This is a genomic window from Streptomyces sp. NPDC046805 (assembly GCF_040645355.1).
GTDB lineage: Bacteria > Actinomycetota > Actinomycetes > Streptomycetales > Streptomycetaceae > Streptomyces.
Genome location: NZ_JBEYYC010000032.1, coordinates 54,228 through 100,020, shown reverse-complemented (window position 1 = coordinate 100,020; position 45,793 = coordinate 54,228). Strand labels below are relative to the sequence as shown.

The following is a 45,793-nucleotide window of genomic DNA, read 5'->3' as shown; positions in this document are numbered from 1 at the left end:
GACCAGCCGCAGCACCATCTCGTCCCCCGGGCTCAGGCATTTGAGCCGGTCACGGACCGCGACACCGGCGGGGCCGGGCACCACGAACGGCGCCGCCAACTCCCGCAGCCCGCCCACCCCGATCGCCCTCCCGGGCGAAGAAACCCACCACCACACCCAACGACCACCACCCGAAAACGTCACCCATTCGACAGACAAACTCCCGTTCCCCACCGCGCGAGATGCACACCCCGGCCCGTGCACTCGCTCATGCACACCAGAACACCCTTGTGTGCCGTCACGCATCAACAGCTCACAACCCCCTGCCGTGACGGGCCGCGGCCGGGGGCTCGGCGCGTCCCGCGCACCCCGTACAAAAATCGGGCGCGCCGACGGCCGCCCAACTAACCTGCGTCCCGTGATCCTTGAGCCCCTCGCCCCCGGCCGGGACATCCCCGCCCCCCTCCTCACCGAACTCACCGCCCTCTACGCCTCCCACCGCGAGTTCCACGCCCTCGGCGGCGACTTCCCGGACCCGGACGACGTGCGGCCGGATCAGGTGGCGGTGGCGTTGGCCGACGAGCTTGCGCAGCCGGGCGCGGAGGTGCTGCTGGCGCGCAGTGCGGGGCAACTGGTCGGAGTGGTCGTCACCCTCGCGCGGCATCCCGATCCGGCCGATCCGGATCCGTGGATCGGGTTGCTGATGGTGGACGCGGCCGTGCAGCGGCAGGGGTACGGGCGGCGGATCGCCGAGGCGGTCGAGGAGCGGCTGCGCGCCGCGGGCCGGACCGCCGTACGCCTCGCCGTCCTCGAGGACAACAGCAAGGGCCTCGCCTTCTGGACCGCCCTCGGCTACGCGGTCGTCGACCACCGCAGGGACCGCCGACACGGCCGCCCCTGCGCCGTGTTGCGCAAGGTACTGCGCTAGCCGCCGCGGACGGCCCGGGTCGCCGTGCTCGATCCCGATTCGGGCGCCCAGGACGCGTGACCTGGATTTCAACATGCCCGGTTTCGGCGGCTGTTGACGCTGCCGGGGCGTCCGGATTGCGGATCCTCAGCCACGGCTTCCGGATACGAACACGTAAATTCTTGAAGGTGGTCTGTCAAACAGACCGGTTCGGATGGCACTCTCTTCTGGCCCGCCGCAACTCTGTGCACCCCCTTGGCCCGATCTGTGCCTCAGCCATGAGGACAGTCCGAAGGAGATCGAGTGAGACAGCAGGCCCGCAAGACCGCCGTACGTGCCGCAGCTCTCGTCGGATCGGCGGCGATGGTCGTCCTGGCGCTCCAGAACGGTCCCGCCACCGCCGCCCCCGAGCACACACCCGGCGCCATGGCCGCCCCGCTCAGCGCGTCCGCCCGTACCGCCGCCATCAAGTCGGCCCAGAGCTCGGCCGGTTCGACCGCCGAGAAGCTCGGGCTCGGCGCGCAGGAGAAGCTGGTCGCCCGGGACGTCGTGAAGGACGCGGACGGCACCGTGCACACCCGCTACGAGCGGACGTACGCCGGACTGCCCGTCCTCGGCGGCGACCTGGTCACGCACGTGGCGAAGAGCGGCGCGCTCAAGGGCGTGACCAAGGCGACCAAGGCCCGGATATCCGTGGCGTCCACCGACGCCGCCGTCTCCGCTGCCTCCGCCCGAAAGACCGCCCTCGCCTCCGCCGACTCCGCGAAGGCCGGCGTCTCCGCCGCCCGCAAGGTCGTCTGGGCCGCCGGCGCCAAGCCCGTCCTCGCCTACGAGTCCGTCGTCAAGGGCGTGCAGAAGGACGGCACCCCGAGCGAGCTGCACGTCATCACCGACGCCACCACCGGCAAGAAGCTCTACTCCTACGAGGCCATCGACACCGGCACGGGCACCAGCGAGTACAGCGGCACCGTCACCCTCGGGACGACGCCGTCCGGCACCGGCGGCTTCGACCTGATCGACGGCGGCCGGGGCGGCCACAAGACGTACGACCTGAACGGCGGCACCACCGGCACCGGCACCCTCTTCCACGACGCCGACGACGCCTGGGGCGACGGCACCCCGGCCAACCGCCAGACCGCCGCGGTCGACGCCGCCTACGGCGCGGCCGTCACCTGGGACTTCTACAAGTCCGCGTTCAACCGCAACGGCATCGCGGGCGACGGCAAGGCCGCCTACTCCCGCGTCCACTACGGCAACGCGTACGTCAACGCCTTCTGGAACGACAGCTGCTTCTGCATGACGTACGGCGACGGCGACGGCAACGTGAAGCCGCTGACCGCCCTCGACGTGGCCGGCCACGAGATGAGCCACGGTCTGACCGCGGCCACGGCCGGGCTGAAGTACAGCCGCGAGTCCGGCGGCCTGAACGAGGCCACCTCCGACATCTTCGGCACGTCGGTGGAGTTCTTCGCGAACAACGCCTCGGATCCCGGTGACTACCTCATCGGCGAGAAGATCGACATCTTCGGCACCGGCAAGCCGCTGCGCTACATGGACCAGCCGAGCAAGGACGGCAACTCCGCCGACTCCTGGTCGCGCAACGTCGGCCGTCTCGACGTGCACTACTCGTCGGGCGTCGCCAACCACTTCTTCTACCTGCTGTCCGAGGGCAGCGGTGCGAAGACGATCAACGGGGTCTCCTACAACTCCCCGACGTCCAACGGCTCCACGGTCACCGGCATCGGCCGGACCGCGGCCTACCAGATCTGGTACAAGGCCCTGAGCACGTACTTCACCTCGTCCACCGACTACGCGAGCGCGCGCACCGGGACCCTGCAGGCGGCGAGCGACCTGTACGGCGCGGGCAGCCCGCAGTACAACGCGGTGGCGGCGGCCTGGGCGGCCGTCAACGTCAACTGACCGGGCAGCACCCCGAGTTCACGACCGCGCAGGCCGGATCGCCCGTCAGGGGCGGTCCGGCCTGCCCTCGCCGTAGAGCCACTCGGACCAGATGGCGTCGAAGTTCTTGTCCGGGGCCTTCTTCTCCACGTACGCCGTGAAGTCGGCCGTGTCCGCGACGCCGTGGCGGTGGTCCGCGGCCCAGCCGCGGACGATGGCGCGGAAGGTGTCCTCGCCGACCTTCTGGCGGATCTTGTGCAGGACCATGGCGCCGCGCTGGTAGACGGGGTCCTCGAAGAGGTGCGCCGCGTCGCTCGGCTCGGCGGGCGGGAAGGACCACAGGTCCGCGTAGGTCCGCTCGCCGTGGTCGTAGAGCGCGTCGAACGTCGCCTGCGCGGTGCGGCCGCCGTGGTCCTCCTGCCACAGCCATTCCGCGTACGTCGCGAAGCCCTCGCTGAGCCACACGTCTTGCCAGCTCTTCGGGGTGACGGAGTCGCCGTACCACTCGTGGGCGAGCTCGTGCACGAGGGTCCCGGTGTCGGGGGCGCCGGGGAAGACGGGGCGGTTCTGGGTCTCGAGGGCGGCGTAGCCCAGGTCGTCGGCGCGGTCGACGACGGCGCCGGTGGAGGAGAAGGGGTAGGGACCGAAGGTGCGCTCCCCCCACCGCGTGATCTCGGGGATCTTCGCCAGGACCTGCTCGCTCGCCCTGCGCCGCGCCGGGTCGACGGCCGTGTACTCGGGCAGGTGGCCGGCGATCGTCGTGCGGGTGATGTCGTAGCGGCCGATGGCGACCGTGGCGACAAAGCTCGCCATCGGTTCGGCCGTGCGCCAGCGGAAGGTCGTCCGACCGCGCGCGGTGCTCTCGCTCCTCAACTCCCCGTTGGACACGACCTGGAGGCCCCTCGGCACGGTCACGGCGATGTCGTACGACGCCTTGTCCGCGGGTTGGTGATCACCCGGGAACCAGGCCATCGAGCCGACGGGCTGACCGAGGGCCAGCGCGCCGTCCGCCGTGCGCAGCCAGCCCTCCTTGGAGCCGTCGGGGTCGGTGATCGTCTCCGGGCTGCCCGCGTAGCGCACCTCGGTGCGGAACGTCTTGCCCCGGTGCAGGTCGTCGCGCGGGCGGACGGTCAGCTCCTGGCCGGTGCGGTTGAAGCGGGCGCGCTTGCCGGCGACGGTGACCTCGTCGACGTGCAGGCCCTTGAGGTCGAGGTCGAAGGCGGACAGGTCCTGGGTGGCGCGGGCGGTGATCACCGCGTTGCCGGTGAGGTGGTGGCTGCCGGGGTCGTAGGACAGCGTGAGGGCGTAGTGGGTGACGTCGTAGCCGCCGTTGCCGGCCTTGGGGAAGTACGGGTCGTGCACGCCCTCGGCGCCGCCCGGGGTGCCGTGGACGCCCGAGACGCACGCCGTGAGAGCCAGCGCGCAGAGGGCGGCGGCCGGGACACGGCGCACGGGTCTGGACATGTCGGCCATGCTAGGGCGCGCGAGTGCGCCGGCACCGGCTCGCTCAGGGGCGTGACACCATCTCGTACGTGCTCGACATCGGCTATGCCCTCTCCAACCGCTTCCCGGACCCCCCGCAGACCGACTACCGGCGTGCGGACGTCCGCACCCTGCGCCACGACCTGTTCTGCGGGGACGTCTACCTCGCGGACACCAAGACCGACCGGGAACTGTCCACAGCCTGGGGATGGGTGCCGGTGCTCGACTTCGCGTGGGCGCTGTGCGACATCGTGGAGCAGCTGGACCAGGACCCGGCCGGCTCGCGTGCCTCCCGTCCGCAGCGGGCGGAGCTGGACTTCACCGAGTCGACCGACCGCATGCTCTTCGAGCGCCGCTTCGGCTGGGTGGACGTCGAGGCCGACTGGATGCCGGCCGAGGAGGCCCCGCTCAGCTTCTCTCACGCCGAGCTGCGCCGCGAGGCACGGGACTTCCTGCACGACGTGATCGCCGACCTGACCGACATGCACGAGGGCCTGGCGGAGAACCCGGCGATCTGGGCGCTGCAGGCCCGCTTTCCGCGGCTGCCGTAGACCGGGGCGCTCGGCCCCGGCCCGTCACGCCTCCACCCGGATCCCGAGCTGCGCCGCCAGCACCGGTGCGAGATCGACGAGTTGCCCCGAGCTGATCACCGAGCCCGCCAGCCGCTCCACGCCCCGCGCGATCTCGAGCGGCGCCGCACCTCGCAGGTCCACGTCCGTGAGCGTCGCCGCGCCGAAGTCCGCCCCCTTCAGCGCGCAGTCCACGAACTCGACCCGCTCCAGGCGGGCGCCCGCGAAGTCCGGCTCGACGAGGACGCAGCCTTCGAAGACGACGTCCTTGAGCTTCGCCTTGCGGAGGTTGAGGTAGTCGATCTTGCCGCCCCGGACCAGCACCCGCTCCAGCACGGCACTGGGCAGCTGCGTGCCGCCCAGGCGGGCGTCGGTCAGCTCGACGTCGCGCAGGGTGGAATCGGCGAGGTCGGTGCCGACGCCCCGTACGCCGGTGAGGACCGTGTCGAGGACGCGCGCGTGACGCAGGCGCGTGGTGTCCAGGGCGCAGTCCGTCAGCGCGCAGTCCATGAAGCGGGCGCCCGCACCGTCCTGGCCGGTGAGGTCCGTCCCGCGGAACTCCAGCCCGTCGTAGTCACCGTCCGGCTCCACCTCCGCACCGCCGTACGGCTCCAGATGGGGCAACCGCACCGCGGGACGCCGCGCACCTCGCGGCCCCCTGCCTCTCGTCGCTTTCGTCGCCATCCCCCCATGCTGGACCCCGCCACTGACAATCCCGGGACGGCGTGATCAGGAGCGGCACCGTCCGGGATGCGACGCCTCCCGAATCATGGTGTTCTGACCGGATGAGCGTCACCCGGAAAGGTGAATCCTCCGGCCGAAGCGACCGAAGCGACCGAAGCAGCCGCACCGGCCCGGCCGAGCGAGGTGAGCGAGCCGCACCGGTCGACCCCCACCGCTGGTGGGGCCTCGTGGTCATCGCTCTCGCACAGCTGATGGTGGTCCTGGACGCGACGATCGTGAACATCGCGCTCCCCTCCGCCCAGCGCGACCTCGGCATGTCCGACGGCAACCGGCAGTGGGTGATCACCGCCTACACGCTCGCCTTCGGCGGGCTGCTCCTGCTCGGTGGCCGCGTCGCCGACCTGGTGGGCCGAAAACGCACCTTCGTCATCGGGCTCGCGGGCTTCGCGGCCGCCTCCGCGATCGGCGGCGGCGCCACCACCCCGGCCATGCTCTTCGGCGCCCGCGCGCTGCAGGGCGCCTTCGCCGCCGTGCTCGCGCCCTCCGCGCTCAGCCTGGTCACCACGACGTTCACCGATCCGAAGGAGCGTGGGAAGGCCTTCGGCGTCTACGGTGCCCTCGCGGCCAGCGGGTCGGCGATCGGGCTCATCGTCGGCGGTCTGCTCACCGAGTACCTGAGCTGGCGCTGGTGCCTGTACGTCAACGTCCCCATCGCGGCCGTCGCGGTGTTCGGCGCGTTCACCCTGCTCCGCGACCGGCCCGGACGCCCCGGCGCGCGTCTCGACGTACCCGGGGTGCTGCTGGGCTGCGGCGGGCTGGTCGGGATCGTCTACGGCTTCAGCGAGGCGCAGCCGCGCGGCTGGACCGACCCGTTGGTGATCGGCCTGCTCGCGGGGGGCGTGCTGCTGCTCGCCGCGTTCGCGCGGTGGCAGGCCAGGGCCCCGTTGCCCCTGCTGCCGCTGCGCATCGTCAGGGACCGCAACCGCGCCGGCTGCTTCCTGACCATGGTCTTCGGCGTCATCGGCATCTTCGGGCTGTTCCTGTTCATGACCTACTACTTCCAGGTCGTGCTCGGCTACTCGCCGGTGCGGACGGGGCTCGCCTTCCTTCCCCTCACCGCGGCGATCGTCACCGGCTCGACCCAGATATCGGCCCGGCTGCTCCGACGCGTCCCCCCGCGCCTGCTCATGGCCCCGGGCATGCTCAGCGCGGCGACCGGCATGGTGATCCTGACCCACCTGACGGTGGACTCGTCGTACGCCACCGCCATCCTGCCCGCCCTGATCCTGGTGGGCCTCGGCATGGGACTGACCTTCATGCCGATCTTCGCCACGGCCACCGCGGGCGTCGCCCCGCAGGACTCCGGCGTCACCTCGGCGACCGTCAACACCTCGCAGCAGGTGGGCGGCTCGATCGGTACGGCGCTGCTCAACACGATCGCGACCAGCAGCGGCACCGCGTACATCGCCGCCCACCTCCACAGCCCCGCCCAGAAGGCGACCGTGGTCCCGGAAGGCATCGTCCACGGCTACACGGTGGCCATCTGGTGGGCGGCCGGCTCCATGGTCCTGGCGTCCCTGTCGGCGGCCCTCATGGTCACGCAGAAGCCCCCGAAGCACGGCGCACCGGCCCAGGAGGCGGCGCCGGTGCCGGCGGGCGGAGGAGGTCTCGGGCCGCCGACGGCCTGAGACCTCCTCCGCGGAGCGGGACCGGGGAGGGGCCGCGCGGACCGCGGGCCCCTCCCCTCGGCCGCGTCAGCCCAGCCGTCGTGCGTCGATCGCCCAGATGCCCCGGCCGTGGGTGGCCGCGTACAGCCGCCCGTCAGGACCGGTCCGGAGCTGCAGGACGGCCGTGGTCGGCAGGTTGTCCCCGGCGACCTGCCAGCCGGCCGACTTCGGGGTGCGGATCAGCACACCGAGGTCGGTGCCCAGGGCGACGGTGCCGTTCTTCAGCAGGGCGACCGAGTTCGCCGGTACGTCGGGCAGGTTCCCGGAGACGTCCTTCCAGGTCGCGCCGCCGTCCCTCGTCTCGAACAGGTGGCCGACGCCCGCGCCCGGGCCCTCCGTCCACTTCCGGGAGAAGCCGTTGACGGCGAGCAGGACGTGGTCGGAGTCGGCCGGGTCGACGGCGAAGCCGGACAGGTAGCGGTTGGGGACCGTGCCGTCGGCCGGCAGGTTCAGCTGGTGCCAGCCGGTGCCGTCGGCGTTGCCGACCGCGATGCCGCGCGCGAAGCCCTGGTTGTTGCAGGGGCCGCACCAGGCGGCGTACACCCGGCCGCCGGAGGAGACGACCGCCGTCGCCGTACGTCCCGCGCCCAGGTCGTACGCCTCGGACCACTCCTTGCCGCTGCGGATCGCCCAGCCCTTGGTGTTGATCCACACGTGCCGGCCGCCCGCGACCCAGGTGTTCTTGTCCTTGACGTCGGAGTTCAGCGGGGCGATGAAGCGGGCCTCGGCGGTCGCGTTGTCGGGCGGCGCGACGGAGAACGACGTCGCCTTCGACGGGTCGGTCATCCAGCTTCCGTCGTTCACGGCGCAGTTCTGCGTGACCGACACCGCGAGGTACACGTACTCCTGCGCGGTGTTGCAGCCGTTGTCCGGGTCGGTGATCGTGTCGCCGCCGTCGCCGCCGAAGTCGGAGCCCATCACGCGGTCGCCGGGGCGCAGCACGGACTGGCCGTTGTCCTGGAGTCCGCCGGTGACGGCGAGTCCGCGGCCGTCGGTGCCGACGCCGACCGAGTAGTACTGCAGGGCGTCCATCGTGCCGTCGTTCAGGGACGTCCAGTCGGTGGCGTGACCGTCCGCGTTCGCGTTGCCGTCGAGCGGGCGCCGGAAGACACCGCCGTCGTCGCCGACGAGCACGTACGGCGCACCGCCGTCACTGCCGACGGCGACCGTGTGCTGGTCGGCGTGGACGGTGCCGGGGCAGGCGCCGGACTGCCTGCTCGGGTCGATCGACCAGCACGGGAAGCCGAAGTTCCAGTACGGGCCGGGCACGGACCAGTTCTTGCCGCCGTCCTTGGTCTCGAAGACCTCCTCCAGACCGGCGTACACGTGGTCGGGGTTCTTCGGGTCGACGGTGAGGAACTGGTCGTACCAGGACTGGATGCCCGGCTGGTAGCCGTCGCCGGTGAGCGCCGAACCCGAGTCCCGCAGCTGCGTGTAGTCGGCGATCTTCGTCCACGGACCGGTCGGTGAGCCGGACTTGGAGACGAAGATGCCCTCGAGGCCGCTGTCCGGGTTCTCCGCGGTCTGCTCCGGCGACTGGTCGATCGCGTAGTAGCGGGACCCGTCGGCGCTGTGCGCGAAGGTGACGTTGCCGACGTCCTCGCTGTTGCTCGGCAGGTCGCCGAGGCCGGTCAGCCGCTCCCAGCCGTGACTGCCCTTGGCGTAGAAGCCGTTGTAGGTGTCGCCGCCGCGCCAGCCGACCGCCAGGACGACCTTGCCCGGGTCCTTCGGGTCGACGGCGATGTCGCTGGTGATGTTCTTGTACGGGGCCGACGGGTCGCCCGCCTTCGAACCGCCCGGCAGATAGTCGGGGTTGGGCGCGAACTCCAGCTTCCAGGCGCCCTTCAGGGTCTTCGTCGAGTGGCTCCACACGCCCTCGGTGGTCGCCGCCCACACCTTGTCGCCGGCGAAGCGCAGCGCGTTGATCGAGGTCGACTCCAGCTCGTCGCCGCCGACCCGGTCCCGCCGGCCGAAGCTGCCGTGGCGCGGGTCGGCCAGGACGTACACGCCGGTACCGAGGAAGGAGGTCGCGCTGGTGTTGGCCTCGCCCGTGGCGTACCAGAGCCTGCCGTGCCCGTCGAGCTGGAGGTCGCCGGTGGACAGGGCGGGCAGCCCGTCGGAGATGTTCGCCCAGTGGCCGCCGCCGGTGCGCGAGCGGAAGACACCGCCGTTGGCCGAACCGGCGTACACATAGCCGTGCCGGTCGGCGGCGAGTCCGGTCACCCGGCCGGTGACCCGGCCCGCGCCGCCGCTGGAGTTGGAGTTGACGTCCCGGTAGCGGGGGTCGTCGGAGTCGTAGGGGAGCCGGGTCAGATCGCGCCAGCTGCCCTTGCTGTGCGGCAAGTCGGCCAGTTGGTCGTACGCGGCCCCGTAGGCGCCGGGCGCCACGATCCCCGGCGAGGTCCGCGCCTCGGCGTACTGGTCGGCCTGCTCGGCTATCTCCTCGCCCTCGTTGTCGCCCTCGTCGCCGTCCGTCTCCGCGAAAGACGACAGGCCCTTCTGCTGCTGATGCAGAAGGGCCTGGTGCCGGAGTGTGCGTACCCCGAAGGGGTCCTTGCCACCGGACGACGCCGCCTGGGCCTGGGTGACCGTCAGTCCCAGCGCGGCGGTGGTGGCGAGAACCGCCCATGTCCGTATGCGTCTTCTGTGCCAGCCGTTGGCTGCCATCAAGTGCCCTCCCCTAAGAGCCGAGGCGTTCATGACACACGCTGGCACCCAGCCTTGAGGGAGAAGGCCGTGACAGGAGAGACGTAAGACGGCAATAAGCGTGTAAAAACACGCCAGTTGACGTCAGTGACGGCCCGCCACCCGGTCGGCGAACCGGGCCAGTCGCGACGACTCGGCGCTCGGCCGGAGCCGTTCCCGCCGGTCCGCGCCGCGGTAGGTGGCGTACAGGCCGTGGACGCCGAACCAACGCAGCGGCTCCGGCTCCCACTTGCGTACCTTGTGCCCCACCCACGGCAGGTTCGTCAGGTCGGTGGGCCCACCCTGGCCGGAGTCGATCTGGACCAGGTCGCGCAGGGTGCGGGCGGCGAGGTTGGCGGTGGCGACGCCCGAGCCGACGTAGCCGCCCGCCCAGCCGAGGCCCGTCGAGCGGTCGAGCGTGACGGTCGCGCACCAGTCGCGCGGCACCCCGAGCACCCCGGACCAGGCGTGGGCGACGCGCACGGCGGCCAGGGCCGGGAAGAAGCGGACGAGGATCTCGCGCAGGGCCTCGACGGTCGCCTCCTGGGTGCGGCCGTCGTTGTCCGTCCGCGAGCCGAAGCGGTACGGGACGCCGCGCCCGCCGAGCGCGATCCGGCCGTCGGCGGTGCGCTGGGCGTACATGTAGGCGTGCGCCATGTCGCCCAGGGCCTCCCGGCCGTCCCAGCCGATCGCCGCCCACTGCTCGTCGGTGAGCGGCTCGGTGGCGATCATCGAGGAGTTCATGGGCAGCCAGGTCCGTCTCTGGCCCTTGAGCGACGCCGTGAAGCCCTCGGTGCAGCGCAGGACATAGGGGGCGCGGACGGTGCCGTAGGGCGTGACGGCGTGCTTGGGGCGTATCTCCGTCACCGGTGTCGATTCGTGGACGGTGACGCCGAGCGCCTCCACGGCCGCGGCGAGGCCCTTCACCAGCTTCACCGGGTGCAGCCGCGCCCCGTGCGGGGTCCAGGACGAGCCGACCGCGCCGGCGACGCGAATGCGCTCGGCGGTCTCGCGGGCGCCGTACAGCTCGCGGTCCTTCTCGCCGTACGTCAGCTCGTGCGCGTGGAAGGCCCTCAGCCGGGCGAGTTGGGCGGGCGTGGTGGCGACTTCCAGGACGCCGCCCCGGTGGACGTCGGCGTCGATGCCCGCCGCCTCGGCGGCCGCGACGACCTCGTCGACGGTGTCGTTCATGGCCTGTTGCAGGCGTACGGCGGCGTCGTGGCCGTGCAGCGCGGCGTACCGGTCGCGGCCCGCGATGCCGTTGTACAGCCAGCCGCCGTTGCGCCCGGAGGCGCCGTAGCCGCAGAACTTCTGCTCCAGGACGGTGATCCGGAGGAAGGGGGCGGCCTTCTTCAGGTAGTACGCGGTCCACAGTCCCGTGAATCCGCCGCCGACGATCACGACGTCGGCCGAGGCGTCACCGGTGAGGGGCTCTCGCACCGCCGGAAGGCCGTCGTCCGCGTACCAGAAGGAGATGCCGCCGTTGACGGCCGTGCTCACCGAGCTGCTCATGCGCGGACGTTAGCCCCTGAGCGCGGCCAGTGTCTCCTTCGGATTCCATGCTTTTCCACGGCCCGTGACGAGCGGACGGCAGGCGAGTCCGATCCATACGGAGACGAAGTGCCCGAAGTCGGTGAACGTGGGTCCGGTGGTGAGCGGCACCCCGAACAGCACGAGCACCACGAACAGATACACGTACCGCCAGGGTGCCGCGATCCGGTAGGTGAGCACCCCGATGACACCCGCCAGCGCGTAACTCACGCCGATGTCGAGGGTGTTGACCGCCGAGTACGGAGCCACCCCGTCCCGGATCGCCATCAGCAGCATGAGCTCGCTGAGCAGCGTGGCCAGCACATGCGCGGCCGCACACACCGTGAGCCAGCGCAGGGTGCCGAGCCAGCGTTCGGCCTGGGCGTGGAAGGCGGTGTACAGGCCGGCGTACGGCAGCCAGCGCCCGCTGTCGATCCACATCGCGCTGGTGATCAGCACCCGCACGGGGTTCTTCGACAGCTCGCGGATATTGGTCGACCGCTGCCGCAGGAACTCCTTCTCGAACCCAGGCGACATGCGGTGCAGGGCGACGGTGGTGACGAACAGGATCAGCAGCCAGACGTACGTCCCCGGCGCGCTGCGGACGTACTCCGCCGCCGCCCTGAGCCCACGCCGCTCTCCGATGACCCGGTTCACACCGGTCAGTATGGTCGGGAACGCGATCGAGGTGCCTGCCGAGCCGGCCGCTTCACAGGAACGCGGCAACGGGGCGGCGGGACACGCCGCCGAACGGCCCATCCGCGCGGTCCGGGACCCTTCGGGTCATAGCGTTCAGATATGAAGAAATGCCATATCGCGTACCTCGCGTGCACCGCGGCGGTCCTCGGAGCGGGACTCGGGGCCGCTCCGCCGGTCGCCGCCCACTCGACCCACCTGGTCCGGCCCGGGGAGTCGATCCAGAAGGCGGTGAACGCCGCCCGGCCCGGAGACACCGTCCTCGTGGCCCCCGGCATCTACTACGGGAGCGTCAAGGTGACCACGCGCGGGCTGACCCTGCGCGGCTCCGGCCCGTACACCGTCATCAAGCCGGGCCCCAAGAAGGCCGGCGACAGCTGTTCCGAGGGCGGCTACGGCATCTGTGTCATCGGGAAGAAGACCCGCGACATCACGGGCGTCACCGTCACCGACATGACCGTGACCGGCTTCGCCCGGGCCGGTGTGTTCGGCATGGGCACCGACGGGATGACCGTGCGGCACGTGAACGCCGTCGACAACAAGGTGTGGGGCATCGCCCAGGAGCGCTCCGTGCGCGGCGTGTTCCGCAACAACTACGCCCACGGCAACGGCGACGCGGGCCTGTTCCTCGCCAACACCGTCAAGGAAGAGGCCGGCGCCCAGGACACCAAGGGCACGCTGATCGCGGGCAACCGGCTCGAGGGCAACCGGATCGGTGTGACCGTCCGGCGCCTGCGCAACCTCACCGTGCGCGACAACTACCTCGCCCGCAACTGCGCGGGCGTGTTCGTCGTGGGCGACGAGAACAAGCCGAAGGCCGGCGCCCTCACCGTGCGCGACAACCGCCTCGACCGGAACAACAAGTACTGCCCGAAGACCGACCGGCTGCCCGCCATCCAGGGCTCCGGCATCGTCCTGACCGGCACCGAGGACACCTTGGTCACCCGCAACCTCGTCACCAACAACGCGGGCAAGTCACCGATGTCGGGCGGCATCGTGCTGTTCAAGAGCATGGTCCACACCACCAGCGAGCGGAACCGGATCAGCGGCAACGTCCTGCAGAGCAACGGCCCGGCGGACCTCGTCAACACCGAGACCGCCAAGAGCCGCAACACGTTCACGCGCAACACCTGCCGGACCTCCCGGCCCGCGGGGATGTGCTGACAACCAAGGAAGGAAGGCGGCACATGACTACCGCACCCTCTCCCAAGCTCTCGGCTCCGCTCGAGCAGGGGGGACCCCCATCCCCACCGCCGTCCATGCGGCTGCGCGAGCTTGTGTTCGGCGCGGCATGTGCCGCCGCAGTCCGAGCATCCGCCCGGCTGGGAGTCGCCGACGCCCTCGGCGACGGGCCCATGGCCGTGGAGGACCTCGCGGCCGCGGTGAAGACCGAGCCCAAGCCGCTGCGCCGGCTGCTGCGGGCCCTGTCCTGCTACGGCGTGTTCGCCGAGCGGCCCGACGGGGCGTTCACACACACCGACATGTCCCGGCTGCTGCGCAAGGACGACCCCCACAGCCTGCGCGACATCTCGATGTGGTGCACCGAGCCGTGGACCTGGGACGCCTGGCCCCGGCTGGACGAGGCCGTGCGCACCGGCCGCAACGTCGTACAGGACCTGTACGGCAAGGAGTTCTTCCAGTACCTCAACGAGGACGCCCCCGAGTCGGCCGACGTCTTCAACCGCGCGATGACCACCTCCAGCGAGCAGTCGGCGCGGGACGTGGCCAAGCTGCTGGACCTGTCCGGCAGCAAGTCGGTCGCCGACATCGGCGGCGGCCAGGGGCACGTGGTGGCCTGCCTGCTCGACAAGTACCCGGCGATGCGGGGCAGTCTGCTCGACCTGCCGCGCGTGGTCGAGAACGCCGTGCCGCGGCTGCGCGAGGGCGGCGACCTCGCCGACCGCACCCGCATCGTGCCCGGCGACGTCCGCGCCTCGGTCCCGATCGAGGCGGACGTCTACGTCATCAAGAACATCCTCGAGTGGGACGACGAGTCCACCGCGAGGCTGCTGCACAACGTCATCGACGCGGGCGGTCCGGGCGCCCGGATCGTGGTCATCGAGAACCTCGTCGACGACACGCCCTCGATGCGGTTCAGCACCGCCATGGACCTGCTGCTGCTGCTCAACGTGGGCGGCGCGAAGCACACCACCGACAGCATGGTGAGCCGGCTGACCGGCGCGGGCCTGGTCGTCGACGACATCAGCCCGGTCAACCCCTATCTGCACGCGTTCGACTGCCACGTCCCCGGGTGACACCGGCTCACCCGCCGCATGCCACCGGTCGCCGGGCCCGCAGTGCGGGATCGGCGACCGGTGGCATGTGCGGTGAGCGGACGGTTCAGTCGCGCTCCCAGAGGTAGAAGCGCCGCGCCATGGCGTCCTTCGGGGAACGCCAGGTCTCCGGGTCGTACGCGCTGACGTACGCCGACAGCCGTTCGCTGATGCCCCGGAACTCCGGGTGGTCGGTGACCTTGGCGATCGCGGGGCCGGGCTCGCGCTCGGACTCGACGAGGTGCATGTACACATCGCCGAACTGGAAGAGGCTGCGCCGGACGACCCCGACGAGGTGCGGCAGCTCTCCGCGGTCCGACTCCTCGAAGATCCTGGCGATGTCCGGGGCCGAGCCGGGGGCCATACGGGCGACGATCAGGGCCTGGTGCATCGGATGAACTCCTCCGTCCCGCTCAGTCGGCCAGCGCGGCCGCGGGCCGGTGACCGGCGGCGGCAGCCTTCTCGATCTTGTCCCGGATCAGGGCCATCTGGACCTTGGAGTTCCGGTTGATGTTGTCGGTCATCCACGCGTCGTCGACCGGCGCGTCCGGCTTCATCGCGAAGTCCTGCGTCCACACCATGCGGGTGCCGGCCGGGACCTCCTCGTACCGCCAGTGGATGTCCATGTGGTCGAACGGCCCCGTCTCGACGCGGCGCGCCTTGACGGTGAGCTTCTCGCGGTCCGGCTCGCGCTCCGAGACCCAGCTCCACACGGTGCCGTTCTCGTCCGGGAACATCGTCAGCCGGAACTTCGTCTTCTTGCCCTCCCGCGAGATGACCTCGCAGGAGGCGTACTCGGAGAACAGCTCCGGCCACTTCTCCAGGTCGTTGGTCATCTCCCAGACCAGGTCCAGGGGAGCGGCGATGGTGATCTCGTTCTGGGTGTGTCCTGCCATGATCAGGCTCCTGCCATGAGGGTGCTGTTGACGAGGTCGAGGAACTGCCGGGGCGTCTTGCAGCGCTCCGCGTCGGGGGGCATCGGCGTGCTGTGCCGGTTCTCCAGCTCGCCCACGATGCCGAGCAGGCCGAGCGAGTCGATGCCGAGGGCCTCGAAGCCGACCTCGGCCTGCTGCTCCAGCTCCGCGGGGGCGACGGTGACCCCGGCGGCCTTCTTCATGAGCCCGGCCAGCTCTTCCACGCTGATCTGTTCACTCATGCGCTTGCTCTCCTTTGCTCCGGTTCCGGTGCTCGGTTCCGGCTCGTTCGCTACGCCGCGCCGCGCCGCAGCACGAGCGCCGAGTTCGACCCCATGAGTCCCCGGCTGAGGACCAGCGCGGTACGCGCCTCGGCGGCGCGGGCGCGACCGGTCACGAGGTCGAGGTCGTGGCAGATGTCGAACACGTTGGGGGTGGGTGGGATCAGGCCGTGCTCCATCGCGAGCACCGCCGCCGCGGTGTCCAGCACGGGCGCCGCGCAGTAGCCCCGGCCGATACCGGTCTTCGGCGCCGTGACCGGCACCCGCCGGGCGTGCGCGCCCAGGGCGTCGGCGATCGCCAGCGCCTCGGCCCGGTCCGCCTCCGGCACACCGAGGGCGTCGGCGAAGACGACGTCGACCTCCTCCGGTGCGCAGCCGGCCTCCGCCAGCGCGCCCTGGATCGCCCGCGCGAGCCCCGTCCGGGACGCCTCCCAGCGGGAGGCACCGGTGAACGTCGCCGCGTGCCCCGCGACGAGCGCCCGCACCTGCGCACCGCGCTCACGGGCCGCCGCCTGCGCCTCCACGACGAGCATGGCGCCGCCCTCGGCCGGCACGAAACCGCAGGCCGACTCCGTGAACGGGCGGTAGGCGCGGGCCGGGTCCGTCTCGCGGCTCAGCTCCTCGTAGCCGAGCTGACAGACCATCGAGTACGGCGCCAGCGGTGCCTCCGTCGAACCGGCCACGATCACATCGGTGCCGCGGTGCACCGCCCGCGCCGCATGCGCGAGGGCGTCCAGCCCGCCCGCCTCGTCGGCCGCGACGACCGAGCAGGGGCCCTTCAGGCCACGGCGGATGGAGATCTGTCCGGTGGAGGCGGCGTAGAACCAGGCGATGGACTGGTACGGGCCGACGAACCGGCTTCCCTTGCCCCACAGTCGCTGCAGCTCCCGCTGGCCGAACTCGCCTCCGCCGGAACCGGCCGCAGTGACCACACCGATGGAGAACGGCGCAGCCTCGGCGTCGGCCTGCCCGAGACCGGCGTCGTCCAGCGCGAGGTCGGCCGCGGTCATCGCGTAGTGCGTGAACCGGTCGGTCTGCACGAGGTAGCGCTCCTCGACCGCCGCCGCCGGGTCGAAGGCCCGGACCTCTCCGGCCACCTTGAGCGGCAGGTGCTCACAGCCCTCACGGGTGATCCGGTCGAGGACGCTGAGCCCCTCCTGAGTGGCCTTCCAGAAGGTGTCGATGCTGGTTCCGTTGGGTGCGACCACACCGATACCGGTGACGGCCGCGCGCCGTTCGTGGGGTGCTGCGCTCATCGTGCCTCTCCCTATTCCCTGGGACGGGTCAGGATCACTGCGGACTGGAAGCCGCCGAACCCGCTGCCCACCGAGAGCACGCTGTTCAGCTTGCGCTCACGGGCCACACGCGGGACGTAGTCCAGATCGCACTCGGGGTCGGGGGTCTCGTAGTTCGCGGTCGGCGGCACCACCTGATGGGCCAGAGCCAGCACGCAGGCCACCACCTCGATGGCCCCGATCGCCCCGAGGGAGTGCCCCACCATCGACTTGATGGAGCTCATGGGCGTCTCGTACGCGTGCTGCCCCAGGGCCCGCTTCACTGCGGCCGTCTCATGGCGGTCGTTCTGCCGGGTGCCCGAGCCGTGCGCGTTGACGTAGTCGATGGCCGAACCGTCGAGCCGGGCGTGGTCGAGGGCGTACTCGATCGCCCGCGCCATCTCCAGGCCCTCACTGGTCAGACCGGTCATGTGGTAGGCGTTGCCATACGTCGCATAGCCGCTGAGCTCGCAGTACACGTGGGCGCCGCGGGCCCGCGCGTGCTCCAGCTCCTCCAGGACGAGCACCGCGCCGCCCTCGCCCATGACGAACCCGTCACGGTTGTTGTCGAAGGGCCGGGAGGCGTGCGCCGGATCGTCGTTGTTCGGGGACGTCGCCTTGATCGCGTCGAAACAGGCCATGGTGATCGGGGAGATCGGCGAGTCCGACGCGCCGGCTATGCAGACGTCGGCCCGGCCCTCCTCGACGGTGTGGAAGGCGTACCCGACCGCGTCGAGCCCGGAGGTGCAGCCCGTGGAGACGGTCTGCACCGGCCCGCACGCCCCGAACCGCTCCGCCACCGCCGAGGCGAGCGTGCTCGGCGAGAACGCCCGGTGCAGCTGCGGCTCCGCCTCCCGGTGGTCCACGTCCCAGCGCTGCCCGCGGTGGCTGACCAGTACGTAGTCGTGCTCCAGGCGGGTGGTGCCGCCGACCGCGGTGCCCAGGGACACCCCGACCCGCCAGGGATCCTCCCGGGCGAGGTCGAGGCCGGAGTCCCGGACCGCCTCGTCCCCGGCGACCAGGGCGAACTGTATGTATCGGTCCGCCCGTTCGACCTGCTCCGCGTCCAGCCCGTACGCCGCCGGATCGAAGTCGCACTCGGCGGCTATCCGCGACCGCAGGCCCGACGGGTCGAAGAAGGTGATGCCGCGCGTCGCCGTACGACCGCCCGCCAGCAGATCCCAGAACGCCGGCGCCCCGATGCCGCCCGGGGCCACGATGCCTATGCCGGTGACCGCCACCCGCCGGGTCACGACGGAACCTCGTCCCGGTCCGCCGCCTCGGTGGCGACGGCCGCGGCACCGATGACGTCCGTCTCCTCCGTGTCGACGTGGCCCAGCTGCGGACGCGGCGCGAGCGGACCCAGGTGGAAGACGATCCGCGCCTCGGTGTCACCGACGTTGCGGAAACGGTGGCGGACATAGGCGGGGATCATCAGCCCCTGCTCGGGCCGCAGCGGCTGCGGCTCACCGTCCAGGTCCACCACCAGCTCGCCGCAGACGACGTACACGAACTCCTCGGAGTACGGGTGGTAGTGCTCACCGATGCGGTCACCGGGCTGCACCAGGGCCACGCCCATGAAACCGCTGGTGGAACCCACCGTGGCCGGGGTGAGCATGGCGCGCAGATCGCCGCCGCGCCTGACGTTGGGCTCGACCTCGCTGAGGTCAACGATTCTGGGACGGGGTTTGATCACGACGTTCCTCCTGGTGGCTTGCGTCGGCGTGGGGTCGTGGCCGCCGGCTCAGGCGTCCGGCGAGCGGCGGTCGGTGATGAGGGCCATACGGACGGCCTCGGCGTCCAGGAGGGGCTTCAGCTCGTCCGCCGGCCCGGAGTACGGCACACCGGGATCGGCACCGAGGCCGGCGCGCACATCGACCAGCCGCACCACGACGTCGTCGCGCTGGAAGATCGTGCTGCGCAGGACCGGGCACTTCGGGTCCTCCGCGGCCGCCTCGTCGTGCTGGGCCAGCAGCTCGGCCAGCCGCATCCCCTGACCGGCCCTGGCCGGGTAGTACAACGCGAGCCGCTCGCCCTCGGGCAGCTCGTCCGCCGTCACGTGGTGCACCGCGGGCAGCGCCGCCCGCGTGAAGAACACCCGCGCCGACTCCTGGTCGTTGAGGTCCCGCTCCTGCTCCAGGTAGGGGTTGATGGCCTCCTCGACCGCGCGCACCTCCGGCTGCCGGGCCACGTGCCGCAGCGCCGTCAGCAGGTCGCCGCGCACCTCGATGGCCCGCACGACCCGGTTGCCGTGCATGAACAGCGACGTACGGCACAGCCGCGTCGTGTCGTCCACGCGCGCCTCGGGCGAGGCGTAGTCCGCGAGGATCTTCGCGACCTGCGGCTCGCTGCCCGGCTTGACCGTGAACGTCAGCGCGTGCCGCAGCACGCCGTCCCCGATCCGCGGCGAGGCCTGGAGCCTCCGCCGGCCGCCCTTGGCACCGGCCGCCGCCTCGCCGCCCGTCTCGCGCACGATGTGGAACCGCAGCGACCTGGTGTCCCGCACGCAGCTGTGCAGCGGCTCCACCATCCGCACATGCTCCTCGCTGTTCACCCAGGCCAGGAACGGCGGGGCGCTCTCCCACTCGCTCGTGATGAGCCACTGGGACGGATTCTCGATCGACTGGCACAGCTGATCGCTGACATGTCCGGGAACCGACGCCACCTGGTTGCACAGTTGCTCGTACGCCTCCAGGAACTGCTGCTGGGCACCGTCGTAGACATCGACCAGCAGCACGACCCGAAGCCGGGACCCGTCGAACACGGACTGCGAGACCCGCTTCGACACCTGTTGCGTCAGCGCTTCTGAAACACGTTCAGACGTAGTGGTCATCCTGCGTACATCTCCTTCATGGGACAAAGGCGGACGCCGGCCGCGGATGACGCGACGTCAGCGTTCCTTGATCCTGTGCCGCTCCCCAGGAGTGCGCGACTCGTATGAACCACGCGGGTGATTGGGCCCCCGCGAGGGTGATTGGGCGCGCCGAGCCGGTCCCGGCAGACGCCGCCGGGCATGGAAACTCACAGGCGCCCCACGCGCTCACCCCCGCCTCTGGAGGCTTCGATGCATCAAAAAGCCGACCACCGGATCCCCGTCCTCATCGTGGGCGGCTCGCTGGTGGGCCTGTCCATGTCTCTCTTCCTGGGCCGACTCGGTGTGCGCCACATGCTCGTCGAGCGGCACTCCGGAACCTCGATCCACCCACGCGGACGCGGCAACAACGTCCGCACGATGGAACTCTTCCGGGTGGCCGGCATCGAGCCGGACATCAAGGCGGCCGCCGAGCTCCTCGCCGACAACCACGGCATCCTGCAGACCCCGACCCTGGTCGGGGACGCCGGGGAGTGGCTGTTCAAGAACATCGACCCCGGCGGGGGCCTCGCCAGATTCAGCCCCACCGCCTGGTGCCTGTGCAGCCAGAACGACCTCGAACCCGTCCTGCTCGAAGGCGCCCGCCGGCTCGGCGGCGACCTGCGCTACTCCCATGAGATGGAGACCTTCGAGCAGGACCCCGAAGGAGTGACAGCGGTCGTACGCGACCGGGCCACGGAGGAGCGCTACACCGTCCGCGCCGACTACCTCGTCGCCGCCGACGGCCCCCGCAGTCCCGTGCGGAGCCGCCTCGGCATCGGCCAGACCGGCCCCGGCGACCTCTTCGCCAACGTCAGCGCCACCTTCCGCTCCAAGCTCCTCGCCGAGACCGTCGGCGACCGGCGCTTCATCTGCTGCTACCTCACCGACCCCGAGGCCGACGGCGCACTGCTGCCCGTCGACAACGAGGAACGCTGGGTCTTCCACGCCCCCTGGCACCCGGAGAACGGCGAGACGCTGGAGGAGTTCACCGAGGAACGCCTCGCCCGCCACATCCGCCGCGCCGTCGGCGTCCCCGACCTCGACGTCGAGGTCACCGGCAAGGCGTCCTGGCGCGCCGCCGAACGCGTCGCCGACCGCTACGCCGCCGGCCGCGTCTTCCTCGCCGGGGACTCCGCCCACGAGATGTCCCCCACCGGCGCCTTCGGCTCCAACACCGGTATCCAGGACGCCCACAACCTCGCCTGGAAACTCGCCGCCGTCCTCGACGGCTGGGCCGCCCCCGACCTGCTCGAGACCTACGACACCGAACGCCGCCCGGTGGCCGTCGCCACCAGCGCCCGCGCCTCGGCCCGCTCGGTCGAACACAGCCACCCCGGCTTCGCCCCCGCCCCCGGCGTCGGCGGCGCCAAGCGCGGCGGCATCCTCAACGTCGTCCTCGGCTACCGCTACCTCCAGGGCGCCGTCGTCGGCGCCGACCCGGAGCAGCCGGTGGTACCGGACGGCCTGGGCCTGAACGGACAGCCCGGCAGCCGCGCCCCCCACCTGTGGCTGCGCCGCTCCGGCACCCGCCTCTCCACCCTCGACCTGTACGAGCGCTCCCTGGTCCTGCTCACCGACGCCCCGGACGACGCCGGCTGGTACTCCGCCGCCCGCGCCATCGCCGCCCGCGCCATCGCCGAGCGCGACGGCGTACGCCTCGACGCGTACCGCATCGGCCCGAGCGCCGACGCGGACCTGACGTACGACACCCGGGGCACGGACTGGGCCGAGCTGCACGGCACGACGGCCGACGGCGCGGTGCTGGTACGGCCGGACGGCTTCGTGGCCTGGCGGTCGACGGGCGCGGTACCGGACCCGGAGGCGACGCTGCGGAAGGTGCTGGCGACGGTGCTGCGGACGGGCTGAGCCCCGGCACGTACGACGAAGGCCACCCGCACCGGGGAGGTGCGGGTGGCCTTCGCCGTATGGACCGCCTACTCAAGCGGCGCCGTTAGAGGGGACTGCCGTCAAGACCTGCCGTCAACGCCCCCGTGATCCGTGATCGCGGGGGCGTTGTCCCAGGTAGGGAAGGAGCCCCCTGTCGGATTCGAACCGACGACCTTCGCTTTACAAGAGCGGTGCTCTGACCAGCTGAGCTAAGGAGGCGTGCGCTGGCGCGCCCGTGCAGTGTACCCAGGTCCCGGGTGCCCCCGGTCGGATATTTCCCCGAAGTTCATGGTCCCCCAGGTGCTGACAGACCCGGACCTGCCGGGTACCGTCCTGACCCAGTCCACCCACGTGGACTACACCACCACCTTCCTACAACGGATCGTCCGGCACGTTCCTGCCGGTAGAAGGGGGCCCATTCACCATGGCCACTGTCACGTTCGACAAGGCGACCCGGGTCTACCCGGGTTCCACGAAGCCCGCCGTCGACGGTCTCGACATCGAGATCGAGGACGGCGAGTTCCTCGTCCTGGTCGGCCCGTCGGGCTGCGGGAAGTCCACCTCGCTCCGGATGCTCGCGGGGCTCGAGGACGTCAACGCCGGCACCATCCGCATCGGTGACCGCGACGTCACCCACCTGCCGCCCAAGGACCGGGACATCGCCATGGTGTTCCAGAACTACGCGCTCTACCCGCACATGACGGTCGCCGACAACATGGGCTTCGCGCTCAAGATCGCCGGCGTCAACAAGGCGGAGATCCGGCAGAAGGTCGAGGAGGCCGCCAAGATCCTCGACCTGACCGAGTACCTGGACCGCAAGCCCAAGGCGCTGTCCGGCGGTCAGCGTCAGCGCGTCGCCATGGGGCGCGCCATCGTGCGTGAGCCGCAGGTGTTCCTCATGGACGAGCCGCTGTCCAACCTGGACGCCAAGCTGCGTGTGTCCACCCGTACGCAGATCGCCTCGCTCCAGCGCCGCCTCGGCATCACCACCGTCTACGTCACCCACGACCAGGTCGAGGCCATGACGATGGGCGACCGTGTGGCCGTGCTCAAGGACGGTCTGCTCCAGCAGATCGACACCCCGCGCAACATGTACGACCGCCCGGCCAACCTCTTCGTCGCGGGCTTCATCGGCTCGCCGGCGATGAACCTGGTCGAGGTCCCGATCACCGACGGCGGCGTGAAGTTCGGCAACAGTGTCGTCCCGGTCAACCGCGACGCCCTGAAGGCCGCGTCCGACAAGGGGGATCGCACCGTCACGGTCGGCGTGCGGCCCGAGCACTTCGACGTGGTCGAGCTCGACGGCGGTGCCGCGTCCTCCCTGTCCAAGGACTCCGAGGACGCCCCGGCCGGTCTCGCCGTCTCCGTCAACGTGGTGGAGGAGCTCGGCGCCGACGGATACGTGTACGGCAGCGCCGAGGTCGGCGGCGAGACCAAGGACCTGGTCGTCCGCGTCAACGGGCGTCAGGTGCCGGAGAAGGGCACTCAGCTGCACGTCGTGCCGCGTGCGGGCGAGACCCATGTGTTCTCGACCTCCACGGGCGAGCGACTCTCCGACTGAGCCGCCTGAGCGGAACAACTCCCGGTGATTCACCCGGGGTGACGGAACGGGCCCCGCGGACTGCCGCGGGGCCCGTTCCGCTGTCGGCAGACATCCCGGCAAACGCGCGCATTTCGAGTGGTGTGCGTCAACGCCTTACCCAGGAAAGGGCACTTCCTCATCCCCCGAACCGGTGACTAAATGTCGCCAAATCATCACCGGGCGCTACCCTCACACGCGTGAAGCACTCCACCACCCAACAGACGCGAGGCGGCCGCCGGGGCCCTGCCCGCCGCATCGGCCGCACCCTCGCCTTCGTCCTGCCCGTCGTCCTGGTGCTCTCCGGGACCCTCGCGGTCACCCGAGTCAACTGGTCGGGGACCCCCTCGAGCTCGGTGCTCACCGCCTCGGACGTCACCTCGGCGGGCGTCTCCTCCAGGACGGTCTCGCACGCCCCCCAGGAAGTCCTGCGCGACCGGCTGCTGACCGAACTGCAGGAGCAGAACCCGGGCGTGGCCCTCACCCACCTCCAGCAGGCCGTCAACGGCCACCCGTCGCTGGCGAAGCACTGCGTCTCGATCGCCCGGACCCTCGGCCGCGCCGCGGTCCGCATGTACGGCGCCTCGCGCGCGCAGTCGTACGCCCGCCCCGTCTGCGACACCTCCTTCGCGTCGGGCGTCCTGACGGCGCACAGCTGACCGCAGACAGCCGAGCCGCCGGACCGCCAGGACCATCGACCCGCCCCGGCCGGCCGCTGCGCCGATGACGGCCGGCCGAGGAGCGGTTTCGGCCGAAAGCCGCGAGCGGGGCGCCACGTACAGTTCGGTCATGACCGATCCGAATGCCGCGTCGCGCCCCACTCAAGCCGTCATCCTGGCCGGCGGCCAGGGCTCCCGGCTGCGCCCGTACACCGACGACCGGCCCAAGCCGATGGTCGAGATCCCCGGCACGGGCACCCCGATCATCGGCCACCAGCTGTCCTGGCTCGCCGAGGAGGGCGTGACGGACGTGGTGGTGTCCTGCGGCCACCTCGCCGAGGTCCTGCGGAAGTGGCTGGACACGGCCGATCTGCCCGTCCGTGTCACCACGGTCGTGGAGACGGAGCCCCTCGGCCGCGGCGGCGGCCTGAAGTACGCGGCCGCCCGTCTCCCCCACCCGGACCGGTCCTGGTACGCCACCAACGGCGACATCTGGACCCGCTTCTCGCTGCGCGACATGGCGGACTTCCACACCGAGCGCGACGCGGTCGCGACCCTCGCGCTGGCGCGTCCGCGCATTCCGTGGGGGGCCGTGCGCACGGACGGCTTCGGTCACATCACGGACTTCATCGAGGCCCCGCAGTCGACCGTCGAGATCAACGCGGGTGTGTACGTCTTCTCGCCCGAGTTCGCCGGGCTGCTCCCGGAGCGGGGCGACCACGAGCGGACGACGTTCCCGCATCTGGCCCGTGAGCGGAAGCTGGCGGGCTTCCCGATTCCGCAGGGCTCGTACTGGCGGGCCATCGACACGGCGAAGGACCTGACGGAGGCGGCCAAGGAGCTGGCGGCGCTGGGGCGTTGAGGCCCCGGTCAGGTCTGTCCACCACTGCGGAAACACTTCATGGGGTCCCGCACCTCCCGGGAGGTGCGGGACCCCATGTGTGTCGCGCCGGGTCGGCCGGTGCGGGGCGGCGCCAGGACGCCGCCCATCTGCTCGGCTAGCCCAACAGGCCGCCCACCAGGCCCGGTTCGCCGGAGGACGACGAGGACGAGCCGCCGCCCGGGTTGCCGGACGAGCCGCCTCCGCCGGTCGTGGTACCGCCGGAGGTCGAGCCGGCGCTGGTGCTCGGAGCCTGGCCGGCCGGGGCCGAGTGCCGCGTCGGGGCCCGGCCCACGGCGCCCTGGGTCTCGCTGGGCGTGCTGCCGGTGGCGGCGCTGGACGAGCGGGCCGCGCCCGGCGTCGTCGCGGCGCCGGACGGTCCGGCCCCGGCCGTGGCGCCCCCGCTGGGCGCGCTGGAGGCGGACGGGCTGCCGCTCGGCTGGTCCGGGAGCGGCGTGCCGGGCAGGTTGTTGCGCGGGGCCTCGCCGGGTCCGGGGACGACCACCCGGCTCGAGTCGCGTACGGCACCGCCGAGCAGCGAGCCGACGAGCAGTGTGAGACCGACGGTGACGGCCGTGACGAGGGCGCCGCGGCGCAGCACGTACTGGCGCAGCTCCCAGATGTCCGACCGGGGTCCGAGCCTGCGCCAGGCGCTGCCCGCGAGGCGGCCGTCGATGGAGTAGACGGGGGCACCGGCGATGACCAGCGGCGACCAGGCGGCGAGGTAGATGATGTCGGGGGCGTCGTAGGCGGGGACGGTCTTCCAGCTGACGGTGACGATGAGGGCGGCGGAGAGGAGCGCGCCGACCGCCGCGGCCACCCGCTGCCAGCAGCCCAGGATCGTGAGGACGCCGACGACGACCTGGAGGAAGGCGATGACGAGCCCGGAGCCGACGGGGTGGTGGAGGGCGAACTGCCGCAGCGGTTCGGCGACTTCCCAGGGGTGGAGGGTGTTGAGCCACTTCACCATGGAGCCGCGCTTGCCGCCGTCGAAGTAGACGGGGTCGCAGAGCTTGCCCATGCCGGCGTAGCTGGAGATGAAGCCGAGGAAGATCCGCAGGGGGAGCAGGACGACGCCGAGGTTCATCCGGCGGCCGGGGTAGTAGGCGTGCCGGGACGGGTCTTCGTCGCGGCGCCTGCCCCGGGACGCGACGGCGTACTCGTCGGCCTCCTCGAAGTCCTCGAAGTCCTCCGGGTCGTCGCCGTATGCGAGGTCCCCGGTGCCCTCCGCCCCGGCGCCGTACGCGAACTGCTCGCCGGTGTAGGCGGGTTCGTCGTATGCGCTGCCGACGGTGCGCATGGGCGGCAGGATCGGCGGGGCGGTGGAGCCGGCGGTGCGCTGGGTGCCGAGGACGGGGGTCTCGACGGTCTGGTCCAGGCCGCCGTAGCCGTCGTAGCCGCCGTAACTCCGGTCGCGGTGGACGCCGTAGTCGCCGTAGCCGTCGCCGACGCGCGGCATGACCCGGGTGGCTCCGGCGGCGGCGGTCGGGTCGTCGGGGTGGCGGACGCTGCCGCCCCGCACGGCCTGGAGGAGCCGGTGGGCGCCGGTGTCGTCCGGGGCGGACCGGCCACTCCAGACGACCGGCCGGCGCCGCGCCCCGACCTCGGACGCCCCGCCCGCCCGGCCTGCGACCGGGATGCGGGCGGTGTCCGCGGCGGCGCCCAAGTGCCGTGCGACCCGCGGGGATTGGGTACGCCCTGCCGAGGCGCCCAACTGCACGCGGAAGCTCGCGTGCGTGACGATGACCTGCGCCGGATCGCTCGGCACCTTCACCATGCTCAGCGCGGGAACGTCGTCGAATCCAGACGTGCGTTCCCCCGTGGGTGTGCGGGGTGTTCTGGTGTCCACACTCATCTAACCGAGTGACGTGGAGTTAGGACACTGCCTGAAGCGGCCGGATCTGTCCGGACCGCGTCAAGGATGCCCCGGACGCCGGAATGACCCCGTACGGGGGAACTTACGGACGCGTGTTCACGCGCGTCGGCGAGCCGCCTCGTACAGTACGATGCCCGCCGCCACACCGGCGTTGAGCGATTCGGCGCCGCCCGGCATCGGGATGCGCACCCGGAAGTCGCAGGTCTCCCCGACCAGTCGGGACAGCCCCTTGCCCTCGCTGCCGACGACGATGACGACCGGCCCCTCCAGCGCCCGAAGCTCCTGGACCTCGGCCTCTCCGTCGGCGGCGAGACCGACGACCGTGATCCCGGCCTTCTTGTACGACTCCAGGGCGCGCGTCAGGTTGGTGGCGCGGGCGACGGGCGTACGGGCGGCCGTACCGGCGGAGGTCTTCCAGGCGCCCGCGGTCATGCCGGCCGCGCGCCGCTCGGGCACGACGACGCCGTGGCCGCCGAAGGCGGAGACGGAACGGACGACGGCGCCGAGGTTGCGCGGGTCGGTGACGCCGTCGAGCGCGACGATCAGCGGGTCCTCGCCCTGGTCGTAGGCGGCACCGGCGAGGTCCTCGGGGTGGGCGTACTCGTACGGCGGGACCTGCAGGACGAGGCCCTGGTGGTTCAGGCCGTTCGTCATGCGATCCAGCTCGGGACGCGGGGCCTCCATGAGGTTGATGCCACCGCGCTCGGCGACGAGCTGGAGGGCCTCGCGGACGCGCTCGTCGTTGTCGATGAACTGCTGGACGTACAGCGTGGTGGCCGGAACGCCCTCGCGGAGCGCCTCGACCACGGGGTTACGGCCGACGACCAGCTCGGAGGTCGACCTGCCGCCGCCCTTGCGCTGCGGGGGGCGGCCCTGGGCACGGCGGACCTTGGCGGCGGCGGCGCGCTGCTTGGCGTGACCCTTGCGCATCTCGGCGGGCGGGGTGGGGCCCTTGCCCTCCAGGCCCCGGCGCCGCTGGCCGCCGCTACCGACCTGCGCACCCTTCTTGCCGGACATGCGGCGGTTGCTTGCGGCCATGAGTTACCTGCCCCTGTGAGCTGTCGTACGTATGTATGCAGTGTGCCGCCCGGAGAGCCGGGCGGCACAGTCGATCTTGGCGTCGGTCAGCGCCGGCCCAGGCTCCAGCGCGGACCCTGAGGGCTGTCCTCGATGGTCAGGCCGGACTGACCGAGCTGGTCGCGGATGGCGTCCGCGGTGGCCCAGTCCTTGCGGGCGCGGGCGGACTCGCGCTGGTCGAGGACGAGGCGTACGAGGCTGTCGACCACGCCGTGCAGGTCCTCGCCCCGCTCGCCGCCCTCGCCGGCCCACTGCGGGTCCAGCGGGTCCAGACCGAGGACGCCGAGCATGGCCCGCACCTCGGCGAGCCGCGCCACGGCGGCCTCCTTGTCGTCGGCGGCCAGCGCGGAGTTGCCCTGCCGGACGGTGGTGTGCACGACGGCGAGCGCCTGCGGGACGCCCAGATCGTCGTCCATCGCCTCGGCGAAGGCGGGCGGGACCTCGGCCGCGGGCTCGACGACGTGCCCGGCCAGCTCCACGACCCGCTGGACGAAGCCCTCGATGCGCGCGAAGCCCGACTCGGCCTCGCGCAGAGCCTCTTCGCTGTACTCGATCATCGAGCGGTAGTGCGGGGTGCCGAGGTAGTAGCGCAGCACGATCGGGCGCCACTGCTTGACCATCTCGGAGACCAGGACGCTGTTGCCCAGCGACTTGGACATCTTGTCGCCCGCCATGGTCACCCAGGCGTTGTGCACCCAGTACCGGGCGAACTCGTCGCCGAAGGCCTTGGCCTGGGCGATCTCGTTCTCGTGGTGCGGGAAGATCAGGTCGAGCCCGCCGCCGTGGATGTCGAACGCCGAGCCCAGGTACTTGTGGGCCATCGCCGAGCACTCCAGGTGCCAGCCCGGACGCCCGCGGCCCCACGGCGTCGGCCAGGTCGGCTCGCCCGGCTTGGCGGCCTTCCACATGGCGAAGTCGCGCGGGTCCCGCTTGCCGGTCTCGCCCTCGCCGGCGGGCTGGAGCAGGTTGTCCAGCTCCTGCCGGGACAGCTGGAGGTAGTCGGGGAAGGAGCGCACGTCGAAGTAGACGTTGCCGTCCGCCGCGTAGGCGTGGCCGCGCTCGATGAGGCCCTGCATCATCTCGACCATCTCGGTCACATGACCGGTGGCACGCGGCTCGTACGTCGGCGGCAGGCAGCCCAGCGCCGTGTAGGCGTCGTCGAACGCCCGCTCGTTGTCGTACCCGATCGACCACCACGGCCGGTGCTGCTCGGCGGCCTTGGCGATGATCTTGTCGTCGATGTCGGTCACGTTGCGGATGAACGTGACGTCATAGCCGCGGTACTCGAACCACCGGCGCATGATGTCGAAGTTGAGGCCCGACCGGATGTGCCCGATGTGCGGGGCCGCCTGCACGGTGGCGCCACACAGGTAGATCGAGACGCAACCCGGCTTGATCGGGGTGAAGTCACGAATCTGCCGGGCGCTGGTGTCGTACAGGCGAATAGTCACCTGTCCAGGGTAGTGGGCGCCGGGCAGTGCCTCGCCACCTCCGGGCGAAGGGCCACACATTCGTGACGTCGCCACCGATTGCGGCTGATACGCACGAGCCCCCTGAGGCGCGACCTCAGGCGATCCCCATCCCGACGACCTTCCGGGGCGTGACGCGGACGACCACCCGTTCGGCGTCGTCGACGGCCGCGGGGTTGAAGTCGGCGTACTTCTTGCCCGTGTACTTGTGGGACAGCTCGTCGATGAGGGCGTCCGCGCCCTGGGAGGTCAGCTCCGCGGTGCCGCGGATCTCCGCGTACTCGTAGGGCATGTCGGGGTTCTGGACCACGACGCTCACCCGGGGGTCGCGGTCGAGGTTCTTCTTCTTGCGGCGGTCGACGGTGGTCGAGACGAGGAGGTCGTCGCCGTCCCGCTTCACCCACACCGGAGACAGCTGGGGACTGCCGTCGGGCTGGGAGGTGCCGATCACGACGAAGACGGGCTTGTCGAGCAGGGACTTGAGCCGGTCGGGCAGGGCGGCGGACATGGGGGTACCTCCGGGACCTCGGTCAAGGGCCAGCGGTCACCGATCGCTCGTCGCTCGTCACCGACCGCTGGTCGCTCGTCACTGATCGCTCTGCCGGTACCCTCGCACGCCCTCAGCTCACCCGCACCACGAGCGCCGTGGCGATCGCCATCAGCCCCTCGTCCCGGCCCGGGAAGCCGAGCCCGTCCGTCGTGGCGCCGGAGACGGAGACCGGGGCTCCGGCCGCCTCCGAGAGGATCTTCTGGGCCTCGTCGCGGCGCTTGCCGATCTTGGGGCGGGGGCCGACGACCTGGACCGCGACATTGCCGATGCGAAAGCCCGCCTCGCGGACGATGCGGGCCGCCTCCGTCAGCAGCGTGACGCCGGAGGCGCCGGACCACTCGGGGCGCCCGGTGCCGAAGTGCTGCCCCAGGTCGCCGAGGCCGGCCGCGGAGAACAGCGCGTTGCACGCGGCGTGCGCGACGACGTCGGCGTCGGAGTGACCGGCGAGCCCCGGCCCCTCCCCCTCCCACTTCAGACCGGCGCACCACAGCTCCCGGCCCTCCTCGAAGGCGTGGATGTCGGTGCCGATGCCGACCTGCGGGAGCACGAGGCCCTCGAAAGCGTCAGAAGCCATCGGTCAGCCTCCTGCGGTTCAGGACCGCCTCCGCGAGAACCATGTCCAGCGGCCGCGTGACCTTGAAGGCCTCCTCGTGGCCGGGGACGACCACGACCGGCAGCCCGAGCTGCTCGATCATGCTCGCGTCGTCGGTGACGTCGTCGGTGACGGTCTCGTGCGCCCGCACGAGGGTCGCGCGGTCGAAGCCCTGGGGCGTCTGGACGGCCCGCAGCCGGGACCGCACGGGCGTGGCCACCACCGGCTCCGGCGCACCGGGCGTCGCCGCGGGCTCGACCTCCTTGACGGTGTCGGCGAGGGGCAGCGCGGGCACGACGGCCGGGGCCCCGTCCCGTACGGCCTCGATCACGGCGTCCACGGTGTCCACCGGCACCAGCGGGCGCGCCGCGTCGTGCACGAGGACGACGTCGTACGCGGGCGGTACGGCGTCGAGTCCCAGCCTGACCGAGTCCTGGCGCTCGCCCCCGCCGGGGACGACCAGGAAGTCGGTCCGCTCGGGCAGCGCGTGCGCGTCGAGCAGCGACTTGACCTCGGCGACGCCGTCGGGCGGGGCCACGACCACCACCAGGGAGACCGCGCGGGAGGCGGCGAGGGCGCGGGCCGCATGGACGAGAAGGGGCGTGCCGTTCAGGGCGCGGAGCGCCTTGGGGGCGCCCGGACCGAGGCGTACGCCTCGGCCGGCGGCCGGGATCACGGCCGCGACCGGGGACGGCGCGGGCGAAGGACGCGAATCGTCAGACATCGGTTCCTGTCAGGTTTGTGTGCTCGGCCTACGTGGGTATGGCCTGGAGGAGTGCCGGGCGCGACGCCTTGACCGGACCCTTCCGTGACGCCGGTCGAGCCGACTGCCCGGGCCCGGCACGCCAAGTATCGGGGTTTTCCCCGTGGCGTACGGCATCCCGGCACACACGTTCATGGTCGCGAACCGGGGAGAAACGGGGACGAACATGCCGCAGCGCCCGGCGACATGAATTGTCATCGGGCACCGCGGCATTTCAGTGTTCCAAGCCGAGCGGGCGCTGCCTGCTGCGTGTCAGGACGCGAGTACCTCGTCGAGCAGGGCCTCGGCCTTGTCCTCGTTCGTGTTCTCCGCGAGGGCGAGCTCGCTCACCAGGATCTGGCGGGCCTTGGCGAGCATGCGCTTCTCACCCGCGGAGAGTCCGCGCTCGCGCTCACGACGCCACAGGTCGCGTACGACTTCCGCGACCTTGATGACATCGCCGGAGGCGAGCTTCTCCAGATTTGCCTTGTAGCGGCGCGACCAGTTCGTGGGCTCCTCGGCGTACGGCGCGCGCAGCACCTCGAAGACCCGGTCCAGCCCGTCCTGACCGACCACATCACGCACGCCGACGAACTCCGCATTGTCCGCTGGCACACGTACCGTCAGGTCGCCCTGGGCGACCTTCAGCACCAAGTAGGTCTTGTCCACGCCTTTGATCTGGCGAGTTTCGATGGCCTCGATCAGCGCGGCCCCGTGATGGGGATAGACCACGGTGTCGCCAACCTTGAACGTCATGTGACAGGTACCCCTTCCGTGGCTATCCAGGGTAACACGGATACGGCGTCTTCTGAATGGCGTTTTCGCAGGTCAGGGCATATCTCGGGGCTTGACAACAGCAACAGGAACGTGCTTCGACAGGGGGGCGGAACCAGGTATTCGCAGGTCGGAGCCGCTCTCCGAGCAAGGAGAAACAGGCCTGTCACACACCTCCGAAGCCTTCCCCGATAGGCCGAACGTCCTCATTTGTCCGCTTCCAGGCGTACGACTTCCGCTACTCCGTTCGGTGTCTGGAGTCGGGTACGAGACGAATCCGGAATTGATCACGCGGGTGCCCTCGATCGGTTCGTGATCGATTTTCGGGACGGCCGCGCATTCCTTCACGGAAGTTTTGCGCACCTCGGTGCAACCGTTCTTACGAGCGGCCTTATGTGAATGCCGTACGAGTGTCACGCCAAAGCGAGTCCGGGGCGGCCGCAAAGTTACTCGGGAGTCAGTAACTCGGCCGACATCCCAGTCGGCATCAAAGCGGTCCGGGAGCCGGCGCCACGGTGGTCCGTCTGCCGCTCGCGTCGCCCGGGCCACCCCTCCCATGAGGGAAGCCGGACCCCAGGGGGAGGGTCGGGTGCGGCGGCGCGAGGACGGCTCGGTAACCTGAGGCCCGCCGACAGACACTTAGGGCGGCTTTATAAGGAGTCGCCCCTGCGTTCCAAGGAGTTGCCGCCGCCGTGAGCAGCAGCCTTCGACGCGGCGCCCTCGCCGCCTCCGTCATCGTTGTCTCCATCGCCTCGCTCGCCGCCTGCGGCGCCGGCAACGACTCCCAGACCCTGGAGGTCAAGCCCGACAACGCTGCCACAAGCGTCGGCGACATCAAGGTGCAGAACGCCGTCGTCGTCACCCAGCCCGACCCCCAGGCCTCGGGCCCGGCCGTGATCTCCGCGACCCTCTTCAACAACGGCAGCACCCCCCAGACGCTGCAGTCGATCAAGGTCGACAGCGCCAACAAGAACGCCAAGCTCACCCCCGCCAAGGGCCAGTCGCTCACCGTCCCCGCGGGCGGCTCGCTGCTCCTCGGCGGCAAGGGCAACGCCTCCGCCGTACTGGACAACGCCCAGGAGGCGGTCCAGAACGGCAACGCCCAGAAGATCACCTTCACCTTCAGCAAGACCGGTGACGTGAGCCTGCGCGCGTACGTCGTCCCCGCCGTGAGCTACTTCAGCCAGTGGGGCCCTAGCGAGATCCCGTCGCCGTCGGCCCCCGCCTCGGCGAGCCCGGCCGGCGGGGCCGCGGGCGCCACCGCGAGCGCCGGCGCCAAGCCGTCCAAGGGCGCCTCCAAGAGCGCGTCGGCCATGCCGCACGACTCGGCCTCCGCGTCGTCGACGCCGTCGGGCCACTGAGCGGTCGTACGGGCGCGGCGTCCCCTGGGACGACGCCCTAGCAGTACGGCGAAGGGCGGCCACCCCCTGACAGGGGAGCCGCCCTTCGCCGTACCGAGTACCAGGCGGTAGCGATTCCTACGCGCGGTACGGCCTACGGCTCAAACTTGTAGCCGAGGCCGCGGACCGTCACCAGGTAGCGCGGTGCGCCCGGGTCGGGCTCGATCTTGGCGCGCAGGCGCTTGACGTGGACGTCGAGGGTCTTGGTGTCGCCCACGTAGTCGGCGCCCCAGACGCGGTCGATGAGCTGCATACGGGTCAGCACGCGGCCCGCGTTGCGCAGCAGCATCTCCAGCAGGTCGAACTCCTTCAGCGGCAGGTCGACCTTCGAGCCGCCGACCGTCACCACGTGGCGGTCGACGTCCATGCGGACCGGGCCGGCCTCGAGAGCGGCCGGGGTGACCTCCTCGGGCTCGCCGCGGCGGCGCAGGACGGCCCGGATACGGGCGACCAGCTCGCGCGAGGAGAACGGCTTGGTGACGTAGTCGTCGGCTCCTATTTCCAGGCCGACGACCTTGTCGATCTCGCTGTCCTTGGCGGTGACCATGATCACCGGGACGTTGGAGCGGCCACGCAGCTGGCGGCACACCTCCGTGCCGGGCAGCCCCGGCAGCATCAGGTCGAGGAGGACGAGGTCGGCGCCGTTGCGCTCGAACTCGTCGAGTCCGTCGGGCCCGGTGGCCGCCACGGCGACCTCGAAGCCCTCCTTGCGGAGCATGTACGACAGGGCGTCGGAGAAGGACTCCTCGTCCTCGACGACGAGCACACGGGTCACGGAAGGACCTCCGGTGAGGGAAGCGTTTCGCACGCGTCTGATTCGGGCGATACTTCGGTAGCTGAGGAAGTGGAAGGCCCGTCCTCTTCGTCGAGGTCGGGATGCTGTTGGGCGCGGTCGCGGGCCGCACCGGCCTCCGGCAGCCGCAGGGTGAACGTGGAGCCCTGGCCTTCGGCGCTCCACACCGTGACCTCCCCGCCGTGCGAGGCGACCACGTGCTTGACGATCGCGAGCCCCAGACCGGTGCCGCCGGTGGCACGGGAGCGGGCCGGATCGACGCGGTAGAAGCGCTCGAAGATGCGCTCCTTGTCCTTGTCCGAGATGCCGATGCCCTGATCGGTCACGGCAAGCTCGATCATGTCACCGCCGGGCGCGCCGACCCTGCGGGCCGATATGCCGACGCGGGTGCGGGCCGGGGAGTAGTTGACGGCGTTCTCGACGAGGTTGCCGAAAGCGGCGGCGAGCTGGCCGCGGTTGCCCCAGACATGCAGATCGGCGGCGCCGCTGGCGGCCATGGTGATCTGTTTCGTGCCGGCCTGGTGGCGGCAGCGGTCGATGGCCTCGGCGACGAGCTTGTCGACGCGGACCGGCTCGGCGTCCTCCAGCGGGTCGTCGTTCTGCACCCGGGAGAGGTCGATGAGTTCCTGGACCAGGTTGGTCAGGCGCGTGGCCTCGATCTGCATCCGCCCGCCGAAGCGCTCCACGGCCTCCGGGTCGTCGGAGGCGTCCATGACGGCCTCGGACAGGAGGGAGAGCGCGCCGACGGGGGTCTTCAGCTCGTGGCTCACGTTCGCGACGAAGTCGCGTCGTACCGCTTCGATACGACGGGCCTCGGTGAGGTCCTCGACGAGGAGCAGGACGAGCCGCGAGCCGAGGGGCGCCACGCGCGCGGAGACGGCGAGGGCGTCGCCCCGGCCCGTACCCCGCCGCGGCAGATCGAGCTCGACCTGCCGTATCTCGCCGTCGCGCCGGGTGTCCCGGGCCATCTGGAGCATGGGCTCGACGGCGAGCTTGCCGCCCCGCACCAGTCCGATGGCATACGCGGCGGAGCTGGCCTTGACGACGGTGTCGGCCTCGTCGAGTACGACGGCGGACGAGCGGAGCACGGACAGGACGGTGTCCACACCCGGCGGAAGCACCGGGTCCGTGTGCAGGGAGGTGCGTGTGGGACGCTTCTGCTCCCGCTCGCTCCAGCGGAACGCCAGCATGGCGATGACGCCGGTGAGAGCCCCGGCGATCGCAGCCACTGCGGCGACCGCCGCGTTCACGTCCATGCTTCAAGGTTAGGCATGCGATTCACGTCGGCCACAGCCAACGACGTGCGAGCTCGAACACTCGTCGCCCAGAGTTCACCTTCACGCTGGTAGTGGTTCATTTGGGGTGGCAGAAACGGACGTGTGGGGCCCGGAACGTGGGAGCGTGGGGTTCGCAGCGCTGGTTTCACCATGGACCCAGGCCCGGGAAGCCCCCGAGAGAACCCGGAAGCTCTACTCGGACCACCCGGTAGAACTCGGAAAACCCCGAGAGAAGAACTCGTACGAGAGGGAACCCTGATGCGGGACGCGTACCACGAGGAACTGGACTCGATCGGCGACGGCCTGGTGGAGATGGCCCGGCTGGTCGGGTCGGCGATCGGGCGCGCCACGACGGCCATCCTCGACGCCGACCTCAAGCTGGCGGAGAGCGTGATCGAGGGCGACAAGCGGGTCGACGAGCTGCAGCACGACCTGGAGGCGCGGGCGATAGCCCTGCTGGCCCGCCAGCAGCCGGTGGCCACCGACCTGCGGATCGTCGTCACCTCGCTGCGCATGTCGGCCGACCTGGAGCGCTCGGGCGACCTGGCCCAGCACGTGGCGAAGCTCGCGCGCCTGCGCTTCCCGCAGCAGGGAGTCCCGCACGACCTGCACGCCACGATCCTGGAGATGGGCCAGCTCGCGCAGCGCCTGATGGCGAAGGCGGCCGAGGTCATCATCACCAAGGACGTCGACCTCGCGCTCCAGCTGGAGCAGGACGACGACGAGATGGACCTCCTCCACCGCACCCTCTTCCAGCACCTGATGGACGACCGCTGGAAGCACGGCATCGAGACCGCCGTCGACGTCACCCTGCTCGGCCGCTACTACGAGCGCTACGCCGACCACGCGGTGGCCGTCGCCAAGCGCGTCGTCTACCTGGTGACCGGCGAGCACGCGGACGAGCTGCAGCAGGACATCCAGCCGGTGACCGGGGTGGAGGGCGCGTAGCCCTCCGGGGGCTCGAAAGGCGCTGCCGGGGGTGTGCCGACGCCTCCGTGCGCCGTTGATGCGCCCAAGGGAACGGGCATGGAATGGGCAAAGGCATCAGGCCCCAGCCAGCCTCTAGGTCCAGGAGGGACCATGGCCGAATCCCCCGGCACCACGCCCGACCCCACACAGGAACGCGAGACCGAGCAGCCGGCCGAGGCCAAGAGCCTCCCACTCATCGGCGCGTGCGGCTGCGGCTCGGGCTGCGGCTGCGGGTGCCAGTCGGGCGGCCCCTGCCAGTGCGGCTGACGGCCCCGCCGTAGAGCCCCACTGCATTCGCCATTCGCTGTTCGCTGCTTACGACACTGAAGGGTCCCGGTGATCTGTCACCGGGACCCTTCGCTGCTGTCGGCTCGATGCCGTCGGCGCTCGCCCGGTGGATGGATCGGGCGCACCATGAAAGGAGGCACAGGTAGGAAGGAGGTGCGACGTCATGGCCCAGTTCATGGACGTCCACCACGGGATGACGGGCATCACCCCCGACCAGTTGGCGGAGGCACACGACGCCGATCTCTCCCTGGAGAAGGAAGAGGACGTGCACTTCCAGCATGCGTGGGCGGACCCCGCCTCCGGTGAGGTCTACTGCCTCTCCGAGGCCCCCTCGGCCGAAGCGGTCCAGCGCGTCCACGAACGTGCGGGCCATCGGGCGGACGAGATCCACGAGGTCCCCCTGTCCATCTGACGACGCCCCCTCGGCCGACCCTCGACCCTTCGGCCCCCTGCCCGCGCCGCCCGCGCGCAGGGGGCCGAAGCATGTTCACCCGCTGGTTCTTCGAAGGGGCATGATGCGGCGGGGGCCGTCAGACGGGACAGCCGGGCCCGGTGGCGGGGTTGGCGCAGGTGTTGGTGCCAGGACCACCGTCATTGAAGTTGGTGCCGGGACCACCGTCGAGGGTGTCGTTGGCTTCGCCGCCGAAGAGGTTGTCGTTGCCGGCCTCGCCGGAGAGCGTGTCGTTGCCGGTGTTGCCGAAGAGGTCGTCGTTGCCGTTGCCCCCGAAAAGCGCGTCGTTGCCTTCGCCGCCGAAGACGGTGTCATTGCCGTCGTCGCCGAAGAGGTTGTCGTCGCCGTCGCCGCCGTTGAGGGCGTCGTTGCCGTCGCCTCCGGAGAGGGTGTCGTTGGCGGCGCCGCCGTTGAGGCTGTCGGTGCCGTTGCCGCCGTCGAGGCTGTCGACGCCGTTGCCGCCGTCCAGGCTGTCGTTGTTGCCCTCGCCGGAGAGGATGTCGCTGCCGTCGCCGCCGGAGAGGGTGTCGTCGCCGTTGCCGCCGTCGAGGGCGTCGTTGCCGGTGCCGCCGTCGAGGTTGTCGTTGCCGGTGCCGCCGAAGACGGCATCGCTGCCGGCGCTGCCGGAGAGGGTGTCGTTGCCGGAATCGCCGCAGATGAGGTCGTCGCCGCCCAGCCCGTCGACGCGGTCGTTCCCGGCCAACGCGACGATCACGTCATTGCCGGGGGTGCCCACGATGTCGTCGTCGTGGTTCGTGCCGACGATCGTCGCGGGCACGCCCTCACAGGTCGGGACGGGCTGCGCGTGTGCGGCAGGCACCACGGCGGGTGGGCGAGCGGCACCAGTGACGAAGCCCGCGGTCGCCAAGGCCAGCAAAGGCACCAGCAGGCAGCGGACACGGCGTGCACGGCGGCGCGTGCCCGGGGCCATGGCCGACCCGGAATCACCACGAGGACGGTTGTCCCGGCGGACCAACAGTTCCAGTTCCATTGACGTGCACCCTCCAACGGGAAGACAGTTCCCGTACAGCAGGCCACGTCCCGGTCCCTTTGCAGGTCAGGCCCGGGCACAACACAGAAAGAATCACTCCCGCGGCTCCCCGCCCTCCCGCCGGCCTCCCTCGTGGCGGTCCGCGTGAGGATCCGTCGCATCCGAGCGCGACGGCCCAGACACGGCTCACGGGCACAGAAAAGCCCCCTCCCGACGGCAACGCCGCAGGTGGGGGCTCTTCTCAGCTCTGCTTACTTCTTCTTGCCCTGATTCTTGACCGCCTCGATGGCCGCCGCGGCCGCCTCCGGGTCGAGGTAGCGGCCGCCGGGGGTGAGCGGCTTGAAGTCGGCGTCGAGTTCGTAGTACAGCGGGATACCCGTCGGGATGTTCAGGCCCGCGATGTCGGCGTCGGAGATGCCGTCGAGGTGCTTGACGAGGGCGCGGAGGCTGTTGCCGTGGGCCGCCACCAGGACGGTGTGGCCGTCGAGCAGGTCCGGCACGATGTTGTCGTACCAGTAGGGGAGCATGCGCGTGACGACGTCCTTGAGGCACTCCGTGCGCGGGCGGAGCTCCGGCGGGATCGACGCGTAGCGCGGGTCGTCCGCCTGGGAGAACTCGGAGTCGTCCGCCAGCGGCGGGGGCGGGGTGTCGTACGAGCGGCGCCACTGCATGAACTGCTCCTCGCCGAACTCCGCGAGGGTCTGCGCCTTGTCCTTGCCCTGAAGGGCGCCGTAGTGGCGCTCGTTCAGGCGCCACGAGCGGTGCACCGGGATCCAGTGGCGGTCGGCGGCCTCGAGGGCGAGCTGCGCCGTGCGGATCGCGCGCTTCTGGAGGGACGTGTGGACCACGTCGGGGAGCAGGCCGGCGTCCTTCAGCAGCTCACCGCCGCGGACCGCCTCCTTCTCGCCCTTCTCGTTGAGGTTGACGTCCACCCAGCCGGTGAACAGGTTCTTCGCGTTCCACTCGCTCTCGCCGTGGCGGAGGAGGATCAGCTTGTACGGTGCGTCGGCCATGCCTCAGAGCGTAATCCACGCGTTCGGACGGGCGTCGAAGCGCCCGGAGGCCGGACGCAGGGCCACCGCCGCCGTCACCGACAGTCGACGCCCGCTGTTAATTGAGTGGACCCCGCTTCGGGAACCCCAGTAAGTTGCGCTCAGCGCCATAGCCACTTACGGCAATGTGCACGCGTCAGCCGCCCGCCGGCCGTGCACAGCTGCCTGATCTGGGGGGATCCATGTCACTCGCCGTCCTGAGACGTGCCGCCCGGGAATCCGTCTCCGGCCTGCCCCGCGCGTTCTGGTGGCTGTGGACCAGCACCCTCGTCAACCGGCTCGGCGCCTTCGTCGCCACGTTCATGGCGCTGTACCTGACCCTGGACCGCGGCTACAGCGCGTCGTACGCCGGTCTCGTCGCCTCCCTGCACGGGCTCGGCGGTGTCGTCTCCTCGCTGGGGGCCGGGGTGATGGCCGACCGGCTCGGGCGGCGGCCGACCCTGCTCGTCGCGCAGACCGCCACCGCCGCCTCGGTCGCGCTGCTCGGCTTCATGCACGATCCCGTCGCCATCGCCGCCGTCGCCTTCCTCGTCGGCATGGCGTCCAACGCCTCCCGGCCGGCCGTGCAGGCGATGATGGCCGACATCGTCCGGCCCGAGGACCGGGTGCGTGCCTTCTCGCTCAACTACTGGGCCATCAACCTCGGCTTCGCCGTCTCCTCCATGGCCGCCGGTTTCATCGCCGAGTTCAGCTATCTCGCCGGGTTCCTCATCGAGGCCGGGATGACGCTGGTGTGCGCGGTCGTCGTCTTCCTCAAGCTGCCCGAGTCGCGGCCCACGGCCACGGCCAGGCAGGCGGAGGACGGCGTCGGCCTCAAGACCGTGCTGCGGGACGGGCGTTACATGGCCGTCGTCGGGCTGTCCTTCCTCGTCGCCCTCGTCTTCCAGCAGGGCTCCGTCGGGCTGCCGGTGGCCATGGGCCGCGCCGGGTACTCGCCCGCCGACTACGGCTTGGCCATCGCCGTCAACGGCATCCTGATCGTCGCCCTGCAGATCCCGATCACCCGCTTCATCGAGCACCGCGATCCGCGAACGCTGCTGATCGTCTCCTCGGTCCTCGCGGGGTACGGCTTCGGGCTCACCGCCTTCGCCGGTTCGGTCGGCGTCTTCGCGCTCACCGTGTGCGTGTGGACGCTCGGCGAGATCATCAACGCGCCGGTCCAGACCGGGCTCGTCGCCCGGCTCTCCCCCGTGCACGGGCGCGGGCGTTACCAGGGCATGTACACCCTGTCCTGGTCCGCCGCCGCCCTGATCGCACCCCTCATGTCCGGCGCCGTCATCGATCACTTCGGGGCGGGGTGGCTGTGGGGGATGTGCGCGGCCGTGGGCACCGTGGCGGGAATCGGGTACGGCGTCCTCATGCGGCGGCTGCCGGCGGAGGCAGCGGCGGGATCGGAAGGAGCCGCGGAATCTCAGGGACGTACGGCGGCTGCGACGGCTGCCGCGGTTCCGGTCGACGTCGAGGTCGAGGTCGAGGCCGGAACCGGGGGCGCCCCGGTCAGTCCGTCGGGCGCTGGATCAGGTGCGTGAACGCGTCCAGGTTCCGGGTCGATTCGCCGCGGGACACCCGCCACGCGTACTCCTTGCGGATCGCGGAGGCGAAGCCCAGTTCGAGGAGGGGGTTGAAGGCGCCGTCGGCGGCCTCCAGGACCTGGCCGAGGAGGCGGTCGATCTCCTCGGGGGTGATGGCGGTGCGGGGCAGGCGGGCGGTGACATAGATGTCGCCGAGCCGGTCGACCGCGTAACTGACGCCGTACAGCTTGAGGTTGCGCTCCAGCAGCCAGCGGTGGACGCCCGCCTCGTTCTCGTCGGGGTGGCGGATGACGAAGGCGTTCAGGGAGAGGGAGTGGCGGCCCACGAGGAGCGAGACGGTCGTGGAGAGCTTGTGGGTGCCGGGGAGTTTGACGACGTACGTGCCGGGCTCCGGGCTCTCCCACTCCAGTTCGGCGTCCTTCAGCGCGCTCTCGACGACCTGCGCCGCCTTCTCGACATCACCCATGCGGGGAGCGTACGCGACGGCGGTGGGCCTGCGTCGCGGCCGTGTAGACGTCGGCGGTGGCGGCCGCCGAGGTGTCCCAGCCGAAGGACTGCGCGTGCCGGGCGGCGGCGGTGCCCATGGTCGCCGAGAGGGACGGCTCGTCGGCGAACCGGCGCAGCACGCGCGCGTAGTCGGCCGGGTCGTGGCCCTGGACGAGGAAGCCGGTCACGCCGTCGCGCACGGCGACCGGAAGACCGCCGACCGCGGCCGCGAGCACCGGCGTACCGGCCGCCTGCGCCTCTATCGCGACCAGGCCGAAGGACTCGCTGTACGACGGCATGACCAGCACGGACGCGGCCCGGAACCAGTCGGCGAGCTGTTCCTGCCCGACGGGCGGCCGGAACCGTACGACGTCGGCGATGCCGAGCCGCGCGGCGAGCTTCTGCAGCCCCTCCGGCTTGGCGAGGCCGCTGCCGCTGGGGCCGCCGACGACCGGCACGACGATCCTGGAGCGCAGCTCGGGGCGCTCGTCCAGCAGGACGGCGACGGCCCGGAGCAGCACGTCGGGGGCCTTGAGGGGCTGTATGCGGCCCGCGAAGAGCGGGATCAGGGCGTCCGTCGGCAGGCCGAGGCGGGCGCGGGCGGCGGACCGGGCGTCCTGGGTCTCGCTCGGACGGAGTGGGCCGGCGCTGCCGGGGAAGGGGCGGAAGCGGTCGAGGTTCACACCGGGGTGGACCACGGCGACCTTGGCGGGTTCGGCCGCGTAGTGCCGTACCAGCTCGTCGGACTCCTCGGCGGTGTTGGCGATGAGGCGGTCGGCGGCGGTGACGATCTGGGTCTCGCCGATGACGCGGGCGGCGGGCTCGGGGGTGTCGCCGGCGGCCAGGTTGGCGTTCTTGACCTTGGCCATGGTGTGCATGGCGTGCACCAGGGGGACGCCCCAGCGCTGGGCGGCGAGCCAGCCGACGTGGCCGGAGAGCCAGTAGTGGGAGTGGACCAGGTCGTAGTAGCCGGGGCGGTGACCGGCCCAGGCCTGCATCACACCGTGCGTGAAGGCGCAGAGCTGGGCCGGGAGGTCCTCCTTGGCGAGGCCCTCGTAGGGGCCCGCGTCGATGTGCCGGACGAGGACGCCGGGGGCCAGCTCGACGGTGGGCGGGAGGACTCCGGCGGTGGACCGGGTGAAGATCTCGACCTCGATGTCGATCGCGGCGAGGCGCTGCGCGAGCTCGACGATGTAGACGTTCATGCCGCCGGCGTCCCCGGTGCCGGGCTGGTGGAGCGGTGAGGTGTGCACGGAGAGCATGGCGACGCGGCGTGGCCTGCGGTGCAGCCTGAGGCGCGGGGGCGCGGCCGGAGAACGGCGCCCGAGCCTGCTGACGTACTGGCTCACGTGGCGGTCCTCCTCGATGCGGGCATGCCGGTCGGAGGACGGGTGACGCCCTCCAGGGGGTGCAACAGCGGAGGTGTCGGGCCCATTTCCCGATCACCGGCATTTACTCAATCATTACCCGTGATCGCTCAACCGTTCGACACGAGGATGCGTACGCCTTCCATACGGTTCGGGCCCGCTTACTCTCGTATGCATGACAGCCCGCGCAGCCGCCCTCCCCCACTCTCGGCTTCGCTCGGGCACCCCCGTCGTGGGAACGGTGACGCGCGGGACCACCAATCCGAACCGCCTGCGCCGCATGGACCGCTGGATCGCGGCCACGCACGGCGCCGAGCTGCGGCGCGCCGCCGATCCCGTGGCGATCGACCTCGGTTACGGCGCCGCGCCCTGGACGGCCGTCGAACTGCTGGGCCGCCTGCGCACCGCGGCGCCCCGCGCGCGGGTGGTCGGCGTCGAGATCGAACCGGCCCGGGTCGCGGCCGCGAAGCCGTACGAGCGCGACGGACTCGTCTTCCGGCACGGCGGCTTCGAGATCCCCGTGTCCCAGCGGCCGCAGCTCATCCGGGCCGCCAACGTCCTGCGCCAGTACGACGAGGCCGAGGTCGCCGCCGTGTGGGAGCGGCTGTGCGCGCGGCTCGCCCCGGCGGGCCCCGCGTCCCGCGGCGGGCTGCTGGTCGAGGGGACCTGCGACGAGATCGGGCGGCGGCACGTCTGGGTGGCGCTCGGCCCGGAGGGGCCGCGGACCGTCACCTTCGCGACCCGGCTCGGCTCCCTGGAGCGCCCGTCCGACCTGGCCGAACGCCTGCCGAAGGCGCTGATCCACCGCAACGTCCCCGGCGAGCCGGTGCACGCCTTCCTGCGCGACTTCGACCGCGCCTGGGCGGCCGCCGCGCCCTATGCCTCCTACGGCGCCCGTCAGCGCTGGCTCCGGGCGGTACGGGACCTGACGGCCGACTGGCCGGTGACGGACTCGCCGGGGCGGTGGCGGCAGGGGGAAGTGACGGTGGCGTGGGGGGCATTGGCGCCTCGCACCTGACGCCTTTTCCGGCCCTACAGGCATGGCTTCACCCTTCCCGCGAACCCCGGGGAACGATCTCCGTGCGTCGTTCGTCACATAGCCGGGGAGATCGTCTCGCGGGCAGGACCGGAGGGCACGATCCCCCAGGCGCTTTACGGTCACTGACGGTGCATCACGTTGGGGGGTAAGGGAATGGGACCGAGCATGCGCGGCCTGCTGCCCAGCAGGCGCGGCGTCCTCGCGGCCGTGACCGTGGTCTGCGCGGTCACCGTACTGGCGGCGCCCGGTACGGCGTTCGCGCACGCGCCGGCGACGCCGGCACCGGCCGCGTCGTCGTCGCCACAGGGACCGGCCGGTTCTCCGACGCTCCGGCCGACCCCGCCGCCGAACAAGGACCTTGAGGCCCTCCGCGAGCGGCTCGACAAGCTCTACCACGACGCGGCCGTGGCCACCGACGCCTACAACGCGGCCGAGGAGAAGGCCCGGAAGCAGTCCGCCGAGATCGACGAGCTGCACCGGCAGATCGACGAAGGCCGCCGGAAGCTGGACGAGTTGAAGGACCGTGCGGGCGCCGCGGCCCGCGCCCAGTACCGCACCGGCGGACTGCCGCCCGAGGTCCGCCTGGTGCTGAGCGACGACCCGGAGCAGTTCCTCAACGGCACGGGGCTGGTGCTCCAGGGGCAGCGGGCCACCAAGGGGATGCTCGCGGAAATGACCCGCGCCCAGCAGGACTTGAGGCAGTACACCGACGACGCCTCCGCCCAGTGGCGGAAGCTGGAAGCGAACCGCAAGGCCAAGGCCGACGCCAAGAAGACGATCCAGAAGCGGATCGCGGCCGCCGAGAAGCTCCAGTCCCGGCTGCAGAAGCGGGAGATGAAGCGCCTCGCCGAGCTGGAGCGCGAGGCCGCCCTGAAGGCGCAGACCGCCTGGCTCGACACCGGCATACTCACGAAACTCAAGGACCGCGCGTCCGAACAGGGCGGGAAGGCCGTCGCGTTCGCCACGGCGCAGCTGGGCAAGCCGTACGTGTGGGGCGCGGAGGGCCCGGACACCTACGACTGCTCGGGCCTGACCTCACAGGCCTGGGCGAGCGCCGACCACCCCATCCCGCGCACGTCGCAGGAGCAGTGGAAGCAGCTCAAGCATGTGGACATCAAGGACATGCGCCCCGGTGACCTGATCATCTACTTCCACGACGCCAGCCATGTCGCGATGTACGTGGGCGACGGCACGATCATCCACGCCCCCCGGCCCGGGCGGACGGTGACGGTCGCGGGGGCGGGCTCGATGCCGATCCTGGGCGTGGTGCGGCCGGACACGGGGAAGGCCGGTGACGGCTCGTGACGATTCGTGATGGCTCGCGACAACCCCTGCCGCGACAGCTCCTGATACGACACCCCTGATGCGCGTCCCGCGGGGTGCAGTGATGTCCGCCACGTGACCCACTCCACGTTCGACGGGCCCCCCAACCCGGACAGGGCGTGACCTTCGTCATCCCGACCCTGCCGCCGGGTCGCCCAACTCCGTTACGGAACGCGGCATATGACAACGGACTGCGCCGGAGCGACGCGGCTCACACCATTCCATTGCGGTGGCCAGTGCCGCTATCGTCCCCGTCGGTGGGTCGAGACCCCTTGCCCCACCATGCCCTCGGGGGGAGGGAAGGAAACCCGCACATGCCCGTACCCATACCTCGGCAGAGAGAGATCCCGGCCGTGGAGAGTGGTCAGGCGCCGGCGCCCCCGGCAGTGGGCAGCCCCCTCACGGAAGAGGTCCACCGCAAGGAAGCCGCCGCGAACACCACCCACAGCACCGCCGCCAGCCCGCTCACCCTGCTGCTGATCGAGAACGATCCGGCCGGTTCGCCGATCGTGCCCGAACTGCTGGACTCGGCCGGCAAGCCGATCCGCGTCCGTAACGCGCGCAACCTCACCGAGGCCGAGCGGCTGCTGACCGACGACGTCCACTGCATCCTGCTCGACCTCGCGCTTTCGGCCCCCGGCCGGGCCGGCGCCGAGGACGACGAGCTCGCCGTACTCAAGCACGTGCTCGAGATCGCGCCCCGGCATGCTGTCCTCGCGCTCACCGCGTCCGGCGACGCCGAGCGCGGCGCCGAGGCCGTGCGCGTGGGCGCCCAGGACTACCTCTTCCGGGACGAGCTGGACGGACGGCTGCTGAGCCGCGCGATCCGGTACGCGGTGGAGAGGAAACGTTCCGACACCGCCGAGCGACGGCTCGCCGAGGGCCGTGTGCGCGCCCAGGAGAACCGCCGGCTGGAGCGCGGCCTGCTGCCGACGCCCCTGCTGGACGGCTCCTCGCTGCGCTTCTCCGCCCGCTACCGTCCGGGC

Annotated in this window: 42 protein-coding genes, 1 tRNA gene and 1 pseudogene (1 of these 44 running past the window's edge); 18 read left to right on the top strand and 26 right to left on the bottom strand. The window is 71.2% G+C overall.

Annotated elements, in window-relative coordinates; genetic code table 11:
• Positions 1 to 397: 397 nt before the first annotated feature.
• Both ABZ910_RS29260 and ABZ910_RS29255 read left to right on the top strand, forming a co-directional pair.
• A pseudogene (locus tag ABZ910_RS29260) lies at positions 398 to 904 on the top strand (GNAT family N-acetyltransferase); the annotation flags it as partial.
• 345 nt (positions 905 to 1,249) lie between these two features.
• Positions 1,250 to 2,806 (top strand): M4 family metallopeptidase, encoded by a 1,557-nt coding sequence (locus ABZ910_RS29255; protein WP_361370595.1) that lies wholly within the window; start codon positions 1,250 to 1,252, stop codon positions 2,804 to 2,806.
• A 45-nt stretch (positions 2,807 to 2,851) separates the two neighbouring features.
• Here ABZ910_RS29255 and ABZ910_RS29250 read toward each other — a convergent pair whose 3' ends face one another.
• A complete protein-coding gene (locus tag ABZ910_RS29250) occupies positions 2,852 to 4,249 on the bottom strand; it encodes a M1 family metallopeptidase (RefSeq protein ID WP_361370579.1) in 1,398 nt (465 codons plus the stop codon).
• Between the two features lie 68 nt (positions 4,250 to 4,317).
• On the opposite strand from ABZ910_RS29250, the gene ABZ910_RS29245 reads away from it, so the two are divergent.
• Positions 4,318 to 4,818: a hypothetical protein gene (locus ABZ910_RS29245; RefSeq protein WP_361370593.1), complete on the top strand. Its 501-nt coding sequence runs from the start codon at positions 4,318 to 4,320 to the stop codon at positions 4,816 to 4,818.
• Positions 4,819 to 4,842: 24 nt separating this feature from the next.
• Here ABZ910_RS29245 and ABZ910_RS29240 read toward each other — a convergent pair whose 3' ends face one another.
• Positions 4,843 to 5,520 carry a pentapeptide repeat-containing protein gene (locus ABZ910_RS29240; RefSeq protein WP_361370576.1) on the bottom strand — a complete coding sequence of 226 codons (678 nt, stop codon included), beginning with the start codon at positions 5,518 to 5,520 and terminating at the stop codon, positions 4,843 to 4,845.
• Positions 5,521 to 5,621: 101 nt separating this feature from the next.
• On the opposite strand from ABZ910_RS29240, the gene ABZ910_RS29235 reads away from it, so the two are divergent.
• On the top strand, positions 5,622 to 7,208 hold the full coding sequence (locus ABZ910_RS29235; protein WP_361370573.1) for an MFS transporter: 1,587 nt from the start codon (positions 5,622 to 5,624) through the stop codon (positions 7,206 to 7,208).
• A gap of 66 nt (positions 7,209 to 7,274) precedes the next feature.
• On the opposite strand, the gene ABZ910_RS29230 is transcribed toward ABZ910_RS29235, so the two are convergent.
• The 3 genes from ABZ910_RS29230 to ABZ910_RS29220 all read right to left on the bottom strand — a co-directional run bounded on the left by ABZ910_RS29230 (position 7,275) and on the right by ABZ910_RS29220 (position 12,119).
• Positions 7,275 to 9,914 (bottom strand): glycosyl hydrolase, encoded by a 2,640-nt coding sequence (locus ABZ910_RS29230; RefSeq protein ID WP_361370570.1) that lies wholly within the window; start codon positions 9,912 to 9,914, stop codon positions 7,275 to 7,277.
• Between the two features lie 123 nt (positions 9,915 to 10,037).
• The gene (locus ABZ910_RS29225) at positions 10,038 to 11,444 is read right to left on the bottom strand and encodes an FAD-binding oxidoreductase (protein WP_361370568.1); all 1,407 of its coding nucleotides are present in this window, start codon (positions 11,442 to 11,444) and stop codon (positions 10,038 to 10,040) included.
• A 9-nt stretch (positions 11,445 to 11,453) separates the two neighbouring features.
• Positions 11,454 to 12,119, bottom strand: a complete 666-nt coding sequence (locus ABZ910_RS29220) for a rhomboid-like protein (protein WP_361370566.1) — start codon at positions 12,117 to 12,119, stop codon at positions 11,454 to 11,456.
• Between the two features lie 141 nt (positions 12,120 to 12,260).
• Here ABZ910_RS29220 and ABZ910_RS29215 point away from each other — a divergent pair, with 141 nt between their 5' ends.
• Both ABZ910_RS29215 and ABZ910_RS29210 read left to right on the top strand, forming a co-directional pair.
• Positions 12,261 to 13,322: a right-handed parallel beta-helix repeat-containing protein gene (locus ABZ910_RS29215; protein WP_361370563.1), complete on the top strand. Its 1,062-nt coding sequence runs from the start codon at positions 12,261 to 12,263 to the stop codon at positions 13,320 to 13,322.
• Between the two features lie 95 nt (positions 13,323 to 13,417).
• Entirely contained in the window at positions 13,418 to 14,413 is a 996-nt protein-coding gene (locus tag ABZ910_RS29210; protein ID WP_361370590.1) for a methyltransferase, read from the top strand.
• Positions 14,414 to 14,498: 85 nt separating this feature from the next.
• On the opposite strand, the gene ABZ910_RS29205 is transcribed toward ABZ910_RS29210, so the two are convergent.
• Genes ABZ910_RS29205 through ABZ910_RS29175 form a run of 7 tightly spaced genes read right to left on the bottom strand, consistent with a single transcriptional unit; the run spans position 14,499 to position 19,733 of the window.
• A complete protein-coding gene (locus ABZ910_RS29205) occupies positions 14,499 to 14,822 on the bottom strand; it encodes a TcmI family type II polyketide cyclase (RefSeq protein WP_361370560.1) in 324 nt (107 codons plus the stop codon).
• 22 nt (positions 14,823 to 14,844) lie between these two features.
• Positions 14,845 to 15,327 carry an SRPBCC family protein gene (locus ABZ910_RS29200; protein WP_361370557.1) on the bottom strand — a complete coding sequence of 161 codons (483 nt, stop codon included), beginning with the start codon at positions 15,325 to 15,327 and terminating at the stop codon, positions 14,845 to 14,847.
• 2 nt (positions 15,328 to 15,329) lie between these two features.
• Complete coding sequence (locus tag ABZ910_RS29195; protein WP_361370554.1) at positions 15,330 to 15,587, bottom strand: acyl carrier protein; 258 nt, start codon at positions 15,585 to 15,587, stop codon at positions 15,330 to 15,332.
• A gap of 50 nt (positions 15,588 to 15,637) precedes the next feature.
• On the bottom strand, positions 15,638 to 16,882 hold the full coding sequence (locus ABZ910_RS29190; RefSeq protein ID WP_361370551.1) for a ketosynthase chain-length factor: 1,245 nt from the start codon (positions 16,880 to 16,882) through the stop codon (positions 15,638 to 15,640).
• An 11-nt stretch (positions 16,883 to 16,893) separates the two neighbouring features.
• On the bottom strand, positions 16,894 to 18,153 hold the full coding sequence (locus ABZ910_RS29185; protein ID WP_361370547.1) for a beta-ketoacyl-[acyl-carrier-protein] synthase family protein: 1,260 nt from the start codon (positions 18,151 to 18,153) through the stop codon (positions 16,894 to 16,896).
• Positions 18,150 to 18,596: a cupin domain-containing protein gene (locus ABZ910_RS29180; protein WP_361370544.1), complete on the bottom strand. Its 447-nt coding sequence runs from the start codon at positions 18,594 to 18,596 to the stop codon at positions 18,150 to 18,152. The genes ABZ910_RS29185 and ABZ910_RS29180 overlap by 4 nt, the downstream gene beginning before the upstream one ends.
• Before the next feature lie 48 nt (positions 18,597 to 18,644).
• Complete coding sequence (locus tag ABZ910_RS29175; protein ID WP_361370541.1) at positions 18,645 to 19,733, bottom strand: SchA/CurD-like domain-containing protein; 1,089 nt, start codon at positions 19,731 to 19,733, stop codon at positions 18,645 to 18,647.
• Positions 19,734 to 19,964: 231 nt separating this feature from the next.
• Here ABZ910_RS29175 and ABZ910_RS29170 point away from each other — a divergent pair, with 231 nt between their 5' ends.
• Positions 19,965 to 21,620 carry an FAD-dependent monooxygenase gene (locus tag ABZ910_RS29170; protein ID WP_361370538.1) on the top strand — a complete coding sequence of 552 codons (1,656 nt, stop codon included), beginning with the start codon at positions 19,965 to 19,967 and terminating at the stop codon, positions 21,618 to 21,620.
• A 166-nt stretch (positions 21,621 to 21,786) separates the two neighbouring features.
• On the opposite strand, the gene ABZ910_RS29165 is transcribed toward ABZ910_RS29170, so the two are convergent.
• Positions 21,787 to 21,860, bottom strand: a tRNA-Thr gene (locus tag ABZ910_RS29165).
• Positions 21,861 to 22,065: 205 nt separating this feature from the next.
• Here ABZ910_RS29165 and ugpC point away from each other — a divergent pair.
• The 3 genes from ugpC (at position 22,066) to ABZ910_RS29150 (ending at position 24,741) form a co-directional block, all read left to right on the top strand.
• Positions 22,066 to 23,202: a sn-glycerol-3-phosphate ABC transporter ATP-binding protein UgpC gene (ugpC, locus tag ABZ910_RS29160; protein ID WP_361370535.1), complete on the top strand. Its 1,137-nt coding sequence runs from the start codon at positions 22,066 to 22,068 to the stop codon at positions 23,200 to 23,202.
• 218 nt (positions 23,203 to 23,420) lie between these two features.
• Entirely contained in the window at positions 23,421 to 23,879 is a 459-nt protein-coding gene (locus tag ABZ910_RS29155; RefSeq protein ID WP_361370532.1) for a hypothetical protein, read from the top strand.
• Positions 23,880 to 24,009: 130 nt separating this feature from the next.
• Positions 24,010 to 24,741, top strand: coding sequence for a nucleotidyltransferase family protein (locus ABZ910_RS29150; RefSeq protein WP_361370529.1), 732 nt, complete (start codon positions 24,010 to 24,012; stop codon positions 24,739 to 24,741).
• A 136-nt stretch (positions 24,742 to 24,877) separates the two neighbouring features.
• Here the strand turns inward: ABZ910_RS29150 and ABZ910_RS29145 are convergent, their stop codons facing one another.
• From ABZ910_RS29145 to ABZ910_RS29115, 7 genes are all read right to left on the bottom strand, one after another.
• Positions 24,878 to 26,614, bottom strand: coding sequence for a DoxX family protein (locus tag ABZ910_RS29145; RefSeq protein ID WP_361370526.1), 1,737 nt, complete (start codon positions 26,612 to 26,614; stop codon positions 24,878 to 24,880).
• A gap of 117 nt (positions 26,615 to 26,731) precedes the next feature.
• Entirely contained in the window at positions 26,732 to 27,673 is a 942-nt protein-coding gene (gene rlmB / locus ABZ910_RS29140; protein WP_361370523.1) for a 23S rRNA (guanosine(2251)-2'-O)-methyltransferase RlmB, read from the bottom strand.
• 86 nt (positions 27,674 to 27,759) lie between these two features.
• A complete protein-coding gene (cysS, locus tag ABZ910_RS29135; protein ID WP_361370520.1) occupies positions 27,760 to 29,163 on the bottom strand; it encodes a cysteine--tRNA ligase in 1,404 nt (467 codons plus the stop codon).
• 115 nt (positions 29,164 to 29,278) lie between these two features.
• Positions 29,279 to 29,689, bottom strand: coding sequence for a PPOX class F420-dependent oxidoreductase (locus ABZ910_RS29130; protein WP_361370517.1), 411 nt, complete (start codon positions 29,687 to 29,689; stop codon positions 29,279 to 29,281).
• A 112-nt stretch (positions 29,690 to 29,801) separates the two neighbouring features.
• Positions 29,802 to 30,305 (bottom strand): 2-C-methyl-D-erythritol 2,4-cyclodiphosphate synthase, encoded by a 504-nt coding sequence (gene ispF / locus ABZ910_RS29125; RefSeq protein ID WP_361370514.1) that lies wholly within the window; start codon positions 30,303 to 30,305, stop codon positions 29,802 to 29,804.
• Entirely contained in the window at positions 30,295 to 31,047 is a 753-nt protein-coding gene (ispD, locus tag ABZ910_RS29120; RefSeq protein WP_361370511.1) for a 2-C-methyl-D-erythritol 4-phosphate cytidylyltransferase, read from the bottom strand. Before ispD ends, ispF begins: the two co-directional genes overlap by 11 nt.
• A gap of 291 nt (positions 31,048 to 31,338) precedes the next feature.
• On the bottom strand, positions 31,339 to 31,821 hold the full coding sequence (locus ABZ910_RS29115; RefSeq protein WP_003953493.1) for a CarD family transcriptional regulator: 483 nt from the start codon (positions 31,819 to 31,821) through the stop codon (positions 31,339 to 31,341).
• Positions 31,822 to 32,531: 710 nt separating this feature from the next.
• Here ABZ910_RS29115 and ABZ910_RS29110 point away from each other — a divergent pair.
• Positions 32,532 to 33,200 (top strand): DUF461 domain-containing protein, encoded by a 669-nt coding sequence (locus ABZ910_RS29110; protein WP_361370508.1) that lies wholly within the window; start codon positions 32,532 to 32,534, stop codon positions 33,198 to 33,200.
• 133 nt (positions 33,201 to 33,333) lie between these two features.
• Here ABZ910_RS29110 and ABZ910_RS29105 read toward each other — a convergent pair whose 3' ends face one another.
• Both ABZ910_RS29105 and ABZ910_RS29100 read right to left on the bottom strand, forming a co-directional pair.
• The gene (locus ABZ910_RS29105; RefSeq protein WP_014673455.1) at positions 33,334 to 34,014 is read right to left on the bottom strand and encodes a response regulator transcription factor; all 681 of its coding nucleotides are present in this window, start codon (positions 34,012 to 34,014) and stop codon (positions 33,334 to 33,336) included.
• On the bottom strand, positions 34,011 to 35,288 hold the full coding sequence (locus ABZ910_RS29100) for an ATP-binding protein (RefSeq protein WP_361370505.1): 1,278 nt from the start codon (positions 35,286 to 35,288) through the stop codon (positions 34,011 to 34,013). Before ABZ910_RS29100 ends, ABZ910_RS29105 begins: the two co-directional genes overlap by 4 nt.
• Before the next feature lie 279 nt (positions 35,289 to 35,567).
• Between ABZ910_RS29100 and phoU the strand changes: the two genes are divergently transcribed.
• From phoU to ABZ910_RS29085, 3 genes are all read left to right on the top strand, one after another.
• Entirely contained in the window at positions 35,568 to 36,257 is a 690-nt protein-coding gene (phoU, locus tag ABZ910_RS29095) for a phosphate signaling complex protein PhoU (protein ID WP_361370502.1), read from the top strand.
• 132 nt (positions 36,258 to 36,389) lie between these two features.
• Complete coding sequence (locus ABZ910_RS29090; protein WP_361370499.1) at positions 36,390 to 36,545, top strand: hypothetical protein; 156 nt, start codon at positions 36,390 to 36,392, stop codon at positions 36,543 to 36,545.
• Positions 36,546 to 36,729: 184 nt separating this feature from the next.
• Entirely contained in the window at positions 36,730 to 36,978 is a 249-nt protein-coding gene (locus tag ABZ910_RS29085) for an SCO4226 family nickel-binding protein (RefSeq protein ID WP_361370497.1), read from the top strand.
• Positions 36,979 to 37,096: 118 nt separating this feature from the next.
• On the opposite strand, the gene ABZ910_RS29080 is transcribed toward ABZ910_RS29085, so the two are convergent.
• The gene (locus ABZ910_RS29080) at positions 37,097 to 37,795 is read right to left on the bottom strand and encodes a calcium-binding protein (RefSeq protein ID WP_361370494.1); all 699 of its coding nucleotides are present in this window, start codon (positions 37,793 to 37,795) and stop codon (positions 37,097 to 37,099) included.
• A 464-nt stretch (positions 37,796 to 38,259) separates the two neighbouring features.
• Positions 38,260 to 39,021: a phosphoglyceromutase gene (locus ABZ910_RS29075; RefSeq protein WP_361370491.1), complete on the bottom strand. Its 762-nt coding sequence runs from the start codon at positions 39,019 to 39,021 to the stop codon at positions 38,260 to 38,262.
• Between the two features lie 221 nt (positions 39,022 to 39,242).
• Between ABZ910_RS29075 and ABZ910_RS29070 the strand changes: the two genes are divergently transcribed.
• A complete protein-coding gene (locus tag ABZ910_RS29070; protein ID WP_361370488.1) occupies positions 39,243 to 40,589 on the top strand; it encodes an MFS transporter in 1,347 nt (448 codons plus the stop codon).
• On the opposite strand, the gene ABZ910_RS29065 is transcribed toward ABZ910_RS29070, so the two are convergent.
• Positions 40,558 to 41,058, bottom strand: coding sequence for a YbjN domain-containing protein (locus ABZ910_RS29065; protein ID WP_361370485.1), 501 nt, complete (start codon positions 41,056 to 41,058; stop codon positions 40,558 to 40,560). The two genes, ABZ910_RS29070 and ABZ910_RS29065, sit on opposite strands and share 32 nt — an antisense overlap.
• Complete coding sequence (gene mshA, locus ABZ910_RS29060; protein WP_361370482.1) at positions 41,051 to 42,427, bottom strand: D-inositol-3-phosphate glycosyltransferase; 1,377 nt, start codon at positions 42,425 to 42,427, stop codon at positions 41,051 to 41,053. Before mshA ends, ABZ910_RS29065 begins: the two co-directional genes overlap by 8 nt.
• A 193-nt stretch (positions 42,428 to 42,620) precedes the next feature.
• Between mshA and ABZ910_RS29055 the strand changes: the two genes are divergently transcribed.
• From ABZ910_RS29055 to ABZ910_RS29045, 3 genes are all read left to right on the top strand, one after another.
• A complete protein-coding gene (locus tag ABZ910_RS29055; protein WP_361370479.1) occupies positions 42,621 to 43,463 on the top strand; it encodes a class I SAM-dependent methyltransferase in 843 nt (280 codons plus the stop codon).
• 186 nt (positions 43,464 to 43,649) lie between these two features.
• The gene (locus tag ABZ910_RS29050) at positions 43,650 to 44,789 is read left to right on the top strand and encodes an NlpC/P60 family protein (RefSeq protein ID WP_361370476.1); all 1,140 of its coding nucleotides are present in this window, start codon (positions 43,650 to 43,652) and stop codon (positions 44,787 to 44,789) included.
• Between the two features lie 332 nt (positions 44,790 to 45,121).
• Positions 45,122 to 45,793: the 5' portion of a SpoIIE family protein phosphatase gene (locus ABZ910_RS29045; protein WP_361370473.1), read on the top strand. 645 nt of this gene lie beyond the right edge of the window; only the first 672 of its 1,317 coding nucleotides appear in the window; its start codon is at positions 45,122 to 45,124; the stop codon falls past the right edge of the window.

What these genes read in the sequence shown, in the direction of transcription:
- ABZ910_RS29255 (WP_361370595.1), top strand. Translation starts at nt 1,250, where the DNA reads ATGGTCGTCCTGGCGCTCCAGAACGGTCCCGCCACCGCCGCCCCCGAG.
- ABZ910_RS29250 (WP_361370579.1), bottom strand. Translation starts at nt 4,249, where the DNA reads ATGTCCAGACCCGTGCGCCGTGTCCCGGCCGCCGCCCTCTGCGCGCTG.
- ABZ910_RS29240 (WP_361370576.1), bottom strand. Translation starts at nt 5,520, where the DNA reads ATGGCGACGAAAGCGACGAGAGGCAGGGGGCCGCGAGGTGCGCGGCGT.
- ABZ910_RS29235 (WP_361370573.1), top strand. Translation starts at nt 5,622, where the DNA reads ATGAGCGTCACCCGGAAAGGTGAATCCTCCGGCCGAAGCGACCGAAGC.
- ABZ910_RS29230 (WP_361370570.1), bottom strand. Translation starts at nt 9,914, where the DNA reads ATGGCAGCCAACGGCTGGCACAGAAGACGCATACGGACATGGGCGGTT.
- ABZ910_RS29225 (WP_361370568.1), bottom strand. Translation starts at nt 11,444, where the DNA reads ATGAGCAGCTCGGTGAGCACGGCCGTCAACGGCGGCATCTCCTTCTGG.
- ABZ910_RS29215 (WP_361370563.1), top strand. Translation starts at nt 12,261, where the DNA reads ATGAAGAAATGCCATATCGCGTACCTCGCGTGCACCGCGGCGGTCCTC.
- ABZ910_RS29210 (WP_361370590.1), top strand. Translation starts at nt 13,418, where the DNA reads ATGCGGCTGCGCGAGCTTGTGTTCGGCGCGGCATGTGCCGCCGCAGTC.
- ABZ910_RS29205 (WP_361370560.1), bottom strand. Translation starts at nt 14,822, where the DNA reads ATGCACCAGGCCCTGATCGTCGCCCGTATGGCCCCCGGCTCGGCCCCG.
- ABZ910_RS29200 (WP_361370557.1), bottom strand. Translation starts at nt 15,327, where the DNA reads ATGGCAGGACACACCCAGAACGAGATCACCATCGCCGCTCCCCTGGAC.
- ABZ910_RS29195 (WP_361370554.1), bottom strand. Translation starts at nt 15,587, where the DNA reads ATGAGTGAACAGATCAGCGTGGAAGAGCTGGCCGGGCTCATGAAGAAG.
- ABZ910_RS29190 (WP_361370551.1), bottom strand. Translation starts at nt 16,882, where the DNA reads ATGAGCGCAGCACCCCACGAACGGCGCGCGGCCGTCACCGGTATCGGT.
- ABZ910_RS29175 (WP_361370541.1), bottom strand. Translation starts at nt 19,733, where the DNA reads ATGACCACTACGTCTGAACGTGTTTCAGAAGCGCTGACGCAACAGGTG.
- ABZ910_RS29170 (WP_361370538.1), top strand. Translation starts at nt 19,965, where the DNA reads ATGCATCAAAAAGCCGACCACCGGATCCCCGTCCTCATCGTGGGCGGC.
- ugpC (WP_361370535.1), top strand. Translation starts at nt 22,066, where the DNA reads ATGGCCACTGTCACGTTCGACAAGGCGACCCGGGTCTACCCGGGTTCC.
- ABZ910_RS29150 (WP_361370529.1), top strand. Translation starts at nt 24,010, where the DNA reads ATGACCGATCCGAATGCCGCGTCGCGCCCCACTCAAGCCGTCATCCTG.
- ABZ910_RS29145 (WP_361370526.1), bottom strand. Translation starts at nt 26,614, where the DNA reads ATGAGTGTGGACACCAGAACACCCCGCACACCCACGGGGGAACGCACG.
- rlmB (WP_361370523.1), bottom strand. Translation starts at nt 27,673, where the DNA reads ATGGCCGCAAGCAACCGCCGCATGTCCGGCAAGAAGGGTGCGCAGGTC.
- ABZ910_RS29130 (WP_361370517.1), bottom strand. Translation starts at nt 29,689, where the DNA reads ATGTCCGCCGCCCTGCCCGACCGGCTCAAGTCCCTGCTCGACAAGCCC.
- ispF (WP_361370514.1), bottom strand. Translation starts at nt 30,305, where the DNA reads ATGGCTTCTGACGCTTTCGAGGGCCTCGTGCTCCCGCAGGTCGGCATC.
- ispD (WP_361370511.1), bottom strand. Translation starts at nt 31,047, where the DNA reads ATGTCTGACGATTCGCGTCCTTCGCCCGCGCCGTCCCCGGTCGCGGCC.
- ABZ910_RS29115 (WP_003953493.1), bottom strand. Translation starts at nt 31,821, where the DNA reads ATGACGTTCAAGGTTGGCGACACCGTGGTCTATCCCCATCACGGGGCC.
- ABZ910_RS29100 (WP_361370505.1), bottom strand. Translation starts at nt 35,288, where the DNA reads ATGGACGTGAACGCGGCGGTCGCCGCAGTGGCTGCGATCGCCGGGGCT.
- phoU (WP_361370502.1), top strand. Translation starts at nt 35,568, where the DNA reads ATGCGGGACGCGTACCACGAGGAACTGGACTCGATCGGCGACGGCCTG.
- ABZ910_RS29090 (WP_361370499.1), top strand. Translation starts at nt 36,390, where the DNA reads ATGGCCGAATCCCCCGGCACCACGCCCGACCCCACACAGGAACGCGAG.
- ABZ910_RS29085 (WP_361370497.1), top strand. Translation starts at nt 36,730, where the DNA reads ATGGCCCAGTTCATGGACGTCCACCACGGGATGACGGGCATCACCCCC.
- ABZ910_RS29075 (WP_361370491.1), bottom strand. Translation starts at nt 39,021, where the DNA reads ATGGCCGACGCACCGTACAAGCTGATCCTCCTCCGCCACGGCGAGAGC.
- ABZ910_RS29070 (WP_361370488.1), top strand. Translation starts at nt 39,243, where the DNA reads ATGTCACTCGCCGTCCTGAGACGTGCCGCCCGGGAATCCGTCTCCGGC.
- ABZ910_RS29065 (WP_361370485.1), bottom strand. Translation starts at nt 41,058, where the DNA reads ATGGGTGATGTCGAGAAGGCGGCGCAGGTCGTCGAGAGCGCGCTGAAG.
- ABZ910_RS29055 (WP_361370479.1), top strand. Translation starts at nt 42,621, where the DNA reads ATGACAGCCCGCGCAGCCGCCCTCCCCCACTCTCGGCTTCGCTCGGGC.
- ABZ910_RS29050 (WP_361370476.1), top strand. Translation starts at nt 43,650, where the DNA reads ATGCGCGGCCTGCTGCCCAGCAGGCGCGGCGTCCTCGCGGCCGTGACC.